This window comes from Caulobacter sp. S45 (genome assembly GCF_009765965.1).
Lineage (GTDB): Bacteria > Pseudomonadota > Alphaproteobacteria > Caulobacterales > Caulobacteraceae > CAHJWH01.
Genome location: NZ_LMUL01000014.1, coordinates 1,267,669 through 1,322,835, shown reverse-complemented (window position 1 = coordinate 1,322,835; position 55,167 = coordinate 1,267,669). Strand labels below are relative to the sequence as shown.

Genomic DNA, 55,167 nt, shown 5'->3' with positions numbered 1-55,167 from the left:
GAATCCGCTGGGCTTCGCCTTCGAATTTCCCTTCGGCGATGGCTGTCGCGAGGGCTCGCACCGGCATGCCGGCCGCACGATCCTCCTCGGTGTAGAAGCGTGAGAAGTGCTGCCCAACGATCTCCTCGGCGGTGTAGCCCTTGATCGCTTGCGCACCGGCGTTCCAGTTGGTGACGCGGCCTTCCGGATCGAGCATGTAGATGGCGTAGTCGCGCACGCCTTGGACCAGCAGGCGAAAGCGCTGCTCGCTGGCCACCAGCGCTTCGTCCACCACCCGCCGCTCGGTGATGTCCCGAGTGACCTTGGCGTAGCCGATGACCCGTCCGCCCTCGCCGATCACAGGATCGATGACCACATGGGTCCAGAAGCGCGTGCCGTCCTTGCGCAGGCGCCAGCCCTCCGCCTCGAACCGACCTTCGGAGGCGGCGGTCTGCAAAGCCCGGGCGGGAAGCCCGATGGTCCGATCTTCGTCCGTGTAGAAGACGGAGAAGTGCTGGCCGATGATCTCGTCGGCCGTGTAGCCCTTGAAGCGTTCGGCGCCGGTGTTCCAGGTCGCGACGTAACCGTCCGCATCCAACAGGTAGATGGCGTAGTCCTTGACCGCATCGATCAGGATTTGAAAGCGATCAGAGGGTGCGAGGTCGGAAAGCGTTCGGGGTGGAGAATTTTGCATACGCACCCGTTCTAACGATAGTGGTGCGCCTCTCGACGCTGCCCTCAGAAATACCGGACCCTCGTCCCCACGCGGCTTTCTGTATCGTTCGTGCGGCCTCGCGGGAAGGCTTTGGCGCTGAGATTATGGCCGGGGCGGCAAACTCAAGGCGGACGGCGACGAAGATCGAGCCCTCAGCTCGCCTTGCGGGTTTTCGGTTTGGCCGCCGCCGACTTGGTGGTCTTGGCTTTGGCCGCAGCGGCCTTGTCAGAGCCCTTGGCCTTGCTGGCCAAGCTGGCCCGCAGCGCCGACATTAGGTCCACGACGTTGGTGTCCTCGGGATCCGCGACCTTGGCCGGCTTGTGACCCTTCTTCTTATCTTCGATCAGCGCCTTCAACGCTTCCTCGTAACGGTCGACGAACGCGGAGGGGTCGAACGGTCCTTCGCGCTGCTCGATGATCTTTTCGGCGATGGCGATCATCCCGGCGTCCGCCTTGGCGCCGCTGATGGCCTCGAAGATCTCGTCCGGCTTGCGGACCTCGGCGTCCGAACGGATCGTATAGGCGAGGATGCCCTTGCCGCGCGGCTCCAGCGCCAGGATGCGCTCGCGCGTGGCCATAACGATGCGGGCCAGGGCGATCTGGCCGGACTTCTCCATGGCGGTGCGGATCACGCCAAACGCCTCTTGGGCCATCTTGCCGTCCGGCGCGAGGTAGTAGGGATTGTCCCAGTAAATCCGGTCGATCTCGTCGCCGGGCACGAAGCGCTCGATGTCGATGGTCTTGGTGCTCTCCAACTTGACCGACTTGATCTCCTCGTCGGTCAAAAGGATGTATTCGCCCTTGGAGACCTCGTAGCCCTTGACCAGAGCAGACCGCTCGACCGGCCCGGTGTCCGGATCGGTGGTGATCATCTTGATCCGGTTATTGGTCTTTGGATTGATCAGGTTGAAGTGGACGTCGCCGCCGGAATTGGTCGCGGTGTAGAGGGCCACCGGACAGGTGACGAGCGAAAGCTTCAGGTGACCTTGCCAGCTTGGACGATACGCCATCTCGATGTCCCCGGCGCCAGGGCGGCGCGCTCAGACTCGACTTAACGGTCGTTCAGGCGATTCGTTCGGCCTAGGCGCAGGGCGCGGTCTCGCCAGAGTCCAAGTCGATCCGAAAGCAATGCTCGTGGCCCGTATCCACATCGCGGACGACGACGCTGATCTCGTGATCCTCGGTGAGGGGCGGATGGAAGTCCTCGACGTAGGCGACCGTGGCCGCCTCGAACGAGGTCTCTTCCAGCACCCGCGCATGATGGCTCTCCACGTGACGGGCGTGGACGCTGAATTGGCGGGTGTCGCGGGCGACTTGGGTCATGTCCTGGGTCTCCTCCTCCCTCAACGCGCCCGACCAAGAAAGGATTCATTCGAGGCCACGGCCCCGCTCGGATCGTGTGGCCGAGGTGATCGTTGATGATCTTGACCTAAGTCGGAGCAAATCATGGCTGCTACAAAGCTCGCCAAGTATCAGGACATGCGCGACTTTTCCCGGACGGCCGAGCCGTCGGGGAAGGACGCCAAGGTCACGCCCTCTAAGGCCTTGCGCTTCGTCATCCAGAAGCACGCCGCCAGCCACCTGCATTTCGACCTCCGCCTCGAATACGGGGGGACCTTTCGCTCCTGGGCGGTGCCCAAGGCGCCGTCGCTGGATCCGAAGGATCGCCGGATGGCGATGGAGGTCGAGGACCATCCGCTCGATTACGGCGATTTCGAAGGCACCATCCCCAAGGGTCAGTATGGCGGCGGCACAGTCATGCTGTGGGATCGGGGCTACTGGGCGCCGGAGAAGGGCTTAGAGAACATCGGCCAGGCCCTAGCCAAGGGTGAGCTGAAGTTCGTCATGGAAGGCGAGCGGATGCACGGCTCGTGGGTGATCGTGCGCCTGAAGGGCGACGGCAAGGGCAAACCGAAGACCGCTTGGCTCCTGATCAAACACCGCGACGAAGGCGCGGTTGAGGGCAATGTCACTGGGCCGACGGATGGGGACAAATCAATCGCGTCAGGCCGGACCATGACCGAGATCACCAACGGGAAGGGGAGGGCGGCCAAGCCTTTCATGACCGCCAAGGGCGCCGACGCGGGCGCGGTCTGGCAGAGCAACCGTGACGACAGCGCACCGGCGGGTTTGATCGAGCCCTCTAAGCCGAAGCCCTCAACCGCCAAGGCCAAAACCGTCACGAGCTTGCCGGACTTCATCGAGCCGCAGTTGACCAAGTCGTTGGACAAGCCGCCGGTCGGTCCGGGCTGGGCCCATGAGATCAAATTCGACGGCTATCGGATGCAGCTTCGCACCGTCGGGGGGAAGGCGACCTTGTTGAGCCGCAAGGGCCTCGACTGGTCGTCGAAGTTTCCCGAAATCGTCGCCGCCGGCGCGGGCCTGGGCGATGGGATCATCGACGGCGAAGTGGTGGCCCTAGACCATACCGGAGCGCCCAACTTCGCGGCGCTGCAGGCGGCCATCTCCGACGCCAAGACCAAGGACCTCGTGTTCTTCGTCTTCGACCAGATGTTCGCCGGCAAGGCGGACCTGCGGCCGTTGCCGTTGTCGGAGCGGAAGGCTCGGCTGCAGGCCCACGTCGAGACCGCCCCGAGCAACATCCACTACGTCGATCATTTCATCACCGCGGGAGACGCGGTGCTGCAATCCGCTTGTCGCATGGACCTGGAAGGCATCGTCTCCAAGCGGCTCGATGCGCCCTACCAGTCTGGTCGCAGCGAAAGCTGGAGCAAGTCCAAGTGCCGCCAGGGTCATGAGGTGGTGATCGGCGGCTGGACCACGACCGGCGACGCCTTCCGCTCGCTGATCGCCGGCGTCAATCGGGACGGCGAGCTCGTCCACGTCGGTCGGATCGGCACCGGGTTCGGGCGCGATGTCGTCGCGCGGATCCTGCCGCGGTTGAAGGCGCTCGAGACGGATGTGAACCCGTTCAAAGGCAAAGGTGCGCCGAAGAAGGGCGCGGGCGTTCACTGGGTGCGGCCCGAGCTGGTCGCCGAGATCCAGTACGCCGGCTTCACCGGCGACGGGTCGATCCGGCAGGCGTCGTTCAAGGGCCTGCGCGAAGACAAGCCGGCTCAGGAGGTGGAGGCCGAAACGCCGGCGCCCGCGGCGACGACCGAATTAAGTGAGCCCGCGCCGGTGACGGTTCGGACCAAGACCGTGATCCCACGCGGCTCCGTCCCGGTGTTGGGCGTCACCATCAGTCATGCCGACAAGCCGCTCTGGCCCGACGCGGGCGACGGCAAGCCCGTCACCAAACTGGAGCTGGCGCAGTATTACGAGGTGGTCGGCGAATGGATGCTGCCCCACGTGAAGGGCCGGCCCTGCTCGATGATCCGCATGCCCGACGGCATCAACGGGGCGCAGAACTTCTTCCAGCGCCACAGCGCTAAGGGTCAGTCCTCGCTGATCACCGAGGTCGAGGTCTGGGGGAATCGCAAGCCCTACATTCAGTTCAATCGCGTGGAGGCGCTGGTGGCGGCCGCCCAGACAGGCGCGTTGGAGCTGCACCCTTGGAACAGCGAACCGTTTCTGCTCGAGCAGTCGGGCCGGTTGGTGTTCGACCTCGACCCCGCGCCGGATGTCGCGTTCGAGGTGGTGATCGAAAGCGCGCGCGAGATCCGCGATCGGCTTGAGGAACTCGGTCTGGTCAGCTTCTGCAAGACCACGGGCGGCAAGGGCCTGCACGTGGTGACGCCGCTGAAGGCGAAGGGGATCGACTGGTCCGTCGCCAAGGCGTTCGCGCGCGACGTCTGCAAGGTGATGGCCGCCGAGGCACCGGACCGCTACCTGATCAACATGGCCAAGAAGGAGCGCACGGGGCGCATCTTCCTGGACTACCTGCGTAACGATCGCATGGCGACGGCGGTCGCGCCGCTATCCCCGCGTGGGCGACCCGGAGCTCCGGTCTCCATGCCCGTGACCTGGAGTCAGGTGAAGAAGGGGCTCGATCCCAGCGCCTACACCGTGCGCACCGTGCCGGCGCTGGTGCAGAAGCTGAAGGCCTGGGAGGACTACTGCGAGGGCGAGCGGCCGCTGGCCGCCGCGATCAAGCGGCTCGGCAAGGTGTGAGGAGGAAAGCCAATGCCGACAATCAAAACCCGCTTGCTTGAGATCAGCTACCGCGATGACGGACCGCGGGACGCGCCGGTGATTCTGCTGCTCCACGGTTGGCCCGACGACGCTTCGACCTGGGACGCCATCAGTCCAGTGCTCAACACTGCCGGGTTTCGGACGATCGCGCCGATGGCGCGAGCGTTCGGCGGGACCCGGTTCCTGTCGCCCGACACAGTGCGCAGCGGCAACACCGCCATGCTGGCGCTCGACGCGATCGAGATGCTGGATGGCCTGGGCGTCCAGAGGTTTTCGATCGCCGGGCATGACTGGGGCGCGAACATCGCGGAAATGCTGGCGGTCGGCTGGCCTGAGCGGGCCCTGCGCATGGCGACGTTCTCGACGCCGCCGCGGCTGGGCGGCCTGAAGACCCCGCCGTTCTGGCACGCGCGGCTGCAGTGGTATCACTGGTTACAGGCCACGGATCGCGGCGCGCAGGCGGTGCGGGAGGATCGCAAGGGCTTCGCGCGCATCATGTGGGAGACCTGGTCGCCGGCGGGCTGGTTCGATGAGGCGACCTTCGAGCGCGTATCGGCTTCCTTCGACAGTCCCGACTGGGCTGAGGTGACCCTTCACAGCTATCGCTCGCGCTGGGACGAGGCCGAGCCCGATCCCGCCAGCAAATGGCTCGACGATAAGGTCAAGGCGACCAAGACGCTTAGCCTCCCGACGATCTATGTCCACGGCGAGGAGGACGGGGTCAATCCGCCGAAGACGGCCGAGACGATCCACGAGAAGTACACGGGCCCGTTCGAGCGGATCGCGCTACCGGGCGTTGGCCATTTTCCGACCCGTGAGGCACCGGAGGCGGTCGCCGCGCGGCTGGTCGAGCACTTCGCATCGGCGAGTTGACTGATGCTGGATAGGGCTTCTTGCATAGCGGCAGGTCTTACCTTCATCGGAGGGTGTGCGTGTGGCCGGGTTCGTTTTCAGGCCAAAGGGGCGCCCAAGCGGGTGGGCCTTTGTCACTGCATGACCTGCCGAAAGGCGCACGCCGCCGCCTTCAACCCATACGTGGTGTTTGATCGCGACCAGGTGGAGATCACTGGCCCGCGGCAGAGTTGGCGGAGTTCGCCGGGTTATGATCATCGGTTCTGCGGCAGCTGCGGCAGCCGCGTGGTGGCGGATAATGGCGAAGAGGTCGAGCTGTCGCTTGGCAGCTTCGACGAACCCGGTGTGCTGGACCCCAAGTACGAATGCTGGACGATCCGGCGTGAACCCTGGTTGCCCATGCTCGACCTTCCTCAGTTCGATCACAACCCGACGCCGGCCCTCGACCAAGACGATCCGTCGCCACCGCCCCCGTGAAGATCGCGACCTTCAACATCGACAACGTCAACAAGCGACTGGCCAACCTACTGGACTGGCTGGCGGACGCGCAGTCGTGGCGCGACGCCGGTGGTCACCCGGCGCTCGCTGCCCGGCGGCCCAACGACAAAGGCATGCGGCTCAACCCCCTGCTGCTGAGCCCCGCCCTGGCCAATCGCTTGGCGGCCGCCGGCGTGAGCCGATCCGGGAGGGGAGAGGAGGGGGCAAGCGACCACACGCCGACGTGGATCATGCTGGAACCGTCGACGACGCGGAAGCGAGAGGCGGTCGGGACGAGCCGCCCGGCCGCCCGACCGCCCGACCGCCCGACCGCCCGACCGCCCGGCCGGCGGCTCGACGCTCGATTCGGCGGTCGTTCGGCACGATCGGATCGGCGCGTTAAGACCCGCCCAGGGCTGCCTTGATCTGCTGCGCCATCTCGAGATGATGTTGGATCACCGGCTCCGTCGAACGGGCCGCCGCCTGCAGGTTTGCGTCCGCGCCCGCCTCGGCAAAACTGCGCTCCACGGTGAGCGCCTGCTGGTGGGCGAGCACCTGTTGTTTGACGTAGGCCTTGTCGAAGTCCGGGCCTCGCAGGCTTTGCAGGGCCGCTAGCATTGACACCTGATCGCTGCTCATCGCCGGCGGCGGCGCCGGAAGGCCCGAGGCGGTCGCTGCTCTCGCGAGGTCCGCGCTGGTGCGGTTATGATCATCGATCATGGCCTGGGCGTAGGCGCGAATGCGGGAATCCTGGCTTTGGGTGATCGCGACGTAGCCAGCTTGAATCTCATATTGATCCGACTGCGCCGCCGCCATGGCGAAGTCTTGGGGCGTGGGGGGAATGGCGGTCTGGGCCGCCGCCGATCCCGCTGCGACGGTGGCGGCGAGCAAGGCGATGCGCGTCAGGACGGTCGCTCGCGATCCGGCTCGGGCGGTGGTCATCAGGGTTGTCCCTGTCCGCCGCCGGCGCCGTAGACGTTGCCGGTGGTATAGCTGCCGTCGTCTTCGGCCAAGCGCACGTAGATGCCGGCGAGCTCCGCGGGCTGACCCGGCCGGCCGAGCGGAGCGGTGGCCCCGAACGTCACCACCTTGCCCTCCGAGGCGCCGCCGGAGATCTGTAGCGGCGTCCAAATCGGGCCGGGCGCCACGCCGTTGATGCGGATGCCCTTGGGCCCAAGTTGCTTAGCCAGCGACTTAACGAAATTCATCGTCGCAGCCTTGGTCTGGGCGTAGTCATAAAGGTCGGGCGAGGGGTCGTAAGCCTGCTCCGACGTGGTCGCGATGATCGTCGAGCCCGGCTGAAGGTGCGGTAGCGCCGCCTTGATGATCCAGAACGGCGCGTAAATGTTGGTCTTCATGGTCCAGTCGAAATCCTCGTCCGAGATGTCAAGGATGGAGGATGTCGACTTCTGGTGGCCGGCGTTGCTGACCACGATGTCCAGAGCGCCGAGCTGGGCGACCGCATCGGCGACCAGGCGGCGGCAGAAGGCGGCGCCGCGCAGATCGCCGGGGAGGGGAACGGCCTTCTGGCCGGCGGAGCGGATCAGACCCACCACCTCGCGCGCATCCGGTTCTTCGACCGGCAGGTAGTTGATGGCGACGTCTGCGCCCTCGCGCGCGAAGGCGATCGCCGCGGCGCGGCCCATGCCGCTATCGCCGCCGGTGATAAGCGCCTTGCGGCCCCGGAGCCGCCCCGAACCGACATAGCTGGTCTCACCATGATCCGGTCTCGGGTCCATCCGACCGGCCAGCCCCGGCCAAGGTTGGGACTGCGCCGGAAACGGCGGCTTAGGGTGTTTGGTCCGCGGATCCTGCTTGCCGCCCTTGGAGGTTGCGACGGTTTGGGCCGCCGCGGGGCCAGCAACTGCGGCGGCCGCGCCGAGCGTCGAAGCCGCCATCATCTGACGGCGAGAGAAGGGGGGATCGGACGGCACGCTTGTCTCCTGGGAGGCGTCGAATCAGGGGCGAGGCGAAGGTTCAGCGCCTGCGCCTCAACAGCACAAACCCCCGCGCTATTCTCCAGTTCCTGGAGTGAGCGAAGCCGCGAACTGCAAAGCTGGCATTGTCGAGCCGTATTGCGCGCCAACAGGCGATATTTCGACGAGCGCAATACTAAAACAAACCTGAGCTGCAGGAACAGCGGCACAGGAAATCGTTGAAGGCCAACCCCCTTCTGAGCGATGGATCACCATGCTCAAACCCGCCGCCTGAGGGCGTCGGCTGGCCGGGCAGGAGTCTCTGTCCGGTCAGCGATCGTGGATTTGAGTCAGCCAGCGCCTCCGCTGGCCCGCCTCAGCGGTCAGAGGCTTGTCTTCTGGCCCTTTCCTCTGCTTCTGGCCGGCAAGCCCTCGGCCGCACGCGCGCAGGATCTTTAAGACAGGCGAGCGCGCTTTGAATTTTCGCCGAAACGAGCGCTCCACCGTAAGCGTGAGCCATTATCGCGTTAGAGCGTTGGACCAGACGGGCACATTCATGTTCACCCACCCAAACCATGAGTAATTTGGGCGAGTTCGTCCCAAGGGCGTTCGAACCGCATGCATGACGTACGAACCAAGTCCGATACAGGCTTAGCCTTTCTCAATGGCGGCGGGGCTATGGGGAATGAGATCCGGTCGTATCCTTGGGCGACGTCCGAGATCGGCCATCCATCTTCGTGGCCCAACGCGCTAAAGACCCTGGTCGGCGTCATGATCAAGGCGGGCCAACCGATGTTCCTCGTGTGGGGACCCGAGCGCGTTTTGGTGTTCAACGACGGCTACGCGGAGATGCTCGGCGGCAAACGGCCCAACGCGCTCGCAAAGTCTTTCTTTGATGTCTGGCCAGAGGCGCAGGCCGACGTGGGCCCGCTCTTCGAGGGGGTCTTCGCCGGTGAAGCGATCCAGATGGACGACATCACCCTCTTTGTCGATCGAGGGCGCGGACTTCAGGAGGCCCACTTCGCCTTCTCCTACACGCCGGTGCTGGACGACCGTGGCGAGGTGATGGGCTTGTTCTGTCCCTGCACTGAGACGACCGACCAGGTGCTGTCGCAGAGCCGGCTGGCTGCGGCGCAAGAACGACAGCGGCTGCTTCTCCAGCAAATGCCGGGGTTTGTCGCTGTGCTCGCTGGGCCCGACCACGTCTACGAGTACGTCAACGAGGCCTACTTGGCGATGACCGGCCCACGGCCGTTCATTGGCCGCGCCGTGCGAGATATTTTTCCAGACCTTGAGGGCCAGGGCTTCTTCGAGCTCCTGGACAACGTCTATTCGACGGGCGAACGGTTCGCGGCTCGGGCGATGCCGATCCAGTTCGCCGGCGAGGCCGAGAGCCGCTTCGTCGACTTCGTCTACGAGCCGATCCGAAATGAACTCGGGGCGGTCGGCGGAATCTTCGCGGGCGGATATGACATTACGGAGCGGGTCCGGGCGGAACACGCTCTTCTCGCTGCAGAAGCATCCTCCGCACGGGTGCTCGACGCGACATCCGAGGCCTTCTACGCCATCGACCGAACCGGGGTTACGACGCTTTGCAATCGGGCGTTCGTCGCCATGCTTGGCTTCGAAAACCGGGATGCGGTGCTCGGTCGCAAGCTTCACGACGTCATCCACCACTCGCATCCCAACGGGTCGCTCTACGCCGTGGAGGATTGCCCGATCTATCGCGCCGCCTCCGAAGGTGTGCGCGCCCACGTCGAAGACGAGGTGTTTTTTCGGCTAAGTGGCGAGCCCTTCCCGGTCGAGTACCGGGCCGAGCCGATCTTCGCCGACGAAGAGCTGCAGGGCGCCATCTGCACCTTCTCCGATATCAGCGCGCGGCGGGAGGCCGAACTGGCGCTGGCCGCCAGCGAAGCGGAGTTCGCACCTTCGCCCAGGCCATGCCGAACCACGTCTGGGCGTCGCCGCCTAACGGCCGGCTCGATTGGTTCAACGAACGCGTCTACGAGTACAGCGGCTTCGGACCGGGGGAGCTCGACGGCGAGGGATGGGCGCAGATCGTGCATCCTGACGACTTGCCACCCGCCCTCGAAAGCTGGGGCGCAGCGCTCGCCTCGGGCGCGACCTATCAGACGGAGTTCCGGCTTCGCCGCGCGGACGGCGCCTACCACTGGCACATCGCCCGGGCGCTCCCGATCCGTGGCCCAGACGGCAAGATCGATCGGTGGATCGGCACGAACACGGACATCGAGGACCAGAAGGCGACGGCGCAAGCGTTAGCCGAGCTCAACGCGACCTTGGAACAGCAGGTCGCTCAACGGACAGCCGAACTCAATCGAGTCTGGGAAAACGCGCAGGACCTGTTGATCGTGATCGATCCGGAGGGACGTTTCCACGCGGTCAGTCCCTCCGTCAAAGCGATCCTCGGCTACGATCCGGAGGACCTGATTGGTCGGCCGCTGTTTGAGATCGTCGTTCCCGAGGATCAGTCGGCGACCCAAGGCGCGGTGGACCAGGCCCTGCACCTGACCCCGTTCGAAAATCGCTATCTGCATAAAGAGGGCGGCTATCGCTGGCTGTCGTGGATTGCGGCCCCGGAAGGCGGCCTCATCTACGCGACGGGGCGCCACATCACCGCCGAAAAAGAGGCGGCGCTGGAGTTGGCGGCGACCCAGGAAGCGCTGCGTCAAAGTCAGAAGATGGAGGCGGTCGGTCAGCTCACGGGCGGCATCGCGCACGACTTCAACAACATGTTAGCGGTCGTGATTGGTTCGCTCGACCTGCTTCGCCGTCGCATTGGGGAGGGCGACGCCCGGGCCAGGCGGTACGCAGACGCCGCCACGGACGGCGCGCGCCGGGCCGCGCTGCTCACGCAGCGGCTCTTGGCGTTCTCACGACAACAACCCTTGCAGCCGAAGCCCATCGATCTCAATCACCTCGTCGCGGGGATGTCGGACCTGCTGCGCCACTCATTGGGTGCGGAAGTCCGGCTGGAGACGGTCCTCGCCGGCGGCCTTTGGCGCACCCACGCCGATCCCAATCAGCTCGAGAATGTTATCCTGAACCTCGCCGTGAATGGACGCGACGCCATGCCGGAAGGCGGCCGCTTAACCATTGAGACCCAGACCGCCCATCTGGACGCCCGCTATGCGGCGGCTCACCTGGGCGTCCCGGCCGGCCAGTATGTCATGGTCGCAGTCTCCGACAGCGGTTCGGGCATGCCGCCGGATGTGATCGCCAAGGCCTTCGATCCGTTCTTCACCACCAAGGCGGTCGGCAAGGGCACCGGCCTTGGCCTCAGCCAGGTCTACGGCTTCGTCAAACAGTCCGGCGGTCACGTGAAGATCTACTCCGAGCCCGGCGAGGGGACGACGGTCAAAATTTACCTGCCGCGGCTCGTCGGTCAGCAACAAGAAACCGACAACGAAAGCACAAACCACGAGCTGCCCTTGGGCGATGACCTTGAGGTCGTCCTAGTGGTCGAAGACGAAGCGGCCGTCCGCCAGTTCAGCGTCGATGCGCTCACCGAACTCGGCTACCGCGTGCTCGAGGCGGACAGCGCCGCCGCGGCTCTCCGCCTCTTGGATGGGCACCCGGAGATCGTCGTGATGTTCACAGACGTGATCATGCCCGACGTCAACGGTCGTAAACTGGCGGACGAGGCCCTCCGACGTCGTCCTGATCTGAAGGTGCTGTTCACGACCGGGTACACGCGCAACGCCGTCGTCCACAATGGCGTGCTCGACCCCGGCGTAGAGCTCCTCGGCAAGCCGTTTACGATCGAGGAGCTCGCCGCCAAAATGCGCGACGTCCTAGACACCCATGCGTGAACGATGGCCCTCGGGAGCTGGGGAAACTTCGCCAACGCGGCGCCGAGGAGGCCGATGCACTAGTGGTCAAAATCTGACATTTGAGTCCCGGCAGTTCTTTGCCGAGGCGGGCGATTGAAGGAGCCGAGCCGGAAGCCAAAGGTGAAAGTCGACCCTAGTCGGACATAAGGCCTCTAGGACTAGGGATAGGGCGAGATAGCTTGAATAAGGTCGCCCTACCCGGAACCGCACCGCAGGCTACCCCACAACTATTCACGCTACCCTGGACGGTGCGCGACGCAGGCGCAGAATTCTATAAACTCAGCCCAGTCGAACCTTGAAAACACCGGGCGGTTTAACCGTGAGAAAGCTCTTCATCATGTTGAAAAGACTTCCTGTGATCGCCCTCGCGACGTCGATCATGTTCGCGCCACTGGTCGCGACGGCCCAAACCTTAGACTATTACCGGCACCTTGCGAAGGCGCAACTGGAGAAGGCTCATTTGAAAGTGGTGGGCCCGCAGACGAGTTCAGCCAACGAAATGCGGGCGGTTCAAATTGAGACAGAGGTGGTGGGCGCCAGCAGCTTACACGCAATATCAAAACTAGAAGAAATATCGTTTGCCGAGGGACAGGAGACGGCGGCGAAGCACAGGCTGGAGAAAAAATAGGGGGTCGGCGACCTGCATCTCGGCTTTGAAGGCCCAGAGGTCCAGACTTGGGGGTAACGGTAGGCATCCACCCCCTGCCGTCATTCGGAATGTCCGATTCATGGCAATGCGGCATCGGCGATCCACGATTCTGCCAATCCGTGGCCGCGTGGGTACCAGGTGTAAGATTCTATCTACTAGTCGCAGCCCACAAAGACGAAAACCGAGTGACGCCGCGCGCAGCTCCACACAGGCCTCGCAGTTTGGCCGAGGCTCGCTGATAAGCGGTGGGTCCGTCAGCGGGCTTTGGGTCGATAGAGAAGGTGGGGTTCTTCCTCGGGGCGATCGACGAACTCGGCGATAACGCGCCCTTCGTCCAACAGATGGATCAGCGCCTCCGCCAAGCTGCCCGGACCGGCCATCGTGAATAGGTAGATTTTGTGCTCACCAGAGAGGCCCTGTAAACGCGCTGCAGCGCGCATTTCGGTCAGAGCCGGTGCTTTGCGCGGAGCGGACTCAGGGACAAGCGAGATGAACGGGTCTCCCGCCCCGTCCTCACTGGCCTCTTCGCCGTCCTCACCGGCAGCCTCATCTTCGTCCTCCTCCTCCTCCAAGCCGTCGCGGAGAACCTCATGCTTTTGGAGCGGAAGGTCCGTCTTGCGCCTGGGCGCCGTCGCGATGAACGGGTAAGCCTCTTGGGCAAGGGGCGACGCGTCGCTTTGGAGATCGCGGGCTGAAACACCAGCGCGCCGACGACGACGGATAAGCCGCGACGCAACGTCTCTGAGCAAACGCAACATGGGCAATCTCTAGCGCGCCATAACGACGTTTGAATAGCTCAGAAAGTGAACGTTGGCGGACGGCGAAAGCCGTCCGCCAAGTTCGCGCATCACCAGCGACGATAGGGGTGAGCCCAGGGACCCCAGTACGGGCCGCGGGCCCAGTAGCCGTAGTAGGGATAGGGCGGGTAAGCCCAGCCGGCCGCGGGCCACACCCACGGTCCGCGCCAACCCGGGCCGTAGACCACAGGTGGCGGATAGACCGGGCCAGCGGCGTAGTAGAAGGCTGGAGCGCCGGGCGCGACCGCATACCCGGAGGGGCAGGCCGGCCCCTGGGCTGAGTTTGACCCGACGACAGCGCCCGCCGTCGCCCCGAGGGCGCCGCCGGCGAGCGCGCCCCCAAAGTGGGCGCCGCGACCCGCAAGCCCGGAGCCGAGCACCGCGCCCAGGACGCCGCCGATCGCCGCGCCGGTTGCGGTGCTGCCGCGCTTGTCGACACAGTAATGCGCCGCCCATTGGGCGTATTGGTCGGCATAGCTGCGGTTGTAGCTTTGGCCCTGAACGCTGTTGCGCGCTTCGGCCGGTTGAGGCGTCGCCGCGGACTGGCTGGCGGGCGCCGCGCTGCTGTTCGACGCGCCGGTCGCCGTGTCAGCGTTGGCCAAGCCCGCCTGGGCGCCGACGCCCAAGGCGACGATCGACGCCAGCACCTTGGCCCCTAGAGATGACTTGCGGCCGCGCGGGCGGTTGCGATCGGAGCTGTCGTTCGTGGATGGGAGAATAGGCACGTTCATGGCTGGTCCTCCTCTCAAAACGTGCTGGAAGGGCCGGAGCCGGACGGCTCCGGCAGGTTGGCGGCGACGCCGGTTAGGCGGCCTGACGATCGGACGGGTGGTCTAGGCGTTCGACCTTGGGCGACCGCGTCCCGCCGTTGGCGATCTCGATCCGACGCGGCTTCAGCGCCTCGGGGACCTCGCGCACCAGATCGATGGCGAGCACGCCATCAGCGTAGTCGGCTGACTTCACCGCGACGTAGTCGGCCAGTTCGAACCGCCGCTCGAAGCTGCGGCTGGCGATGCCATGGTGGAGGTAAAGGCGGTTCTCTTCGCCCTGAGCCTTTTGGCCGCTGACGACCAAGAGGTTGGGCTGGGCGGTGATCTCGATGTCCGCCGGCTTGAAACCGGCCACGGCCAAGGAGATCCGGTAGGCGTCGTCACCGAGCTTTTCGATGTCGCAAGGCGGGTAATTCCCGTCGCCGTCGCTCCGCATCGCCGCTTCGATGAGGGTCGCCATCCGGTCGACGCCAATCATCGACCGATAGAGCGGGGAAAAATCAAAGGTCGTTCTCATGTCCATCTCCTCAATAAGAGCAAGTTGGGTCCAAGAGACGCCGGGAAGCGCCGACGCCTCCTGAATGCGCCGGACCCTTTCGGCATCCGACGGGCGAGAAATTAGGAAGCCGAAAAACCGCATCAAGTGGGGCGAAATGGTTTTTTTGCCGTTTTCGAGACCTGTTCAAAAAAAGCGGGAACGGCGCCTTTCAACGGGCTCGCGTCCAAGCGCCGACGCCGGTCCCGTATGGCGAAAGCCAGGACGCCCGCCCGACCGGGCGTAGCGCTTTATCGGTCCGGAGCGGGCCCGAAAGTCTCTTCTCTGTCTTGCCTTTTGAGGGCATTGGCGACACCGCCGATGGCCCCTTTGACCTTGTTGGCCGAACCTTCGACCCGGTCCTTATCGACGAGGCCTCCATCGCCCCGTGTCAGAGGGCGCACCGCACAGGGTCCAGTTCAGGTGGTGGCGATCCTCAAGCCCGAATACTCAAGCTACTGACAATAAAGCAAGATTAGCTGTGGCCGTTGAAACTTGCTGCATTGCGCGGCGTTGGCATCTAACATTTTCATTCTGCGAGCTGCGCAACGTGTCAGATGTTCTGGAGCCCTCGGTCGCCCTGCATAGCGGACGTCCCGCAGCGGCCTCGGCGCGCGGCCTGGCCGATCACCTGGAGCTGGCCGGGATCGCCGTGAACCGCACGCGGATGCCTATGGCGGTGACAGACCCCAATCAAGCCGACAACCCGATCGTCCTGGCCAATCAAGCGTTCCTCGACCTGACCGGGTACACGGCCGACGAGATCCTCGGCCGCAACTGCCGCTTTCTCCAGGGCGCGAGAACGTCTGCGGCGACCGTCGCCGAGATCAGAACGGGCATCGCGGAAGAGCGGGAGTTCACCCTTGAGATTCTGAACTATCGCAAGGATGGGTCGGCGTTTTGGAACCAGCTCCATGTCAGCCCCGTCCACGACGATGACGGAAAGCTGCTCTACTTCTTCTCCTCCCAAGACGACGTGACCGAGTTTCGCAAGGTGCAGACCCTTGAGGCGACGGAACACCGGCTCCTCAAGGAGGTCGACCATCGGGCTCGAAACGTGTTGGCGGTTGTGAGCGGCATCGTTCGCCTGAGCCGATCCGATGACCCGGCGCTTTACGCGGCGGCGATCCAACAGCGGGTCCAGGCGCTTGCCGCCGCGCACACGCTCCTGGCCGACAGAGGCTGGCACGAAATCCCGCTAGATCAGATCATTCGTCAACAGGTCGATGTCCTCGACCCAAATCGCATCAGGGTCAAAGGACCCGACGTCTTGGTGTCCGCCCTTGTCGTCCAACCGATGGCGCTCGTTATCCACGAGTTACTGTTCAACGCGACCATCCATGGCGCGCTCTCCGGTCCGACGGGGACAATCACGGTCCATTGGGACGGGGCTCCGCAGTCGGGGGGGTTCGAGTTGCATTGGGAGGAAGCCGATGGGCCTGCTCCAGACGACGTCCGTAGGTCCGGCTTCGGGACGGCCATGTTGCGCGCCATGATCGAGAAGCAACTGCGTGGGAAGGTGCGCCAAGTGTGGACCGAAACAGGGCTGATGGTCACGATCACAGTTCCAGGCAGCCTCGAAGGCCCTAAGGGCTCCAATTCGGTGTGACCGGCAAACACCCGACGACGCCGGACGGGCGATACCTCGTCGTGAGGGGCCGCCTCTGGCGTATGGCGAATTCCGCGTTGCCTGCGGCTGAGCGGCCGGGTCTGGTGCATCGCCTGATGGCGGCGCGCCGGGCCGTCAGGTCTGCACGCGCCGCTGGCGACCCTGCAACTGAAGCTTAGGCTCACGAGCTGCGCGGCGGCGGCAACCGCGCTCGGCGAACGAGGTCCGGTCTGGTGGACCGACGGCGCGCCCGACCTCAACCGACACGGGGTTCGCAACACGGCCTATGCGGCGTGGTTTAAAGCCCTAGCCGCGGACGAACGTAACATGGAGCGCCCAATAGAGCAGGCCGGCGATGGTGATCGCCGCCGGTAGGGTGAGGATCCAAGCGCTAACGATCGCCGTCACCGTATGCCGGTCCAATCCCGAGCCGTTCGCGACCATGCCGCCGGCGACGCCACTGGAGAGGATGTGCGTTGTCGAGACCGGGGCGCCCTTGATGCCAAGAAACAGGATGGTGGCCGCGGCGACTAATTCCGCCGACGCGCCTATGGCGTAGGTGAGGTGCTGCTTGCCAATGCGCTCGCCGACCGTTTTGACGATGCGCTTCCAGCCGACCATCGTTCCCAGTCCCAGCGCGAGGGCGGTGATGACCTTCACCCAGATGGGGATGTAGCGCACAGCATAATCTAGCGACTTATGGTAGTCGGTGAGGGCCTTTGCGCCAGCGTCGCCATAGACTTGCTTGGCCTTTTTGGAATCGTCCGTCAGTTTCTCGATGGCCTCGTCGACCATGTACATGTCGCTGCGCATGTTCGGCGTCTCGGCCGCCGGGGTCTTGCGAATGGAGCCGTAGGCCTGAACGCGTTTGGAGATATCCCCGGCGACGACGGCGATGGCCTGCTGCACCGGCGCCCCGTCAACCTTGTGGGCCTTCAGCGCCTCGGAGAGGGTCTTCCTCGCAGCGTCGATGGCCATGGGCGGCGGCGGGGACTGCGGGGTTGCGCCGATGGGGCGGTTGAGCGCCTGCTGCGCGGCCGATGTGGATTGCGTGAACTGCGGCGTGGCGCTGTCGGGCATGGTCCGGTTCAAGGCGAAGGCGGTGGGCGCGGCGCCGATCAGGATCAGCATCAAAAGCCCCATGCCCTTCTGGCCGTCGTTGTTGCCGTGGGCATAACTGACCGCGGTGCACGTGAAGATGAGCAATGACCGAATGCCTTTCGGCGGCGGCTGATCTCCCGGCTCCTCATAGAGCTTCTTGTCATGGATCATCGCCTTCATGCCCAAAAGCACCAGGGCGGAGAGCACAAAGCCGATCAGGGGGCTGAAGAGGAGGGCTTTCAGCACGTCGATCGCCTGCTTCCATTCAACACCGGACGCGGCGTTGCCGCCGGGCGCGAGCAGCTGATGCACGATCGCCACCCCGAGGACCGAGCCTATGAGAGCGTGGGTGGAGCTGTTGGGGAGGCCGAGCCACCAGGTGCCGAAGTTCCACACCACCGCGGCCAGCAGAAGCGAAATGATCATCACGTGGCCGTCGGGCGAGCTGACGTTCAGGATCGCATCCAGGGGCAGGATGGTGATGATCGAATAGGCCACCGCGCCGCTTGAGACGACGACGCCGAGGAAATTGAAGAAACCGGACCAGACGACGGCCACGGCGGGTGAGAGACTGCGGGTGTAGATCACGGTGGCGACGGCGTTCGCCGTGTCGTGAAAGCCATTCACGAACTCAAAGCCAAGCGCGATCACGAGCGCTAATCCCAATAGCGCGAACACCCCGAGCGCCACCGGTTCGTTCACCGACGAGATCGAGGCCATGATGCTGAAGATCAGGTAGGCGACCCCGGCGGCCATCAAAACAGGGATGGCGATCGTGAAGGCGGGATGCGGCTTCTGATCGAGTTCGATCTTGGAGGACGGCTTCGGCGTGCTTTCAGCGGCGGTGACTGACATGGAACGCTCCCGTACTTCGATCTAAAGCCCTCACGCCAAACCTGTTGCGTGAAGCTTCCGTGACGGCTGGAAGCAACGGCCTGACCTGCAAGCCCCTTTGCCGCCTAAGGTCGCGCGCCTAAGATCGGCCAAGCCTGAAGTCGCTCAGTCGAAATGGGGGCGGAGAGCCATATGCCAGCGACAGCCCTGAAGATCGAGGTTCCCGGCGTAGGCGAGGTGTCGGGCCTCTGGCAGTCGCCGGCGCAATCTCTGGCCTGCCTGGCGCTAGCCCACGGCGCGGGCGCCGGGATGACGCATCGATCCATGACCGCGATCGCCGACGGGCTGGGGGGGGGCTCGGGGTCGCGACGCTCCGCTACCAATTTCCTTACATGGAAAAGGGCGCCAAGCGTCCAGACCGTCCTCCGGTCGCCCATGCCGCGGTTCGGGCAGCCGTCGCCGCGGCGCGGGAACGGGCGAACGGCCTGCCGCTGTTTGCGGGCGGACGCTCGTTTGGCGGCCGGATGACCTCGCAGGCTCAAGCGCTCGAACCGCTGCCCGGCGTCAGAGGCCTGGTCTTTTTTGCCTTCCCTCTACACCCGGCCGGCAAGCCCTCGGTGGTCCGGGCGGAGCATCTCTTTAGCGTCGCCATTCCCATGCTTTTTCTGCAGGGATCGAAGGATGCTCCCGCTGAGCTCGATCTACTGCAACAGACGGTCGCCGGCTTGAAGGGCCACGCGACGCTGGAGTTGATCGCCGAGGCGGATCACGCCTTTCATGTCCCGGCGCGAACCGGCCGCAAGGATCCCGAGGTGCTGGCCGCAGCCCTGGCGGCGACTGTCCGGTGGATGAGCGTACAGTCGGCCAAGCCGCCGAGCTGATGGCGGGCAGGCCGCGCTCGGTGCGGGCCATATTTCAGTTTGACGTTTTGTGAGCCGCAGGCAGGACACCTAGGCGTCAGGGTTCTTTCGCACTCTGATCAGCAGCGCGAGGCCGACGGAAAAGCCGATGGCCGCGCCTATAGCGGCGCCGAGCGCGATCCGCCCGAAATACGAGCCGACAACCAAGCCGATGCCGACGCCTAGGAGCACCACGACACCCGGAATCGCTTTGGACATCACGCGCCTCCCTAAGTCCCCTCGACTGACAACGCGCCGCCTATGGCGCTCCGTCCCTCATCCAGCAAAACCGTGATGGGATCCTCGCGGCCTAAAGGAGGTGTCGGAGGTGGCTCCAGCCGAGACTGAAGCCGTGAACCCCGAGGATGATCACGCCGACGGCGACCGCGATGAGGCCATAGCCCGCCAGCACGAACAAACCGTCTTTCCGGGTCAAGCCGATCGAGAACGCGCCCAGCGCGAGCGCCGGCACGAGGTTGGCGAAAGGAATGGGAAGCACCAGCACGACAGCCAGCAGTGTACACGCGACGCCGACCACCGCGCCGCCCGCGCGGCCGGTGAGAAACTGTAGCCGCGGGCGCACGACTTTCTCCAAACGTTCGAGGGGCGGCAGGACCCGCTTGATCAGCTTGGTCAAAGGCTCGCGTTTGATCGTGCGACGCGACAGGTTTTCTGGCAGCCAAATTTCTCGCCGTCCGATGATGATCTGGGGGTGACCAAGAGCAGGGGCAGGGCCAGAACCATAGAAACCCCTGGCGGGAGGGGTAGCAGGACCGGCAAGGTCAGCATGAAAAGGACCGGGCCGGGCCCATCCCCGCTTTCAATGCGCCCCAACATGTCGCCAAGGGTCAGCTCCGCCTGCCTCAATCCCAGAAACGGCTCCAGGCTTGTGGCGAGCGAATGGGACGAAGACGCTGTCGGCTTGGGCATCTCCTGGTAACGCTCAAGACGGGCGAAGGCCCCGTCGGTCCAGCGGGACTGTCGCCTAGCTCAGAGCCATTCCCGACCGAGCGGTCGGGGATTCAGAGCGGCAAGAATGGTCGGCGGAGAAGCTAGGCCGCGAGAGATCGGTGGGCGGCGACCAGAGCGGCCTCGTCGACCGCACCGAAGGCCGTTCGTCGATGCGGGCCTTCCACGCGAACAGGGCCTTCGAATGTTCGATCTGCGCGCCGCTCCGTTCGTGCCACATCATGGCCCAGACGTAAGCGTCCGCTCTCGGTGGAGTTGGCAAGCTGCGTGCGGGCTTGGCCGCCGCTGGACTCCAGCGGCGGCCCCCGTCGTCAGTTCGCGCGGATCAAGCCGAGCTGGGTCAAGGCGGTCACGCCATCATCGAGGCCGATCTCCTCGACGATCTTGCCAGCCTTCAGGCGCAGGACGGTGGTCCCGGTGAAGTGCATCTTCCGGCCCGTAGCGGCGGGCAGGCCGCCGACCAGGAAGTCGCTGAACGCCGGCCCGCTGTGCGTGCCGCCGCCTTCCCACTGGCCGACCACATAGTCGCCCTCGGCGATGAGGTCGGCCGTGCCGTCGAACTGCAGGTCGGGGAACGCTGCGCGGAAGTCGGTCATGAAGGCCTTGATGTCGTCGTGGCCGCGGCGGGGTTCGTGCAACGAGTACTTCAGCAGCATATCCGGCGCGGCGATCTCGTCGACCACGGATAGGTCGCAGGTCTCACCCCAGAAGTCAGTGAACCAACGGCCGACGATGGCCTTGTTGTCGTCTTGCAAGCTCATGGAGGGCCTCTTGATCCTGTTGGACGGTCGCCGACGGTCTCGACGACCTACGCCGAGGGATAGGGACCGCCGGACGGGCGTAAACTCCGGTTCTTGCCGCCAAATCGGAAAGCCATTTGGGAACGCCATCCGCCCCGACAGAGGCCCGAGTCAGCGCGCGATCCGATTTTCGCCAGCGGCGACGCGGGGACGGCGCCAGGTTGGATTTGAAAGCAAGGCCCGGAGTGTTTCCAAGCCCGGGGGTCGTCAGGGTCATGCCGACATTCAAGAGGGCGGCTCTGAGCCTCTCGGGGCGAATTTCGGAAAAGTCGACGATGCCTCGACCGAGATAGACGCTTGCGACGCCACCGATTTGGGCTCTCATATGCGTGCGGAGGGCCTATGAATGCGAGCCGATTCAAGCGGAGCGCCTCTAACAAGGCGGGCCCTGACGGCCCTAGTGGCCGAGAATTATCCTGTGATCGCGCATGAGCTTTTACGGCCTATTCTGGATGTACACAGCATCTCTCGCGAAGCTTGTGGCGGAGACGCCGATAAATTTATAATCATGCTAGTGGTGGCCGTGCGAACAACGGAAGACAAGCGCTTCTCAGGCTATACTCAAGAGCAATTACTAGGGTCAGGACCCATTGATATGAGAGGCGCGATCTGATTCAGGCTCCGCGAGGAGACTGGATGTGAGCGACCTGTACTGGCTGACGGACGAGCAGATGGCGCGGCTCGAGCCATATTTTCCGAAGAGCCACGGTAAGCCGCGGGTGGATGATCGGCGGGTGTTGAGCGGGATCATCTTCGTCAATCGCAACGGGCTGCGCTGGCGGGACGCGCCGAAGGATTATGGGCCGCACAAGACGCTGTACAATCGCTGGAGGCGGTGGGGCGCGATGGGCGTCTTTGCCCGGATGATGGAAGGGCTGGCCGCGGCCGGCGCCGAACGCAAGACCGTCATGATCGACGCGACCTACCTGAAGGCCCATCGCACGGCATCAAGCCTGCGGGTAAAAAACGGGGTCTCGGGCGCCTGATCGGCCGCACCAAGGGAGGTATGAACACCAAGCTCCACGCCGTCACCGATGCCAACGGTCGACCGCTCAGCTTCTTCATGACCGCCGGCCAGATCAGCGACTATATTGGCGCGGCGGCCCTGCTCGACGAACTGCCCAAGGCGCAATGGCTGCTCGCCGACCGCGGATATGACGCCGACTGGTTCAGGGAAGCCCTGGAGGAAAAGGGCATCAAGCCCTGCATCCCAGGCCGGAAGTCGCGCACAGAGCCCATCAAATACGACAAACGCCGCTACAGGCGCCGCAACCGCATCGAGATCATGTTCGGCCGCCTGAAGGACTGGCGCCGCGTCGCCACGCGCTACGATCGATGCCCAACCGCCTTCTTCTCCGCCATCGCTCTCGCTGCCACCGTCATCTTCTGGCTGTGATCAACGAGTCCTGACCCTAGGGGGTGCGCGCATCGCTATCGAGCATCTCGCCATCCGGCATTTCGAGGTCGTGACCGAACTGATCCATAAATACCCGCTGAACGAAGGCGCGACCTCACAGGAGCCTTGATGCAAGCGCCTCCACCTCTGAAAGCAGACGATCCGAGACTGTAGACTTAGCCAACGTGGCGTCGGCGCCGACGACCCGCGCAAGGTTTAGCAGCCCGAGCGACCCGAGGCTCTCTTTGGCGGAAAGCGCTAAAATTCGGACATCAGGATAGCTCTTCTTCAGATGAGAAATCAGCTCAATCCCATCGCATTTGGGCATGAGAACGTCGGTGACCACGATGTTGGGTGGTGCTGGCTCCAATGCCTGAAGGGCTTGGATGCCGTCACAGGCCTCTTTGACCGTATGCCCCGCGCTCCTCAACATACGGGCAGTCACGCAGCGGAAGACTTCGTCATCATCAACCAAAAGGATCGAGGCCAACGCTATGCACTCAGTTGCAAAGCTGCTCCCTAGGCATTGGCTCCGCGCCACGCCACGGTTGGGGGGCCCAGATTGGGTCTGAAAGACGCCGAGGCTTGATAAGCTCGGCGATGCCTCGGTGGGCGGCGTCCAAGTCTGGAGCTTCATCAACCGCCGGGTCGGTCCGTGGCGTAGGCTGAAAATCGGGTTCAGGACGTCGGCGGTCAGACTCAGTCAAGGGCGCTCTCGGCGCGGCGGTCGCTGCGAATCAGTTCGTTTTCAACCCATAGCAACGCTCAGATCGCAAAAAGGTCCTCTCGAGTCTCCTCCGGCGGAGACGGCCCCTTCAGATCGTCACCCGATTAAGCCCCGGGATTTCCGGTAGGTTCTCGGTGCGCGCTCGGCATAGTCGCGCGTCCTGATGCGGGCCGTTCAGGTCAGATGGTGGACCAGGCCGGCTGCATCCGCGGCCGTGGCGATGACAGCCGCACCGAGGATGACCCAGGCGACCTCGACCTTGGTGGTGAGCAGCAGCACCAAGGCCGCGATAGCGATGATGATCGTAGCCGGGTCAGTGAGCGCCTCGCGGCCGAGCGGTATGGCGGCAGCCAGCAACAGACCCGCGCTGGCGATCACGACCGTCTGCAACACCGATCGCACGCGCGGATGCTCGATCCGCTCGCCAGCGAAGTGGACGGTTGGGATAATCAGCAATGCCGGCGTGATCATCGCCAGCCATCCAGCGATCGCCCCAGGCACGCCCGCCGCGAAATAGCCGGCGCTCACCACCCAAAGCCCGACCGGTCCAGGAGTGCTACGGGTGATCACCACGGCTTCGTTAAGCTGCTCAGCCGTGAGGATGTGCCGATGGGTGACTAGAGCGTCCTGAATCACCGGCAAGGAGGCGAGGCCCGCGAAGGCGGTGGCGGTGCCCTTGAGCAGGATCAGGTAGAGCTCGATGAAGCTCATGCGCGCGCCGTGGGGAGAAAGATGCCGACGGCGACGGCCAGGAGCAGGACCTCGATTGGCGAGAGCCCGACGAGCACATTAAGCAAGAAGGCTGCGCCGGCGATGACCGCCACCCGCAGCCGGGCTCCCGGTCGGACGTAGGGGTGGGCGATCGTCCAACAGGTTTTCACGGTGACGGCGACCGCGCCCGCCACGGCGCCGTGGATCGCGGCTTGGGCCCAGCCCACATGCTGCCACAGGCTGAAGAGCGCGGTCGCCAGCACCACCATGGTTGCGCAGGGGATCGAGCCTGCCAGAAGCGCCACAATGGCGCCGGGAAGGCCTCGGGTGATCCAGCCGATGCCTGTGCAGAAGGCGAGCAGGTTGGTGCCTGGCGTCAGCCGAGCCAAGGCGAAGCAAACGGTGAAGTCGTCTTCGCCAATCCACCTACGGCGCTCGAGAATCTCACGGCGCAAGACCGTGATGGTGGCGCTGCCCCCACCCAAGGTGATGTTGCCGTACCGTACGAAGACGTCGGCCAAGCGGACCAAGCTTGGACGCGACGCCGGCAGAGCGCTCATGGTTTATGGCCCCTAGCTGTCGGTTGTCGAGGACGCGCTCTCTAGGGAAGCACGATCTCGCCATCCTTCTTGGTGAACGATGCAGGCTGTTTGTCGAGCAGTTCCAACACCGTTTCGGATGGCCGGCAGAGTTTCACGCCCTTGGGAGTCGCCACGATCGGTCGGTTCACGAGGATTGGATGCGCCATCATCTCGCGCAGGATCACGTCCGCGGTTGCGTCGGCGTCCAACAAGCCCAGCGCCTTCGCTGACGTGCCTTTCTCGCGGAGCAGGTCGCGGGGTGTGGCGTTCATCACCGCCATCAGGTCTTCGATCTACGGGATCGTCCACCCGGTTTGCAGGTACTCGATGATCGTGGGCTTGTAGCCCGCCGCCTCCACCATGGCGACGACGTTGCGCGAGGTGCCGCAGTCCGGGGTTGTGGTGGATCACCACGGGAAAGCGTCGTTGGACATGGTGGCTCCGAAGTCAGTGAGGAAGGCTGAGGCGGACCGCAAGCGCGCCGAGGGTGATGAGGTGGATGGGCGTGGTGAGAAGCACGCCCACCCGGAAGTAGTAGCCCCACCCGACCCGGACGCCTTCTGGGCCAGGACGTGGAGCCACAGCAATGTCGCCAACGAGCCGATCGGCGTAAACTTCGGCCCGAGGTCGCAGCCGATGACGTTGGCGTAGACCATGGCCTCCCGCGCGGCGGGGGCGACGTGCGCGCCTTGGATGGCGAGCGCGCCGATCAGCACGGTCGGCATGTTGTTCATGATCGACGAGAGCACGGCCGTCGAGACGCCGACGCCGTAGGTCCCGCCCCACACCCCGCCGCGGCCAAAGCCCTTGAACAGGCCTGAGAGGTAGGCTGTAAGCCCAGGCCAATCCAATCACCCGCGCATCGCGTGGATCATCAAGAGCCTCCGTTTGTTTGTAGGTGACGCGAGCGCCGATCGATTTCGCCATCGCGTACTGGCCCAGGTCAGCACGGCGCCCGTCAGCGCAACGATCCGGGCATTTTGGAACCCGTGAACGGCCCTTGACCGCCGTCTTTGCTTTATTGCGCGCTAACGCCGCTAAGACCTCGCTGCGCCTTTGGATAGACTTGTCGACCTGTTGAAGGACACGCGATTTTACGGCTCTAAACTGGAGCCGACACGATGTCCGCAACGAAGATCCTCTGGGGTTCGGTCTGTCTTGTCTGCGCCATCGTCCTGTTGACGACCTGGGCGGCGACCCAGTGGACCGCTTGGCGGCTCGGATTTCAGGCGCAGCTCGGACCGGCTTGGTTCAGCCTGGACGGCTTTCCGGTCTATTTTCCTTTGGCCTTCTTCTGGTGGTGGTTTGCGTTCGACGCCTATGCGCCGTCTGTCTTTGTCCAGGGCGCCTACATCGCGGGCTCCGGCGGATTTCTGGCTCTCGCCGCCGCGATCGCCTTGTCGGTGCGGCGCGCTCACGAAGCCAAGACCGCACGCACCTACGGCTCCGCGCGATGGGCGAGCCGAGACGACGTGCGCAAGACCGGACTGCTTGGCCCCGACGGGGTGTTTCTCGGGCGACTGGGCGGCGCCTATCTGCGCCACGACGGACCCGAGCACGTGCTCTGTTTTGCACCGACCCGCAGCGGTAAGGGCGTCGGTCTGGTGGTCCCCTCGCTCCTGACTTGGCCGGCGAGCTGCATCGTCCACGACATCAAGGGTGAGAACTGGGGCCTGACCGCCGGCTTCCGAGCGCGCTTCGGCCGGGTTTTGCTGTTCGATCCCACCAACGCCGCGTCCGCCGCCTACAATCCCTTGCTGGAGGTGCGCCGGGGCGCGTGGGAGGTCCGCGACGTTCAAAACATCGCCGACGTGCTGGTCGATCCGGAGGGGAGCCTCGAGAAGCGCAATCACTGGGAGAAGACCAGTCACAGTCTCTTGGTCGGCGCGATCCTTCACGTTCTCTACGCCGAGCCGGACAAGACCCTGGCCGGCGTCGCCAACTTCCTGTCCGATCCGAAGCGGACGATCGAAGCCACGCTCCGGGCGATGATGCTGACGCCCCACCTTGGGGACGATGGCGTGCACCCGGTGGTCGCCAGCGCGGCCCGCGAGCTTTTGAACAAGTCCGATAACGAGCGCTCGGGGGTGCTCAGCACCGCCATGTCGTTCCTCGGCCTTTACCGCGACCCGGTGATCGCCGAGGTCACCCGACGCTGCGATTGGCGCATCGCCGATCTGATCGAGCAGGACCGGCCGACCACCCTCTACCTGGTCGTGCCGCCGTCCGACATCTCCCGAACCAAGCCGCTCGTGCGCCTGTTGCTGAACCAGATTGGCCGCCGGTTGACTGAGGACCTACACGCCAAGGCCCGTCGTCACGACGTGCTTTTGATGCTCGACGAATTCCCCGCCTTGGGACGTCTGGATTTCTTCGAGGTGTCGCTAGCCTTCATGGCCGGCTACCGGTTGAAGGCGATCCTGATCGCTCAGAGCCTGAACCAGATCGAAAAGGCTTACGGCCCGAACAACGCGATCCTGGACAACTGCCACGTCCGCGTATCGTTCGCGACCAACGACGAGCGCACGGCCAAGCGGGTGTCGGAGGCCTTGGGCACGGCCACCGAGATTCGCGCCATGCGCAACTATGCCGGTCACCGATTGTCGCCTTGGCTCGGCCATCTCATGGTCTCGCGCCAGGAAACGGCGCGGCCGCTTTTAACCCCGGGCGAAGTCATGCAGCTTCCGCCCGCTGATGAGATCGTCATGCTGTCTGGCGCGCCGCCGATCCGGGCGAAGAAGGTCCGCTACTTCGAAGACCCGCGCCTGATGGAGCGCGTGCTGCCTCCGCCGGGGCTCGACCGAGGGCCAGACGACGCCGGGGCGGAGGCCAGAGCTGACGACTGGAGCGCCTTGCCCGCACCCGCTCGGCCAAGCGGAGCGAGCGTCTCCAAAGCGGCCTCGCCGGCGCCGGTTCAAAAGGCCTCTCGCCGCAGCGCCGCCGGGGATCCCGCCAACGCCGGCATCCGCCGCGAACCGGACCTCCCCGAACACGAGGAGGTGCTGCCCCCGCGTTCCGCTGACCCGCTTGAATTTCAGTTCGAGCCGGAGGGGGATGAAGATCAGCTCGCCCGCGCGGCGGCGCTGCGTCGGCAGATGGGCGGCGTCGCGCGTCAGGCCGCGCTCGATCCGGCCGATGATCTGGGTCTGTGAGCGGATCCATGCGCAACAAGCACACCTTCCGCCTGCCGCCGGCCCTCTCGTCTCAGCTGGCCGATTACGCGGCCCGCAAGCGCGTCTCCCAAGCGCTCGTCGTTGAAGCGGCGTTGTCCTCATTTCTCTCACCGGATGGCTCCGAGCGCTTGGAGGCGGCGCTGAGCCGGCGGCTTGATCGGCAGACCCGCCAGCTCGACCGGTTGGAGCACCACACCCTGATCGCCAATGAGGCGATGGGCTTGTTCGTGCGGTTCTGGCTGACCACCACACCGCCCCTGCCGGACACCGCGCTCGCGGCAGCCCAAGCCAGCGGCCGCGACCGCTATAAGGGGTTCGTCGAGGCGCTTGGGCGGCGGCTCGCGAAAGGACAAAGCTTGGCGAAAGAGTTGGCGGAGGATCGTTTGGTGTCGGACGGAGCCCGTCCGTTCACAGAAGAGCCTTAGCCGGTGTAGGGGGCCCCCCCGCGGCCTCGCCGAGCCGCCCCCCTTGGCGACGAGCTCAAGCGGATGGACGCCGGCAAAAGCCACCGATCGCAGCCGAACGAGGGAGCGCCGTTCAACTCCAGGAAGACGCGTCTTTCGGCAGTCGATTCTCGTCGTCGATGACGGTGACTCGGCAAGGCGGGTCAGGGGACCAACGCCAAAAGACCACGTTGTGATCGGCCATCGTCGCCCCCGGCGCGAAACTTGGGACGATAATGGCCGACACGTCCTGCGCCATCAGCGCTTGTGCGACACGCCAAGACGGCGGCGTCTGTCCGCGATCGGCCATGTCCTCCCAAGGACAGGCTAGGTCGGCGGGCGTTACAGCATACCGATCACACACGCTGGTGTCGGTCAGATCGAGGACGAAATCGCAGTCTACATCGTAGGCGCAAACGGTCTGCGGCTGCGCCTTGAAGGGCAGGCCTTGCTGAGCCTCAAGCCAAGCCGTCTCCAACCGAACCGAGGTGTACAAGGCCGGCGTTCCGACGGGGTTGAACCGGCCGCCGAAGAGCGCCGCGCCGTCGCCGGACGTCGGGGCGAAAGACCAGCGCGGATGGTGCGCCCGAAACAGCCGCGTCTGCAGCCTCACGCGTATCCGCCGACCGCAATGCGATCGAGATAACGCCGCACCGCAGCCGCACGCCCCTCGCGCACGAGGGCTTCAGCCGTGCGATCGCCAAACGAGGGCAGGGGTTGCGAGCGATACCAAGCGAAGGCTTGTTGGGGAGAGCCAGCCCATGGTCGCACGCGGTTCAAGATTTCGACCATGTCGCGCAGCCGCGCCTGGGTGGCTGGCCGACCCAGACGGGCGGTCTTGGACACGGCGTCTCGAGACAGGCCCAGCGTAAGAGCCAGTTCGCCGCGCGTGATGTGGAGGAGCATGCTGAGTCGATCCGCAGCAATGTCGCCGCTGGTCCCGAAAGTCTCGCTTAGAAAACTTGCTTCCGGCATAATGCCTAGTCCTTGGCCCCAGTTCGCGGCCAATATATGCGGCAGCACGCGCTGAATCAACTGGACGGGAACGACGACGATCGCGAGCCCTTGGCTGCTATGGGACGCATCAAGGCTGCGAGAGTTGCTCGACCCTGACCGCCAATGAAGCCTCAACGGTTCTCAATTAACCCGCGTCACCCGAGGGATCCGCTCCGAGCGGCTCCGGACGGCCGCAAGGTCAGCTATCGAGCGATATGCGCGCGCCATATACCAATCATTTGCGGTCAGGTATTTGGTCACTTCATCGGTGATAAGAACTTTACAAGCCGAAGGCTTCGCCGAGCCGTTTTGGAACGTGCTCGCTCGAAAGCTTAAGGTGGCTGCGGATGAGGAACGTGTCGGAAGACAAGTTGGAAAGGCTGAAGCAGATCGGTCGAAATCAAACCGCGGCGAACACCCAATCACGCGAGGCGGCCCGAACGTTTCTGCTGAAGACCGGCATCTACAAGAAGAACGGTGAGCTCAAAAAGAGCTATGGCGGCTAGAAAGATCGGCTTCGAGGTCGGGCTCTTGTTGGCTATCAGGCGGCGTGCGCCAGCACCCTGATCCGGCTTCACGCTGGAGCTGAATGCAAGAATTTGACCGCTAGGGTTTATTGCGGCGAGGCCAGCCAAGACGCCGCAGAGGTCAGGCCCTCAATCAGAGCTGCAGCCCTAGTCGCGGCGTAGCGGCGGCGTGCGGGGCGTAGCGCCTGGGTTCATCGGCGCGGGCGCGGGCGGACGAATCTGAACCTGAGACGTTGGCGGGTTTAGGCCGCCCTTGCGGTTATAGCCTTCGCTGAGCGTTTGGGGCCGGCGCGCATTGGAATACCCGTCCTGGGCCATTCTCCGATCAGATGACGTAGGCTTGGCCGCCTGCACCCAGGCTCGGAAATTCGACATGCGCATCCTCGGGCTTTCGCGCAAGGTACATCAGCGGCACGTCGTACAGGAATTGACCACGCCCCGCCGCCGGTCGCCGTTCTATCCGAAGGGGGCCGATGTTCCGCGTTAGCCCTCGAATGGGGTCGGCGGCCTGTCTTCTTTCGCCAGGACCCGAGCGCGTATAACCGCTTGTTGCACCGAAGGAATTTCTGCCTCTTCTACTCGTCCCGTTGCTGCTCTCCTGTCGAGAGCGGTCCAGCACGGGGCGCGACGTGGCGGTTCATCCTTTCCAGTCTGAGGCGGCCTCCCGCGGCGCGCGCATGCTGCGCACGGCCTTGGGCCCTGGAATCGGCGCCTTCCTCGAAGACCCCGCCATCGTCGAGGTCATGCTCAATCCCGACGGGCGGCTCTGGATCGACCGGCTCTCCGGCGGCCTGGAGGATACCGGCCAAAGGTTGAGCCCCGCCGACGGCGAGCGGATCGTGCGCCTGGTCGCCCACCATGTCGGCGCCGAGGTCCACGCCGGCGCGCCGCGCGTTTCCGCCGAACTGCCGCAGACTGGCGAACGGTTCGAGGGCCTGCTGCCGCCGGTGGTCGCCGCGCCGACCTTCGCCATCCGCAAGCCTGCGGTCGCGGTCTTCACCCTGGACGATTACGCCCGCAGCCGGATTATGACCGCGGGGCAGGCCGAGAGCCTGCGCACAGCGGTCGCCCAGCGCCGCAACATCCTGGTCGCCGGCGGCACCTCCACCGGCAAAACCACGCTGACTAACGCGCTCCTGGCCGAGGTCGCCAAAACCGCCGACCGGGTGGTGCTGATCGAAGATACCCGCGAACTTCAGTGCACCGCGCCCAACCTCGTCGCGCTCCGCACCAAAGACGGGGTCGCCACCCTGTCGGATCTGGTCCGCTCGGCGCTGCGTCTGCGCCCGGACCGCATCCCCATCGGCGAGGTGCGCGGGGCCGAAGCGCTGGATCTGCTCAAAGCCTGGGGCACCGGCCACCCCGGCGGCGTCGGCACGATTCACGCCGGCTCAGCCTTGGGCGCCCTGCGCCGGCTCGAACAGCTGATCCAGGAAGCCGTGCTCACCGTCCCGCGCGCCCTGATCGCGGAGACCATCGATGTGGTCGCGGTCCTCGTCGGCCGCGGATCGGATCGACGCCTGGCCGAACTCGCCCGCGTCGAGGGGCTGACGCCCCAAGGCGATTACGCCCTCAGCCCTGAAGGAGAGCCTCAATGACGTCCCGATTTAAACCCCTTAGCCCCGGTCGGCCCGGCGGCGCCGCCGTGCTCGCGATGACGGCGCTCACCGCGCTTCTGCTCACCGCGCCGGCCTACGCCGCCGGATCGAACATGCCTTGGGAGACCCCGCTCAACCAGGTGATGGAGTCCGTCCAAGGCCCCGTGGCCAAGATCATCTCGGTGATCATCATCACCGTGACCGGCCTCACCCTGGCCTTCGGCGACACCTCGGGCGGCTTCCGGCGGCTGATCCAGATCGTGTTCGGCCTCTCGATCGCCTTCGCCGCGTCGAGCTTCTTTCTCACCTTCTTTTCGTTCGGCGGCGGGGCGCTGGTCTGATGGACGTCGGCGGCCCCATCCCCGGGTTCGAGGCGCCGGTTCATCGGGCCCTGACCGAACAGATCCTGATGGGCGGCGCCCCGCGCTCCGTCGCCATCTTGAACGGCACCCTGGCCGCCGCGCTCGGCCTTGGCCTGCGCCTTTGGATCGCCGGCGTCGCCTTCTGGCTGATCGGCCACGCCGCCGCCGTCTGGGCGGCCAAGCGGGACGCCCAGTTCGTCGAGGTGGCGCGCCAGCACCTTCACTACCCCAGCCATTTCGACGTCTGAGGCCGGCCATGCTGAACCTTGCCGAATATCGTCAAAGGCCTGCCGGGCTCGCCGATTTTCTGCCGTGGGCCGCCTTGGTCGCGCCCGGCGTCGTCCTGAACAAGGATGGGGCGTTCCAGCGGACGGCCCGTTTCCGGGGGCCGGACCTCGACAGTTCGACGCCGGCCGAGCTCGTGGGGACGACTGCGCGGTTGAACAACGCCCTGCGTCGCCTCGGGTCGGGCTGGGGCGTGTTCGTCGAGGCCCAGCGCACCGCGGCCAATCGCTATCCCCAGAGCGTGTTTCCCGACGCGGTCTCGACCCTGGTGGACGCCGAGCGCAAGGCGCAGTTCGAAGAGGAGGGGGCCCACTTCCAGAGCCATTACTTCCTGACCTTCGTCCACCTGGCGCCGGCCGAGGACACGGCGCGCGCCGAGGGCTGGCTGTTCGAAGGCGGCGACAAGCGTGGGGTCGATCCCCACGAGGTCCTGCGCACCTTCATCGACCGCACCCAGCGCGTGCTGCAACTGATGGAGGGCTTCGTCCCCGAAGCCGCGTGGCTCGGGGACGCGGAGACCCTGACCTATCTGCATTCAACGATCTCGACCCACCGGCACGACGTCCGCGTCCCCGAACTCCCGATGCATCTGGACGCCATCCTGCCGGACCAGCCCCTGACCGGCGGCCTGGAGCCGCGCCTGGGGACCGCCCATCTTCGCACCCTGACGGTGATGGGGTTTCCCTCCAGCACCTATCCCGGCATCCTCGACGAGCTCAATCGCCTGGCCTTTCCCTATCGCTGGGTCACGCGCGCGATCTGTCTCGACAAGACCGACGCCATCAAGCTCCTGACCCGCATCCGGCGTCTATGGTTCGCCAAGCGCAAGTCGATCATGTCCATCCTCAAGGAGGTCATGACCAACGAGGCGTCCGCGCTCGTGGATACGGACGCGGCGAACAAGGCGATCGACGTCGACCAGGCGCTGCAGGACCTCGGCGCCGACGCCATCGGCCAAGCCTACGTCACCGCCACCGTCACCGTCTGGGACGACGATCCGCGCCTGGCCGACGAGAAGCTGCGCCTGGTGGAGAAGACCATTCAGGGGCGCGATTTCACCTGCATCGCCGAGTCTCTGAATGCGCTGGAAGCCTGGTTCGGATCCTTGCCCGGACAGGTCTACGCCAACGTCCGCCAGCCGCCGCTCTCCACACTGAACCTGGCCCACATGATCCCGCTCTCCGCCCTTTGGGCCGGTCCGGAGCGGGACGAGCATTTCGATGCGCCGCCGCTGTTTTACAGCAAGACCGAGGGCTCCACGCCGTTCCGCTTCGGCCTGCACGTGGGCGATGTCGGCCACACCCTGGTGGTCGGCCCGACCGGCGCCGGCAAGAGCGTGCTTCTGGCGCTGATGGCGATGCAGTTTCGCCGCTACCCCCGCGCCCAGCTGTTCGCCTTCGACTTCGGCGGCTCGATCCGGGCCGCGGCGCTCGCCATGGGCGGCGATTGGCACGATCTCGGCGGGGCGCTCTCCGATGACGCCCAAACGCCCGTGGCCTTGCAGCCCTTCGCGCGCCTGGACGAGGCGGCCGAGCGCGCCTGGGCGGCCGACTGGGTCGCCAACATCCTCGAGCGGGAGAAGGTCGCGGTCACGCCCGAGGCGAAGGAGCACCTCTGGACTGCGCTCTCGTCCTTAGCCTCGGCGCCGGTGGGCGAGCGGACCATCACCGGGCTTTGCGTCCTCCTACAGTCCCACGCGCTGAAGCAGGCGCTGCGGCCCTACGGCCTGGGCGGCCCCTACGGCCGTTTGCTCGATGCCGACGCCGAGCAGCTCGGCGAGGCCGACGTCCAGGCGTTCGAGACCGAGGGCTTGATCGGCACGGGCGCGGCGCCGGCCGTGCTCGCCTACCTCTTCCACCGCATCGAGGGGCGCCTCGACGGCCGGCCGACCTTGCTGATCGTCGATGAAGGCTGGCTCGCCCTGGATGATCCGGGGTTCGCCAACCAGCTTCGCGAATGGCTGAAGACGCTGCGCAAGAAGAATGCGTCGGTGGTCTTCGCCACCCAATCCTTGGCCGACATCGAGAGCAGTCCGATCGCTCCGGCGATCGTGGAGAGCTGCCCGACCCGCATCCTCCTCGCCAACGAGCGCGCCGTCGAGCCGCAGATCGCCAGCATCTATCGCCGCTTCGGCTTGAACGACCGGCAGATCGAGATCCTCGCCCGCGCCACGCCGAGACGCGACTACTACTGCCAGTCGCGGCGCGGCAATCGCCTGTTCGAGCTGGGCCTCGGCGACGTCGCCCTGGCCTTCGCCGCCGCCTCTTCCAAAACCGACCAAGCCGCCATCGCCGCTCTTTTGGCCGAGCACGGGCGCGGGGGCTTCGCCGCCGCGTGGCTGCGCCGTCGGGGCGCGACCTGGGCGGCCGACCTCCTTCCCGCCTTGGAGACCGCCCCATGACCCGATTACGTCCCCTGGCCCTGGCGAGCGCCCTTGCCCTCGCGCTCGCGGCCCCCGCGCACGCCCAGCTCACCGTGTTCGACCCCACAACCTATGTGCAGTCGGTCGCCACGGCGACACACACGCTTCAGCAGGTCAACAACCAGATCCAGTCCCTGGAAAACCAGGCGACCATGCTGATCAATCAGACCAAAAACCTGATCAGTCTGCCCTACACCTCGGTGGTGCAACTGGAGCAGGCGGTCCAGCGCACCGAACAACTCCTGACCCAGGCGCAGCGGATCGCCTACAGCGTCACCTCGATCGACCAGGCGTTCACCACCGTCTATCCGCAAGCTTATTCGGCTTCGACCTCTAGCCAACAGATGGTCGCCGACGCCCAGACCCGCTGGCTGAATTCGCTCGCCGCCTTCCAGGACGCCATGCACGTCCAGGCTTCGGCGGTGACCAACCTCGACAACACCCGCATTCAGATCAACGCCCTGGTCTCGGCCAGCCAATCGGCGTCCGGCGCGCTGCAGGCCGCCCAGTCGGGCAATCAACTGGTCGGCCTGCAGACCCAGCAGCTCTCCGACCTGACCGCGGTGATGGCCGCGCTCGCCCGCGCGCAGAGCCTCGAGGGCGCCCGCGGCGTCGCCAGCCAGGTCCAGGGCCAGCAGCAGCTCTCCAACTTCCTCACCGGCGGTCAGGGCTACCAAGCCCAGGCCGTAACGATGTTCCACTGATGCGCCGCCGCCCGATCCTTCGCACCCGGCTCACCCGTGCAGGCGGGTTCGCCCTCGTCGGCGCCGCAATGTTCGGCTTGGCGGTCCTGATCGCCGCCGTGCGCCTGCGTGACCATCGATCCACGCCGATGCCCCCGCCGTCCTCGATCGGCTTCCCGCTTCAGGCGCAGCTCGACCGCTGTCGCCGGATCGACCGCCTGGAGGATGTGGACGACGCCTGCCGCGCGGCCTGGACTGAGCTCCGCCGGCGCTTCTTCGACGGGCCTGAAGGCGCGCGGCCATGACCGGCGGCACAGGGGTGGTGGACGGCTTCACCAACACCTTCTCAACCTACATCGATAGCGGGTTTGGCCTGGTGCATGGCGACGTCAGCTTCGTCGCCTCCACCCTCATCGCCATCGACATCACCTTGGCCGGCCTGTTCTGGGCCTGGGGCGCGGACGAAGACATCCTGGCGCGCCTGGTGAAGAAGACCCTCTACGTCGGGTTCTTCGCCTTCCTGATCTCCAACTTCAACAGCCTGGCCGGCATCGTCTTCAACAGCTTCGCCGGCCTGGGGTTGGAGGCGGCCGGCTCGACCGTGTCCGCCAGTGATTTCGTTCATCCGGGCCGCATCGCCCAGGTCGGGCTCGACGCCGGAAAGCCGATCCTGACCGTCGCGGGCCAGCTCACCACCTTCACCGCCTTCTTCGACAACTTCATCCTGATCTTCGTGCTCATGATCGCTTGGCTGATCGTGTTGCTCAGCTTCTTTGTCATGGCGATCCAACTGTTCGTCACCTTAATCGAGTTCAAACTGACTACCCTGGCCGGGTTTGTCCTCGTCCCCTTCGGTCTCTTCAACAAAACCGCTTTCCTCGCGGAAAAGGTGCTCGGCAATGTCGTCGCTTCCGGGGTCAAGGTCCTGGTCTTGGCGGTGATCGTCGGCATCGGCACCACGCTGTTTTCCCAGTTCACCACCGGCTTTCCCGCCAATCCCAACATCGAAGACGCCCTCTCGATTGCGCTGGCGTCGCTGACGCTCTTGGGCCTGTCGATCTTCGGCCCCGGCATCGCCACCGGCCTGGTCTCAGGGGCCCCGCAGCTGGGCGCGGGCGCGGCGATCGGAACGGGCTTGGCGGCGGGCGGCTTGGCGCTGGCTGGCGGCATGGCCGCGGCCGGCGCCGTTGGAGCAGGCGCCGGCGTGCTCGCCGCCGCCAAAGGTGGTTCGGCGGGGGCAGGGGGCGCTGGCGCAGCCGGCGCGGCGGGCGGCGCGCGGTCCATGCCGCCGGGCGGTCCCAGCGGCGGCGCGCCCGCGGGCGGCGGCGCGGCGGCCAAGCCTGCGTCCGCGGGGTCGGCCTCAGGTCCTGCAGGCGGCGCTGCTGGCGGCGGCTCCGGCCCGACGGGCGGGAGCCCCGCGTCCGCCGACGCCGAGCAACCGGATTGGGCCAAACGCATGCGGCGCGGCCAAGCCGTCAAGGAAGGCGCCGCCACCGCCGCCCACGTCGCTCAGAGCGGCGATCGGGGCGGCGGCGCCGCCGCTGTCGATCTGGAGGAAGACTGATGTTTCGACGGTCCGAGGCCCGTTACGGCCGCACCCCCGTGGCTGAGACGCCCTACCAAAAGGCCGGCCAGGTCTGGGATGAACGCATCGGCGCCGCGCGTATCCAGGCCAAGAACTGGCGGCTGATCGCCTTTGGCGAACTCGTCATCATCGCCGGTCTCGGCGCCGGCGTGATCTGGCTGGCCGCCCGCGGGGGCGTCGTGCCCTGGGTGGTGCAGGTGGATCAGATCGGTCGACCCGAAGCGGTCGCGCCCGCCGTTGCCGACTATCGGCCGAGCGACCCGCAGATCGCTTGGCAGCTGGCGCGCTTCATCGAGTGGACCCGCGCCATTCCCGCCGATCCGATCATCGTGCGGCAAAACTGGCTGCGCAGCTACGATTTCACCACCCAGAGCGGCGCCCTGGCGCTCAACGAATACGCCCGCGCCAACGACCCCTTCGGCAAGATCGGCAAGGTCCAGGTCGCGGTCGACGTCTCCAGCGTGATCCGCGCCTCGCCAAGCAGCTTCCAGGTGGGGTGGACCGAGCGCCGCTACGAGGATGGCGCCCTGACCGCCACCGAGCGCTGGAGCGCCTTTCTGACGATCGTCGTCGCGCCGCCGACCGACGCCGAGCACCTCCGCCGCAATCCCCTCGGCATCTACGTCACCGCCATCAACTGGTCCAAGGAGCTCGGGTCATGAACCGTCCGTCGTGTCTTAAAACCGGGCTGGCCTGGCCAGCCGCCTCGATCCTTCTGGCGTCGGCCGCCGGCTGCGCCGGCGCCGCCAAGCCCCCGGCCATCGCTTACGATGACGTGCCCAAACCGGCGGTGCTGCAGCCGCCGCCGCCAAAGTCGGTCGAGGCGGTGGAGACGCCCAAGCCCTTGCCGCTGCCGGGCCAATTGATGTCCGCGCCCTTGGTCGCCGCTCCCCCGGTCGACCCGAAGACGCCCACCGTTAGGGTGGCGCGCGCCAACGCCGCGGCGCGGGTGCAGCCGAGCCGCGCCGGCTATGTCAACGCCGTCCAGGTCTACCCCTATGCCGACGGCGCGCTCTACCAAGTCTATACCGCGCCGGCGGAGGTCACCGACGTCGCCCTGGAAGCCGGCGAGCAACTGGTCGGGTCCGGACCGGTCGCCGCCGGCGACACCGTGCGCTGGGTCATCGGCGACACCGAAAGCGGCGTTGGCGCCGCCAAGCGGGTCCACATCCTGGTCAAGCCGACCCGCACCGACCTCGCCACAAATCTCGTGATCAACACCGATCGGCGCACCTATCATCTGGAGCTGCGCTCCACCGACAAGACCTACATGGCCTCGGTCTCCTGGCAGTATCCCCAGGACCAGCTGATCGCGCTCCGCCGCCAGGACGCTGCGGCTGATGCCGCTGCGCCCATTGTCGCCGACCTCGACATCACCGCCCTGAATTTCCGCTATCGCGTCGAAGGCGATCATCCGCCCTGGCGGCCGCTTCGCGCCTTCGACGATGGCCGTCGGGTGATCATCGCCTTTCCCGCCGGGATCGGGCAGGGCGAGATGCCGCCGCTGTTCGTCGTCGGGCCGAGCGGCAAGACCTCCGACCTGGTGAACTACCGGGTGCGCGGCGCCGATATGATCGTCGACCGCCTGTTCGCCGCCGCCGAGCTGCGGATGGGCGACAAGGGCTCCCAGCAGCGCGTACGGATCGTCCGCACAGACGGGAGCCCGCGATGAGCGATCCCCAGGCCCCACCGACCCCGGCCGCGAGCCTGCGGCTTCGCCCCGGCCGCCCCTCGGTCACCCGGCTCTCGCGCAAGGTGCTGATCGGTCTGGGCGGAGCCGGCGCCTTAGGCGTGACGGGTCTCTGCGTCTGGGCCTTGCAGTCCAGCCACAAGGCCGCGCCGCCTCAGCCGGTCAGCACCGACAGCCACACCGTCGCCGAGGGCCTGGGCGCCTTGCCGCACGACTACGGCGCCGTGCCCAAGACCCCGCCGCCGCTGGGACCGCCGCTCCCCGGTGACCTCGGCCGCCCGATCCTGAAAGCGGAAGGCGGCGCCCCCGCCGTGGCGGCCTCCGCCGCGCCGTCGCCGCCGGACCCGGTGCAACAGCAGAGGATCCAGGAGCGGGAAGCGGCGGCGACCAGCCGGCTCTTCTTCGGCGACGCTTCCGCCGCAGGCCGTCTTGCCAACGGCGCCGGGACTGCGGCCGGCGCCGGAGGTGCGGCGAGCGAGGCCGACGGGGTCCCGGCGTCCGGTCTCGCGAGCGCCGCGAAACCCTCCACCGACGCGACCGCGGTGCAGAGTCAACAGGATCAAAAGCTAGCGTTCCTGAAAGCCGGCGACGCGTCGCCGGCGGTGAGCGCGGAGCGGTTGATCCGGCCGGCCTCGCCCTATGTGCTGCAGGCGGGGGCGGTGATCGCCGCCGCCCTGATCACCGGCGTCCGCTCGGACCTGCCCGGCGAGGTCACCGCCCAAGTGACCGAGAACGTCTATGACAGCCCGACGGGCCGCGTACTCTTGATCCCCCAGGGCGCACGGCTGGTGGGCCAATACGACAGCCAGATCGCGTTCGCCCAAAGCCGGGTGCAACTGGTCTGGACCCGGCTGATCTTGCCAGATGGCGCCGCGGTGACGCTCGATCGGCAGATCGGCGCGGACGCCCGAGGCTATTCAGGCCTGGAGGACGGCGTGAACAATCACTGGGGCACGCTGGTCAAGGCGGCGCTGCTCTCCACCGTTTTGAGTGTCGGCGCGGAGGCGGGCACGAGCGATAGCGAGAACAACCTCGCCCAGGCCATCCGCCAAGGCGCCTCGCAGAGCTTCAACCAGGCGGGCCAGCAGATCGTCGAGCGCAACCTCAATGTCCCGCCGACGCTGACCATCCGTCCCGGCTTTCCGGTGCGCGTTCTGGTCAGTCGCGACCTGATCCTCGCCCCCTATAGAGGTTGATCATGCCGCGGTTGAAGCTCTCGGAGATTCTCGACGACAAGCCGGTGCGGTTGACTGTCGAGCTGCCGGCGTCGGTGCATCGGGATTTGCTGGCCTACGCCAAGGCGCTGAGCGCCGCCTCGGCCGGAGGGACGGTGGAGGCCTCAAGGCTTGTGGCGCCGATGCTCGCCCGGTTTATGGCCACCGACCGAGTCTTCCTGAAACTGAAGGCGGCGCCGCCCGCGCCCGCCGGTCCGTCCGGGGCGGGCGCATAGCACCGCAAGCCGGTTGCGCGTCGACGGGGGCTGGGTCAGGCGGCCGCGGAAAACCGCGCCTTCAGAAGGGTCAGAAACGCCTGGAGCGCTGGGTTGTCGTTGGACGCCGCCCAGCGCGCGGTATAGCCGACGCGGCACGGCCCATTGCCGTCCCGCGCCTCTCGATAGACGACCCCAGCATAGGTCGCCCCGGCGCACGCATCGCAGATGAGGCTGACGCCAAAGCCAGCCCCAACCAGGCTCTTGATCACGTCCCCACTGGCGTCGTGGCGCACGACCTTAGGCCGGTCGCCCGGCGCGCCGAGCTTGGCCACCAGGATGTCATGAAAATCCTGCCCCGGATCGGAGCGGCCGAGCAGGAAGGTCTCGCCCTTCAAGTCGGGCCAGTCGACGATCGGGCGCGTCGCCATCGGGTGAGCTTCGGGGAGCGCCACGAGGATGCGCTCGCTCCAGAGGGGCAGGTAGGGGCCGTCGTCCTGCAGACCAGGATCGCCCGTGACGATGGCGACGTCCAGGGCGCCCTCGCCAAGGGCGCCCAGAAGGCTTTCGCGGGTGTCCTGCCCCATCTGAAGTTCGATCAGCGGATCTCGGGTGCGTAGTCGAGCAATGTCGCTCTGAGGTTCCCCGCCGAGAGCGAGGTGTAGACGCCGATCGCCAACCGGCCGGTTTCGCCGCGCGCCACGGTCTTGGCCGCCGCCGTCATCCCTTCGGCTTGCGCGAGCAGACGCTCGGCCCGTCTCAGGAATTCCTGGCCGAGGCGCGTCGGCCGCACCCCCGACCGGGTGCGCTCGAACAGCGTCACCCCCACCCGTTTCTCAAGCTGCTCGATGCGGCGGCCGAGGGTCGACTGCTGAATGTGCAAGGCTTCGGCCGTCTGGCGGAAGCTTCCGATATCGGCGGCCATCAGCGCATAGCGAGGGTCGATGAGATCGAAGGGCAGGGCCCGGCCGCGGGCGCCAGGCCGTCGGCGGCCCAAGCCGACAGAACGACTGGACCCGACGCTCTTGGCAATCTTCACGCTCACTCTCCGTCCGCTTCACGCGCCGACGGAGGGTCAGAAACACAGATTGCCCGCCCGACGCTGGGTGGGACCCTCGGTGGAGGATGACACTAAACTTGCTTTTGAACGCGCGACGTCCAAGCAACCCGTCAACAGTGGGTAGCCCCGGTCAAACTCGTCGGGAAACCTGGGCGGCCGCTTAAGGCTATGCTAGCCAGCGGCTCCACAAAGAGTCAACCGTGGGTGGCGATTTAGCGGATACTGACGTCAGCGGGACCTGGTGATTGACAAACGCGAGGAACAACCCCGCCCCGCGCGGGGTTTTAGGGCCTCGGGGAACGGTAAGGACGTTGCATCGGTGATGAGATGAAGCAGGGCGGCTTAGACGCGACCGATGTCCCGCTAAACGTCAGCGCCGCCGACGGCGAGGTTGTCGTCACGGCGCAGGATAATGCGCTCGCCATTGCGCTGACGCCCCCCGCGGCCGCCGAGTCCGGCCGCCGAATGATCGCGGTGGCCAAATCGGTGCAAGGCGAAGACCCCGAGACGACCGACTAGGCTTCGCACACCTCGGTCGTGCTGTTGCGGATCTCGCGCTGGGCCGCGAGTAAGGTCGCCCGGCAGGGGCAGCTGAAACGCTCAAGCCGCGCATAGTCTGCGATTTCGATCGATGCTCGGCCAGTCCGAAGCGCGCCTTCACGTTGAAGATCGGACATCGCCACCGCGATGGTCGTCCGCTGAACCCCGAGCATATGGGCCAGGGCTTCCTGGGTCAGAGGGATCGAAGCCAGGTCGCCGCTGCGGTCGAAGGCGTCGAGCAGGGCGCGGCTGAGGCGCGCCTCGACGGTGTGGAGCGCATTGCAAGCGACATACTGGCGGGCCTGGACCAGCAGCATCTCCATCTGCTTGTGGATCTGAATCCGAAGCGCGCTGGAGGCTTGGAAAAGCTCGCGATAGTCCGCCGCCCGAATTCGGAAGGTCTCGCCTGGAATCTGGACGTGAGCCTGGGCGTAGGCGCGCCGGCTTCCGCAGGCTTCAAAGGCGCCCAAGACGCCTTCAACGCCGATCAGCGCACTTTCGACCGTCTCGCCGAACGGCGTTTCGGTGGCGAGCGATATGAGGCCGCTTTCCGGAAAGTAGACCCAGGCGACCTCTTCCCCGGTCTCTTGCAGCACCTCGCCCTTGGTCATGGGTTTGATGTGAAAGTTCCCGGCGGCGGCCGACAACACATCGGGCTCGATCTGCTTCAGCACAGCGTTGCTGACCGCGCCGGGGCCCCGCGTTCTCAAGACTGCAATCTTTCGATTGAGAAGTGCATTTCCATCGACAATCCTTCAGCAAGCCAGCGCCGCTCAACCCGTCCACCCAGCTGCCTGGACACGGTTCGATCCGTCAGGCGGGATCCAAACCCCTTGTGTTTTGGCGCATCGTCCAGTCGCGGCCCCCCACATTCAGCCCACGTCACGACGTAGTGGTCGTCGCGTCGGCGCCCCTTCACCACGAGGGTTCCGGACGCCGTCGACAAGGAACCATACTTCACCGCGTTGGTCGCCTGCTCGTGGACGATCAGGGCGAGCGCGTTCGCGCCGCTGAGGCCGAGGGGCAGATCGTCGAGGTCGAGGCGGATCCGATCCCGATCCAAGGTCCGGTAGGGCGCGAGCAATTGCTCGATCAGGGCCAGAGCCGTCGTGGAGATCCCCGCATTGGCGCCCGGCACGGCGAGTTCGTTCGCCGCCGCCAGGGCGCCCACACGGCCGTCCAGTTCGGCGGCGAAATCTGCAGCCGAGGGATGCTTGGGGACGGATAACCTGACGAGGCCGGAGAAGATCGCGAAGATGTTCTTCACGCGGTGGCCAAGCTCGTGGGCCAAGACCATGTAGACCTGTTCCGAGCGTTTCACGATCTCAATGTTTGTGAAGGTGAGCAGCCAGCGAATAGTCAGGCCTTCTGGTTCGCGCAGGGCGCCGGCTTGAGCCAGAAACCAGCTGAAATCGCCGTCGCGGCCGCGTAAGCGGCATTCTGCTCGGAAGGTCTCGTCGTGGGGTGCGGCGCGATCCGCGAAAGGGTCGAAGAGATGGCGATCGTCCCCGTGGATAAGATCGATCCAATCGCGCTCATGGCTGACGGCGACGCCGGTGTGATCGCGCCAACGCCGGTTGGCGAAGTCCTGACCCTGGTCGGCGTCGAGGACGATGACCGGATGAGGAACCGCGTCGCAGAAAGTCGCCAGGTCCGCCGTCGCCAGGCTCATCTGGACCAAGCGCTCTGCCGGAAATCCGCGACGATGGCGGCGACGGTCCGCTCTCGTCTTCCGAACGCCTCCGACGCCTCGATCATGTTCGCCGCAATTTCCCGCCGGTGCAGCCTCAGCCATACCGGAGGCGCAGCAGTGGGATTGTAGGATTCCCGACACGGCCTCCAACTTGGCTTGCCGCCTTGTGCCGCAATCGACTCGGCGCGGAGCGAGCGCGCTGGCGCGTCGCCTTTCGCGACCGATCCTGGCACGTCGTTCGACGCCGGCTTTCGGGACGACGGGCCCCAGTCGGCCCGCCGCGAAAAAGGCCGGGACCTCAGGCGCTGGTGAGGCGTTACCGAAAATGGCCCACGTTCGCGCTCACACGCTGACGACCGTTTTGATCGTGGAAAACGAGGCGATCATACGGTTGGAGTTAGCCGATCAGTTGCGAGACATGGGCTTCATCGCCCTAGAGGCCGCCGACGCCGATGAAGCGATCGCCTTGTTGGAGAGCTGTCCGGGGATTTCGGTGATGTTCACCGACGTCACCATGCCAGGGTCGATGGACGGCTTAAGGCTCGCCCATCACGTCCGGCTCCGATGGCCGCCTATGAAGATCATCGTGGCCTCTGGAAAAGTCGACGCGCAGCTCGCCGCTCTCCCCGAAGGCTCCATTTTCCTGCCAAAGCCCTATCGGCCCGAGGCGCTTGCCGAGGCCCTTAAGTCAGCGCCTCGGCAGCGCAAGCGAACGCCCGCCCCGCGCCTCTAAACCGCTAATTCGGCGGCTTTGGGGTCCGCGACATCGATCGCGGCGATCTGAACATGGGCTAGCGATACGCTGGCGAATCCCTGGGAGCGCCGAGGGTTACGAATTCGCGGTCGCTGGCGGTCCGCTCCCGACGCTCAAGCCTCCGCGCCAGGAGGGGTCAGCCAGCGGGTCGCCCGAGATCCTACTTCTTGCCCTTGAGCGTGTCCGCCGCGCCGCCGACAGCGCTTTTCACCGCGCCCGACGCCTTGTCCGCCTTGCCTTCAGCCTTAAGCTTAGGATCGCCGGTGACTTTCCCGGCCGTTTCTTTGATCGAGCCCTTCGCCTTGTCCGCGGCGCCCGCAACTCTATTCTTGTCGACCATCTCAGCCTCCTCTGTTTCCAGTGGAATGGCATGGAGCCGAAGACGTTCCGCAAATAGCTTGGCGCTGACCATCGCCGGCGGAGCGCCGGCGATGAGGCCGAAAAAGACCCCGTAGTCGAACCAGGGCGGCGCTGAGCATCCGGCGCCCGAGATTCGCGTTCATGACGGATGACGAGCGAAACGCAGCGCGTTGCGAACAGCGGGGATCTAGGGCGCGCCGGCCAGGCCTTTGACCTGGCCTTAGGCGTCGCCGCCACGATTCCGATCTTGGTCTGCGCCGTCCTCGCCCGTCTCGTCCCCGCGGACCTCGAGATGCTGGTCCGGACGTCGGCGGTGATCTGGGCCTCCTCTTTACTGGCCTTTTTCGCGGGCGTCCGGCGAGGTCTGATCTTCTCGGAAGCGGGGGGAGGCGGTTGGCGTGAGCGGATCACCATGCTGGCGATCTTCGCTCTGGGGATCGCGGCGATGCTGTTCTGCAGCCTCATCCTCGCCGCGGTCGGCTTGGCGTGCGTGGGCGGGCTCGACGCCTTGAGCGCGCGTCGCGGCGAGGCGCCGCGTTACTTTTCGATGTTCCGGCCCCTCCAGATGGCCGTCTGCGCGGCGGCCCTGGTCTTGGTGGCCGTTTCCCGGCGCTAGACCGCGCCGCCCACGCCAAACTGCGCGTCAACTTCGTCGCGGACTCGAGAAAGCGAGCACCGCGCCCCACGCGGCCCCACATAAGTGCAGCGTGCTGACGTGACGTCGCTCGCCCGAACCTGAGGAGCCCATGGTCCATCGCAATGAACTCGACGCCGCCGCGGAAGCCGAGTTCCAACGTGCGCTGGTGGCGATGATCCCCCATATGCGGGCCTTCGCCCGCAGCCTGACCGGGGACGCGACCCAGGCCGACGACTTGGCTCAGGAGACCGTCCTGAAGGCTTGGACGAACCGGACCGCTTTCGAGATCGGGAGCAACCTGAAAGCCTGGCTGTTCATGATTTTGCGCAACCAGTTCTATTCCGACAAGCGCCGCTCGTGGCGGTCGGTCCCGCTCGATCCGGAGGTGGCGGAACGCTCCCTCGTCGCCAATGACGATCCCTCAGCGGCCTTGGACTTGGACGACCTGCGCCAAGCCTTGAACCGATTGCCGATCCCGCAACGCGAGGCCCTGATCCTGGTCGGCGCGAGCGGCCTTTCCTATGAGGAGGCGGCCGTCATTTGCGGCTGCGCCGTCGGCACGGTGAAGAGCCGCGTGAGCCGCGCGCGGGTGGCGCTGGACGCCCTTCTGACGTCCGGCGATTTTACGCGAGATGGCGCACCGGCCGGGGACGCCGGCCGCAAGATTCTGGCGCAGGCGGACCAGATTCGCCGCGTCGCTCGCACCGGCGGCTGAGGGCGGCCGAGGCCACGCAGATTTGGATCGTCCGCCGCGGCGTCAGCGTGCAGAGACCATTGAGACACGGTCGCTTTGATTCATTGACGTCAGGCGACGCCCGGCTCGCCGAAGGTCGAACTTCCGTGCGCGCAAGGTGTTCAGTAAAATCGCGTCGCATCGTCCCTGGGAGCTTCACCTGGCCAACATCTCACCGTCGCTCCATGACCCCGCCGGGTTTTTGACCGGCCTTGGCGAGATGGGCGATCGGATCGCCGCATTCGACTGGTCGACAACGTCGTTGGGTCCGCTCGCGACCTGGCCGTCGAGCCTCAAAGCCATCGTCAGTCTTCTCGTCCGCTCGCCGGTCGCCATGGTCCTGCTGTGGGGCGAGGAGGGGGTGATGCTCTACAACGACGCCTATTCTGTCTTCGCCGGCGGCCGCCATCCCGACCTCCTCGGCAAGAGGGTGGTGAGCGAGGGCTGGACCGAGGTCGCCGATTTCAACGCCAACGTCCTGCGGGTGGGACTGGCAGGCGGAACCCTGGCTTACAAGGACCAGGAACTCACCCTGCACCGCTCCGGCCGCCCCGAGCAGGTTTGGATGGATCTGGACTACTCGCCCGTTCCCGACGAGTCGGGCCGCCCCGCGGGCGTCATCGCGATTGTGATCGAGACCACGGAACGGGTGGCGTCTGAGCGTCGCCGTGCGCTCGCCGAAGCGGCGACCCGCCGTGAGGCCGAGCGCGTTCAACTGGCGCTCGACGCCGGCGCGATCATTGGCACTTGGGTGTGGGACGTCCTTGAAGACCGCTTCACCGCCGATGACCGCTTCGCAGCGTCGTTTGATTTGGAAGCGGAGCTCTGCCGCACGGGCATACCAATCGAGCAGGTCACAGCCTCCATCCATCCGGACGACCGAACCCAAGTAGAGGCGGCGATCGCTGAGGCGCTTGAGCGCGGCGGGCGATACTGCTGTGAGTATCGGGTCCGTCAGCGAGACGACAGCTACGGCTGGATCGAGGCGAACGGCCATGTCGAGCTCTCCCCCGACGGCCGGGCGTCGCGCTTTCCCGGCGTTCTGCTCGACATCTCAGCGCGCAAACGCGCTGAGTCCGAGCTCCGAGAGCTAAACGACACTTTGGAGCAGCGCATCGCGGCGGCGGTTGAAGAGCTTGCCCGAACCGAAGAGGCGCTGCGCCAGAGCCAGAAGATGGAGGCGGTCGGGCAACTGACGGGCGGGATCGCCCACGACTTCAACAATCTCCTCATCGGCATCACCGGCAGCCTGGAGCTGATTCAAAAGCGAGTGCGGGACCAAGGGCTGGCCGGGTTTGACCGTCACCTCGGCATCGCCCAGGCTTCGGCTCAGCGCGCCGCGGCGTTGACCCAACGCCTCCTCGCCTTCTCCCGGCGCCAAACGCTCGATCCCAAGCCCTTGGACGTCAATCGCTTGGTGCAGGGGGTCGAAGACCTCATCCGGCGAACGGTCGGACCGAGCATCGTGGTGGAGGTCGTCGGTGCGATCGGTCTATGGGTGACCAAGGTGGACGCGCCGCAGCTTGAGAACGCGCTGCTCAACTTGGCCATCAACGCGCGCGACGCCATGCCCGATGGTGGACGCCTCACCATCGAGACCGCCAACAAGTGGATCGACGGTCATGCCGCAAAGGATCGCGATTTGACTCCAGGTCAATACATCTCGCTGTGCGTCACAGACACCGGCACGGGGATGACCCCGGAGGTGACCACCCGCGCCTTCGACCCGTTCTTCACCACACAACCCCTTGGGCGGGGCACTGGACTTGGCCTGTCGATGATCCACGGCTTCGCGCGTCAATCGGGCGGCCAAGTGCGGATCTACACTGAGCTCGGCCAGGGCACGACCATGTGTCTCTACTTCCCGCGTTTCGCCGGAGGCCTCGACGCGGATTCGATTTCGAAAGTCGAGGACGAGATCGAAAGAAGTTCAGGCGAGACGGTTTTAGTGATCGACGATGAAGAGCCGATCCGCATGCTGATCACCGACGTTCTGGAAGAGGCCGGCTACCGCGTCCTGGAAGCCGCCGACGGCCCGTCGGGATTGAAAGTGCTGCAATCGGACGCCCGCATCGACCTGCTGATCACCGACGTGGGCCTCCCCGGCGGGTTCAACGGCCGCCAGGTCGCCGACGCGGCCCGTCAGACCCGTCCTGGGCTCAAGGTGCTGTTTGTGACAGGCTATGCTGAGAACGCGGTCGTCGGAAACGGTCACCTCGACGTGGGCATGCAGGTGATCACCAAGCCGTTCCCAATGACCACGTTGTCGGTGCGGGTCAGGGAAATCATTGAAAGTTGAGCGCGCGCAGAGGGGGGCGAACGCCCCACGCCCAACTTTCGATGCACGGCCGTTTCCGCCGCTCGCTAAGGGCGCGCCAGGGAACGGGCGCCGTCTGCGACGACGAAACGCCCTGTCCGAATGAGCAAAATTTAACTAGGCGTCGGTGAGATCAGAGTTGATGTTCGCGCAACCTTCGTAAGCGACTGAGGCTGTTTCGCCCCAGACTAAGCAAATCGGACTTTAAGAGTGAGCGAGCGACAGACGGCGATCCCGGCCCAGGTCATCTCCTGGCCGAAGCTTTTGGTCGGCGTCTTAGTAACGACGGTGCTGTCTCTCAGTGTGCACGTCGTCATGTTGCAGAATTTCCACGTTCCATATCCGGATAAACTGCAGCGGAGCGGCTGGCCCGCATACCCCGATTGGTTCTGCATCACGCTCGCCATTATTTATCTCTACAATTTCATGCGAGAACGCTTCGCAGGTATTTCAATCGTTGTGCGGTGCCTAGCCGTTTTCGTCCTGATATCGATGGTGCGAGAAACCCTATTTAGAGCGCCGATTATGGATCTCGCGGATACGGTCAGTATGACGATCTATCCCATAGTAAAGGTTCTGCCTAAACTGCTTTTGCTCGCCATTCTCGCTTGTTGCGCCGTTGCGTCCGCACCGTATTCAAAAAGCGCATGGCGGAAATGGACAATGGCGTTGATTCTGTCGGCCGTTGTTTTCTGGTTCTGCAAGCCGGTTATCGACACCATCTTTGGCCAAATATTGAAGTCTATCTCGTACCTGGACAGCCCAGTCAGCTATCAGCCGCCCTATGACTACCATATCGAGATACCAGCCTACCTGACCTTCCTGGAGCCGGTGATCGCGAGTTTTGTGGTTGGAATTCTCGCTTGGAGCCAGCTCTCCTCCCGCCCCGCGATGCGGGCGCTTCAGCTGACTCTATTGATCCTTTTATTGAAAGGGCCGGCCCTAGCGCCGATCACTTATGCCTTTTACTCGGGACTGGATCCTGTCACCTCCCTGCTCAGTGTCGGTCAATTCTCGCTCGAATCCTTAGCGCTAGGCGTCTTGACGACCGCGACCCTGACGCTTTGCATACGTCGACGCTATCCGGATGGATCCGGACCCCTGGCCGCGGATTCGGTGAGCTGACATCAGCGTCGAGCCCAACACCAGCCGCCGCAGCTAGGTGGCGCGAACCCATCGCCGCGCTGCTTCAAGGCAGTCGGTCGGCTTCGTGTTGAAAGCGATAGCCGCCTGTGGGGCATGGCGGTGGACAGCGTTCGTGACCTGCTCGAACAGGTCCAGCAGCTCAGAGGGTTTGCGAATGCCGCCGCCGATCACAACCACGTCCCAGCTTTTGGCCTGAATTTGCGGGACGAGCACGGCCTCCAGGTCGGCGTCGAGGGCGATCAGGCACATGTTGATATCGTATCCAGCTTCCAGGAATCCCCGCTCGGACTCGGCTATGGCGGCCTGAACTGTCGCGTTCTGTTCCGGCGTCACGCCCCTTTCGACGGGGTCCAGAGTAGAGGGGTCCACGCCTATAACGAGGATCTTCGGCTGGGAGACTGCGATCATCGTTGATGTTACTCCGCCCAGCGCTTCGCGTCAGCTTTCGAAGCGTCAACGCCAGGTGATCACAATGCCCGCCCCGGGGTCGACTCTCGCCAACCGCGGGCTTGCGTCAACCGGACGCCGCCCCGGCTCTGCGCGATTTGAAGAGTCCGCGCCGGGCAGCCGACCGATCCAAGCGTGTTGCACTTTCGGCTGGAACCGCAGATCTTCGCCGCGCGAGGCGGCGGTCGGTCCCGCGTCGAAGCGCCCTCAGCGGCTCAGCGTCCCCGGTATGAGCGCGTTGAACGCTCTTGGCGCAAAGACGACATTCACGGACCGTCCGAAGACTTGGGACTCGCCGTCCAAGACCGCCCGGATGGGTTCGTCCGCTTCCAGCACGATCGCGCGAGTCTTCGCTGTGGTGACGGCCGGGTCGCTGCGCCATCCTGAGACTAGACTATGGAAGGCCAGCCGGATGGCGCCGAGCGCGCCATCCGGCGTAATCGCCGCCACTTCGAGCGCCATTTCGTCGGCGGCGAGGGCCTGGGAGGTGAGGGGACAAAGGATTGAGACAGCTTGGGCTTCGCCGGAGGTCTCGCCGAACCGGTAGCGGAGGGAGCTTTGAAAGGTTTTGGCGAGCGCGTCGCTTCCCTTCGACAGGGCGTGCGCCAGATCGCCCTCCCGGACCGCTTCGCGCACGTCGGCCCACAGGGCCGGGTCTCCGACGATCGCGGCCACGAAGAACGGCTTGTCGCCCATGTGGCCGCCGCTGACCGATTGAGCGACCGGATCGGCCAAGGTCGCCTCCAAGGCGGCTTGCCAAGTGACGTCGCCATAGAGGGCCTTGGGCAACATGTTCATCGTTCCACCCGGCAGGGCGATCAGCAGCGGGCCTGAGGCCGCGCAGGCCTCCGCCGCGGAGCGGATGGTGCCGTCCCCGCCAAGCACGATCAGCAGATCGAGTTTATGCGCGCTGGCTTCATCCAGGGCGGCGGAGATCTGGTCGCCGCCGCCGCACCAAGCCTTTGACAGCTCTAACCCGTGGCGGAGCAGGATGGCCTCCATCTCGCGCTCAGCGCCGACCGGGCACCGCCCGCTCGACGTGTTCAGCAGGGCGCCGATCCGAAGGGCGGCTAGGTCCAGCGGCCTGCCTTGCTCAACCTCGCCGACCAGGCCGCTCACGCCGCCGTCTCCAGCGCGTAGCGCCGACAATGTTCGAGATAGCCTTGCTCGTGGCGTCCGGCGAGCGCCACCACGCTCGACCACAGCCAGTTTGGCGCGTCCATGTCGGCGGGCCGGCGCCGCTCCAACTCCTTCGCCCAGGCGCTGCGCGTGGCGTCGTCCATTTGCCGGGCGTGGGCGCGCCCCACCACATAGGCGAGGTAGCGCGCCGCGATCACCGCTTCCTTGCGGCTGAACTGGTCGATCTCAAGCTTGAGGTCTTGGGGCGCAAGTTCCCGCAGCACGACCGGACGCCCCAAGATATCGGCCGCCATCATGCGGTCGCCCAGGTTCGGCGACAGGGCCCGTGCGCCCGTGACGACGCGCGCGCCGTGGTGCGTGGGCATGCCCACGCGTGTTGCGGCCGGCGCCGCTGCGGCCACCGCCTCTTTCAGATCCACCATGGCGTACTGGTCTTTGCGGCCGCCGCCCTTCAGCGCGATCAAAGCCGCGAAGCGAAGCTTGCCGAGCGAACTGCACCCCTTCATCCAATAGGCCAGATCGACCAGCTCCAGCGCGCTTTCGTCAGCCCGAGCGTTCAGCGACAGCACCAGTCGGCGCACATCGTCTTGCTCGAACAGGACTGAGATCGCCTCCTGCTCTTTGACGGTGACGCTCCAGAACTTCTTTCCGCGCGGGATGCTTGGCGACACATCCTTGATCCGCTCTCGCGCCAGGTGCTTCCACTTTCGCCCAAACGCCTGGCGCTTGACGCTCTTCACCACGCCAGGTTCCGGCACCGCGTCCTCTTCGTTGGGGTCGCGCAGGGCCACGCTGTAACCGCGCACCATTTCCTCGACCATCCGGGCGGTGGTGACCCCCGGTAGGTCCGATCCGCGGGCCGCGGTCGCCAGCGACAACCCCAGGCGCACCAGATCGTGGGCGGGATTGCCGATCACCGTTTGATCGAGATCGCGGATCTGGACGTCTATACGCCCGTCAGCGTCCGCGAGAGGACCGAGATTGCCCACATGGCAATCGCCGCAGATCCAAATCGGCGGACCCGCCGGAAGCAGATCGGCGTCCGCCGTCGCCAGCCATTCGTAGAACTTGACGGTGTTGCCCCGAACATAGGCGTGCGCGGAGCGCGCCATCTTCAACGTGCGGCGCTGTTCAAGCACCTTGGCCCGCTTCGTGCGTTCAACATCCTTGGCTTCGTCCGACATCATCACCCCTCCGCCTAAGACGCACAGCGAGGCGAGCGTCCTCGCCGCGCGTACGGCGCTGTTCACAACGTTCACCGCATCGATCGGTCGCATGGGCCGCCATCAAGGCCGAAGATGTAGCCTGTCCGCCACATCCGGCCCGCAATTCAGTGAGGCGGGAATACCGAAACCGCGCCGGCGCCTATTGCGCAAAATATTGCGCCCTTGAGTCGGCGTTTACGTCTCTGCGCTTTAATGTCGTGAAATAGCGGTGATTATACAGCGTCCAGCAATGGTCTTATTCCAGCACAACCTTTCGCTCGTGGCGCTGGCCTTCGGCGTCTGTTTGGTCTCGGCCAGCACGGCGCTTCGGCTGATGATCTACGGCGCACGATCCAAGCGTCGATCCGGGCCGGCCCTTCTGATGCTGGGCGGCGCTTGTGGCGGCGCCGGCGCCTGGGCGGCCAACTTCATCGCGCTCCTGGCGTTTCAGCCGCAATATCCTGTCGGCTACGAAACCTGGGGCGTTTTGGTGTCGCTTTTGGCGCCGGTGATTAGCGGGGCGCTCGGCGTTTACGTCACCGCCCGCACGCCTAGGCCGTGGAACCTGCCGGTTTGGGGCGTCATTTTCATCTGCGGCCTCGGCGCCATGCAGCACTTAGGACTCAAGAGCTTGATCGTCCCTGGGAGCCTCGCCCCCAACCCCTTGGCGCTGGTCGCGTCTTGGCTGTGTGGCGGCGCGTTCGCGATGCTCAGTCTCCGGATCGCTTTCAAGGCGCGCACGCCAGCGACGTTCTTGCTGTCCTCCGGTACGATGACGATCGCCATCTGCAGCCTGCACTTCGTCGGCATGCAGGGCGTGGTGCTGATCCCCGACGCCCACGCCCACACGCCGGTCAATCTCGTCTCTCGTGGCGGCCTCGCCTTGGGCATCGCCGGGTTGACGGCCCTGCTTGTGGCCGCGGGCCTCGGGTTGGTGTGGCTACAGGCCTCCAGTCGCAAGCGATCTTTGAACCTGCTGCAAGCCGTCATCGAGGCCATGCCCCAGGGGCTGGCCTATTTCGATGGCGATGACCGGTTTGTCCTCGGCAACGAAATCTACCGTCGTGAACTGGCCAACATCGGGCTGACGCCGGAGATCGGTCGCCCTTATCGGCAAAACCTTGAGGCCCTTGCAGCAGGTCCGTGGGGACCTGACACGGCCGAGGGCCGACGGGTATGGGTGGAGGCGCGGCTGAAGGCCCGTCGAGCGGGCGATGCGGAGTTCGACCAAGAGATGGCGGACGGTCGGTTTTTTCGAGTGCAGAGCAGCCATACCGGCGGCGGTATTGTAACGGTCGTGTCCGACATCACTGACCTCAAGCGCCAGACGGAGAGCCTGCTTCTGGCGCGTGACCAATCCGACGAGGCCACCCGCGCCAAGAGCCGCTTTCTGGCGACGATGAGCCATGAGATCCGCACGCCTCTGAACGGCGTGCTCGGGATGGCCCAGGCCATGGCGCGCGACACCCTGTCCAAACGTCAGCGCGGCCGGCTCGATATCATCCACACATCGGGAGAGGCGCTTTTGGCGGTGCTCAACGATGTGCTCGATATCTCCAAGATCGAAGCCGGTAAGTTGGAGGTCGAAGCGATCGCCTTCGACCTCGACGAGGTCGTCGGCGCGGCCCGCGACGCCTTCGCTAGCGTCGCCGCCGAGAAGGGGTTGGATTTTACGCTGACGGTGGAGGCCGCCGCGCACGGGGCGTACGTGGGTGATCCGACGCGGATTCGACAGATTCTGCTGAACCTCCTCTCCAACGCCCTCAAGTTCGCTGAAACCGGGTCTGTGCGCGTCGAGGTCGCAGCGACCGCAGAAGACCAGCTCAGCTTCATCGTTCGCGACACGGGCATCGGCATGACGCCTGAGCACGCCGCGCACCTATTTGAGAAGTTCACTCAAGCGGACGCCTCCACCACCCGCAAATACGGCGGCTCCGGGTTGGGGCTTGCGATCTGCCACGAGCTGGCGACGCTCATGGGCGGTACGCTCGACGCCGAAAGCGCTCTGGACCAAGGCTCGACCTTCACCCTCCGCCTGCCGCTGCGCCGGGCGGAGGGGCCGGTCGAAGATCAAGCGACCGAAGCCGAGAACGAGCCGCATTACGAGCTCCGCGTGCTGGCGGCGGAGGATAACGCCGTCAATCAGATCGTTTTGAAGACGCTTTTGGCGCAGGTCGGGATCGAGCCGGTGATGGTCGATAACGGCGTTCAAGCGGTCGAGGCCTGGGCGCGGGCGGACTGGGACGTGATCCTAATGGACGTCCAGATGCCGCAGATGGACGGACCGACCGCCACGCGCGAGATTCGTGCCCGCGAGCTCATCCAAGGACGCGCGCGCACCCCCATCATCGCGCTTACCGCCAACGCCATGGCGCACCAAATCAGCGGATACCTTGATCTCGGGATGGACGGTTTTGTCGCCAAGCCCATTGAGACGGCGAAGCTGTTTCGAGCCATCGAAGAGGCTCTGATCGACCCCCGTCAACATGAACACACCTCGCTGGTCGCCGAGACGCCTGACCCGTCCGGCGTCTCGGCGCAGTCTCGACAACACGTCTCCCCGCTCACGGACCTGACCATGATCGCTGTCAGGTCGCCGTCCACCTCCACTTGCTGAAGAGCCAACCCCGGCCGCAGCAACGCTATTGGGCGTATCGAGCGCGCCATCTGCTGATTCCCTTGCTGACCAAGGGAGCGGCGCCTCGACTTCATCAAATGAGTCAGAGCCCCTCTTGGACGCTATAGGGGCCCCGGTTGGACGCCACTTTACACCAATGGGTCCAACAGACTTTGCATGCGAGAGCTGTCATCAAGCTAATGCGGCATCGGACTGGCCGGCGGAGTCGCTGTGGCCGCATGGTGGTTTTTCTTGTGTGCTGGCGCTTTGTGTCCGGTGTCACCGGTGGTGGGGCCGGGTTTCTCGGTCACGCCCACGGTTCCGCTGGTGCCTTTCGGGCCGCCGGTATTTTGAGTGGTGTCGCGATCGTCCGGATTGTTCTGGGCTGTGGCTGACCCTTGGACGAGCAGGGTCGTTAGGGCAACTGTCGCAGCGATCAGGATCAGTTTCATGGGGGCCTTCGGCGTTCCGTTTGCCTTCCACCAACTTCAGGCGGGGACCAACCGTTCCGGAGCCATCGAGCATTAGGTCGAAATGATGATCGCAAACCGCGTCGAGGTATGGCGTCTCCCCTTCCTCTTGGGTGCGTTGTGGCGCTCCCGAAAATCGCCTTCCGTGTGACTTGGACCGGCCGGAAAGTCTGACAGCCGGATCGCCGATCCTAAGTCGGCTTCACGCCGTCAGCGACGAGTTCGCTCGTCGCCCAAAGGATTGCCGCGGCGGCGTCATCCTGGCCGGCGGGGCTGGGGCTGACGGGTTTGCGCTTATAGAAATAGAGGCCGGAGTTGGCGTGCTACCAGCAGGGCCGGCTGGTCCTGCGACGGCTCTCCGACTCGGAGAGCCAAGGCGTGTTCCGGTCGAGCGAAGGCGACTGAACCATGCGGGAGGGATCAACGCGCCGATCCAGGGGCGCTCTATGGTCTCAGAAGGCGTTGATGCCGTCGCGTGGCGGGGTCGCGCCCCCGTTCCAGCGAACGCCGCTTGAACGCTGAAGCGGGGACCGGCCTATGCGCTGGGCCTAAAGGAGATGTGGACTAGGACTCTGGTTCTGGGCGCCCGATC

At 65.4% G+C, this 55,167-nt stretch carries 58 protein-coding genes and 3 pseudogenes (2 of these 61 cut by a window edge); 31 read left to right on the top strand and 30 right to left on the bottom strand.

The annotated features are described in order from the left end of the window. The 3 genes from GSQ87_RS13070 to GSQ87_RS13060 all read right to left on the bottom strand — a co-directional run. Positions 1-673 carry the 5' end (the start) of a PAS domain-containing sensor histidine kinase gene (locus GSQ87_RS13070; RefSeq protein ID WP_158915852.1) on the bottom strand. Its footprint begins 1,274 nt before the window's first position, so only the first 673 of its 1,947 coding nucleotides appear in the window; its start codon is at positions 671-673; the stop codon falls past the left edge of the window. Between the two features lie 173 nt (positions 674-846). Beyond that, positions 847-1,704, bottom strand: coding sequence for a Ku protein (locus GSQ87_RS13065; protein ID WP_158915851.1), 858 nt, complete (start codon positions 1,702-1,704; stop codon positions 847-849). 70 nt (positions 1,705-1,774) lie between these two features. After that, positions 1,775-2,017 carry a DUF5961 family protein gene (locus tag GSQ87_RS13060; protein WP_174241433.1) on the bottom strand — a complete coding sequence of 81 codons (243 nt, stop codon included), beginning with the start codon at positions 2,015-2,017 and terminating at the stop codon, positions 1,775-1,777. 123 nt (positions 2,018-2,140) lie between these two features. Here GSQ87_RS13060 and ligD point away from each other — a divergent pair, with 123 nt between their 5' ends. From ligD to GSQ87_RS13040, 4 genes are all read left to right on the top strand, one after another. Beyond that, complete coding sequence (gene ligD, locus GSQ87_RS13055; RefSeq protein WP_158915850.1) at positions 2,141-4,768, top strand: DNA ligase D; 2,628 nt, start codon at positions 2,141-2,143, stop codon at positions 4,766-4,768. Positions 4,769-4,801: 33 nt separating this feature from the next. Continuing rightward, positions 4,802-5,662, top strand: coding sequence for an alpha/beta fold hydrolase (locus tag GSQ87_RS13050; RefSeq protein ID WP_216839288.1), 861 nt, complete (start codon positions 4,802-4,804; stop codon positions 5,660-5,662). Between the two features lie 120 nt (positions 5,663-5,782). Continuing rightward, the gene (locus tag GSQ87_RS13045) at positions 5,783-6,118 is read left to right on the top strand and encodes a GFA family protein (protein WP_254062928.1); all 336 of its coding nucleotides are present in this window, start codon (positions 5,783-5,785) and stop codon (positions 6,116-6,118) included. Then, on the top strand, positions 6,115-6,543 hold the full coding sequence (locus GSQ87_RS13040) for a hypothetical protein (protein WP_158915847.1): 429 nt from the start codon (positions 6,115-6,117) through the stop codon (positions 6,541-6,543). Before GSQ87_RS13045 ends, GSQ87_RS13040 begins: the two co-directional genes overlap by 4 nt. Here the strand turns inward: GSQ87_RS13040 and GSQ87_RS13035 are convergent. Both GSQ87_RS13035 and GSQ87_RS13030 read right to left on the bottom strand, forming a co-directional pair. Beyond that, on the bottom strand, positions 6,518-7,060 hold the full coding sequence (locus GSQ87_RS13035) for a DUF4142 domain-containing protein (RefSeq protein WP_158915846.1): 543 nt from the start codon (positions 7,058-7,060) through the stop codon (positions 6,518-6,520). The genes GSQ87_RS13040 and GSQ87_RS13035 overlap by 26 nt on opposite strands. Beyond that, positions 7,060-8,052: an SDR family oxidoreductase gene (locus GSQ87_RS13030; protein WP_254062921.1), complete on the bottom strand. Its 993-nt coding sequence runs from the start codon at positions 8,050-8,052 to the stop codon at positions 7,060-7,062. The genes GSQ87_RS13035 and GSQ87_RS13030 overlap by 1 nt, the downstream gene beginning before the upstream one ends. 600 nt (positions 8,053-8,652) lie before the next feature. On the opposite strand from GSQ87_RS13030, the pseudogene GSQ87_RS23125 reads away from it, so the two are divergent. From GSQ87_RS23125 to GSQ87_RS13020, 3 genes and pseudogenes are all read left to right on the top strand, one after another. Further along, positions 8,653-9,876 (top strand): annotated as a pseudogene (locus GSQ87_RS23125) (PAS domain-containing protein); the annotation flags it as partial. Positions 9,877-9,887: 11 nt separating this feature from the next. Next, positions 9,888-11,864 carry a PAS domain-containing protein gene (locus GSQ87_RS22750; protein ID WP_371416698.1) on the top strand — a complete coding sequence of 659 codons (1,977 nt, stop codon included), beginning with the start codon at positions 9,888-9,890 and terminating at the stop codon, positions 11,862-11,864. Between the two features lie 340 nt (positions 11,865-12,204). Beyond that, positions 12,205-12,513 (top strand): hypothetical protein, encoded by a 309-nt coding sequence (locus GSQ87_RS13020; protein WP_158915845.1) that lies wholly within the window; start codon positions 12,205-12,207, stop codon positions 12,511-12,513. Positions 12,514-12,788: 275 nt separating this feature from the next. Here GSQ87_RS13020 and GSQ87_RS13015 read toward each other — a convergent pair whose 3' ends face one another. From GSQ87_RS13015 to GSQ87_RS13005, 3 genes are all read right to left on the bottom strand, one after another. Beyond that, positions 12,789-13,292: a hypothetical protein gene (locus GSQ87_RS13015; RefSeq protein ID WP_158915844.1), complete on the bottom strand. Its 504-nt coding sequence runs from the start codon at positions 13,290-13,292 to the stop codon at positions 12,789-12,791. Positions 13,293-13,381: 89 nt separating this feature from the next. Beyond that, the gene (locus GSQ87_RS13010; protein ID WP_158915843.1) at positions 13,382-14,062 is read right to left on the bottom strand and encodes a hypothetical protein; all 681 of its coding nucleotides are present in this window, start codon (positions 14,060-14,062) and stop codon (positions 13,382-13,384) included. A gap of 73 nt (positions 14,063-14,135) precedes the next feature. After that, a complete protein-coding gene (locus tag GSQ87_RS13005) occupies positions 14,136-14,618 on the bottom strand; it encodes an Hsp20 family protein (protein WP_158915842.1) in 483 nt (160 codons plus the stop codon). 499 nt (positions 14,619-15,117) lie between these two features. Between GSQ87_RS13005 and GSQ87_RS13000 the strand changes: the two genes are divergently transcribed. After that, positions 15,118-16,245, top strand: coding sequence for a PAS domain-containing protein (locus tag GSQ87_RS13000; protein ID WP_254062918.1), 1,128 nt, complete (start codon positions 15,118-15,120; stop codon positions 16,243-16,245). 306 nt (positions 16,246-16,551) lie between these two features. Here the strand turns inward: GSQ87_RS13000 and GSQ87_RS12995 are convergent, their stop codons facing one another. Further along, positions 16,552-18,201 (bottom strand): inorganic phosphate transporter, encoded by a 1,650-nt coding sequence (locus tag GSQ87_RS12995; protein WP_158915841.1) that lies wholly within the window; start codon positions 18,199-18,201, stop codon positions 16,552-16,554. A 134-nt stretch (positions 18,202-18,335) separates the two neighbouring features. On the opposite strand from GSQ87_RS12995, the gene GSQ87_RS12990 reads away from it, so the two are divergent. Next, positions 18,336-19,061, top strand: coding sequence for an alpha/beta family hydrolase (locus tag GSQ87_RS12990; RefSeq protein ID WP_371416697.1), 726 nt, complete (start codon positions 18,336-18,338; stop codon positions 19,059-19,061). 69 nt (positions 19,062-19,130) lie between these two features. On the opposite strand, the gene GSQ87_RS12985 is transcribed toward GSQ87_RS12990, so the two are convergent. From GSQ87_RS12985 to GSQ87_RS12970, 4 genes are all read right to left on the bottom strand, one after another. Next, positions 19,131-19,298 (bottom strand): hypothetical protein, encoded by a 168-nt coding sequence (locus GSQ87_RS12985; RefSeq protein WP_158915840.1) that lies wholly within the window; start codon positions 19,296-19,298, stop codon positions 19,131-19,133. A gap of 91 nt (positions 19,299-19,389) precedes the next feature. Further along, on the bottom strand, positions 19,390-19,779 hold the full coding sequence (locus tag GSQ87_RS12980) for an exopolysaccharide biosynthesis protein (protein ID WP_256375902.1): 390 nt from the start codon (positions 19,777-19,779) through the stop codon (positions 19,390-19,392). Next, entirely contained in the window at positions 19,713-20,009 is a 297-nt protein-coding gene (locus tag GSQ87_RS23120; RefSeq protein ID WP_158915839.1) for an exopolysaccharide biosynthesis protein, read from the bottom strand. Before GSQ87_RS23120 ends, GSQ87_RS12980 begins: the two co-directional genes overlap by 67 nt. A 350-nt stretch (positions 20,010-20,359) precedes the next feature. Further along, the gene (locus GSQ87_RS12970; RefSeq protein WP_158915838.1) at positions 20,360-20,809 is read right to left on the bottom strand and encodes an ester cyclase; all 450 of its coding nucleotides are present in this window, start codon (positions 20,807-20,809) and stop codon (positions 20,360-20,362) included. A gap of 677 nt (positions 20,810-21,486) precedes the next feature. Between GSQ87_RS12970 and GSQ87_RS12965 the strand changes: the two genes are divergently transcribed. After that, positions 21,487-22,244 (top strand): IS5 family transposase gene (locus GSQ87_RS12965; protein ID WP_158915837.1). Its coding sequence is split into 2 segments (ribosomal slippage): positions 21,487-21,817 and positions 21,817-22,244, totalling 759 coding nucleotides; the frame shifts between segments, so codons are not numbered across the junction. Positions 22,245-22,359: 115 nt separating this feature from the next. Here GSQ87_RS12965 and GSQ87_RS12960 read toward each other — a convergent pair. The 5 genes and pseudogenes from GSQ87_RS12960 to GSQ87_RS12940 form a co-directional block, all read right to left on the bottom strand. Next, entirely contained in the window at positions 22,360-22,734 is a 375-nt protein-coding gene (locus GSQ87_RS12960; protein WP_158915836.1) for a response regulator, read from the bottom strand. A gap of 411 nt (positions 22,735-23,145) precedes the next feature. Continuing rightward, positions 23,146-23,682 carry a chromate transporter gene (locus GSQ87_RS12955; RefSeq protein ID WP_158915835.1) on the bottom strand — a complete coding sequence of 179 codons (537 nt, stop codon included), beginning with the start codon at positions 23,680-23,682 and terminating at the stop codon, positions 23,146-23,148. Further along, positions 23,679-24,203 carry a chromate transporter gene (locus GSQ87_RS12950; RefSeq protein ID WP_216839282.1) on the bottom strand — a complete coding sequence of 175 codons (525 nt, stop codon included), beginning with the start codon at positions 24,201-24,203 and terminating at the stop codon, positions 23,679-23,681. Before GSQ87_RS12950 ends, GSQ87_RS12955 begins: the two co-directional genes overlap by 4 nt. Positions 24,204-24,283: 80 nt before the next feature. Further along, a pseudogene (locus GSQ87_RS12945) lies at positions 24,284-24,677 on the bottom strand (arsenate reductase family protein). 33 nt (positions 24,678-24,710) lie between these two features. After that, positions 24,711-25,102 (bottom strand): annotated as a pseudogene (locus GSQ87_RS12940) (ArsB/NhaD family transporter); the annotation flags it as partial. A gap of 282 nt (positions 25,103-25,384) precedes the next feature. Here GSQ87_RS12940 and GSQ87_RS12935 point away from each other — a divergent pair. Both GSQ87_RS12935 and GSQ87_RS12930 read left to right on the top strand, forming a co-directional pair. Then, positions 25,385-27,415, top strand: coding sequence for a conjugal transfer protein TraG (locus GSQ87_RS12935; RefSeq protein ID WP_158915833.1), 2,031 nt, complete (start codon positions 25,385-25,387; stop codon positions 27,413-27,415). 8 nt (positions 27,416-27,423) lie between these two features. Then, on the top strand, positions 27,424-27,861 hold the full coding sequence (locus tag GSQ87_RS12930) for a CopG family transcriptional regulator (protein WP_158915832.1): 438 nt from the start codon (positions 27,424-27,426) through the stop codon (positions 27,859-27,861). A 112-nt stretch (positions 27,862-27,973) separates the two neighbouring features. On the opposite strand, the gene GSQ87_RS12925 is transcribed toward GSQ87_RS12930, so the two are convergent. Then, the gene (locus tag GSQ87_RS12925) at positions 27,974-28,492 is read right to left on the bottom strand and encodes an RES family NAD+ phosphorylase (protein ID WP_158915831.1); all 519 of its coding nucleotides are present in this window, start codon (positions 28,490-28,492) and stop codon (positions 27,974-27,976) included. Then, on the bottom strand, positions 28,489-28,854 hold the full coding sequence (locus GSQ87_RS12920; protein ID WP_158915830.1) for an antitoxin Xre/MbcA/ParS toxin-binding domain-containing protein: 366 nt from the start codon (positions 28,852-28,854) through the stop codon (positions 28,489-28,491). Before GSQ87_RS12920 ends, GSQ87_RS12925 begins: the two co-directional genes overlap by 4 nt. A gap of 377 nt (positions 28,855-29,231) precedes the next feature. On the opposite strand from GSQ87_RS12920, the gene GSQ87_RS12915 reads away from it, so the two are divergent. From GSQ87_RS12915 to GSQ87_RS12860, 12 genes are all read left to right on the top strand, one after another. After that, the gene (locus GSQ87_RS12915; protein WP_158915829.1) at positions 29,232-29,381 is read left to right on the top strand and encodes a hypothetical protein; all 150 of its coding nucleotides are present in this window, start codon (positions 29,232-29,234) and stop codon (positions 29,379-29,381) included. 698 nt (positions 29,382-30,079) lie between these two features. Then, entirely contained in the window at positions 30,080-31,000 is a 921-nt protein-coding gene (gene trbB, locus GSQ87_RS12910; RefSeq protein ID WP_158917629.1) for a P-type conjugative transfer ATPase TrbB, read from the top strand. A gap of 56 nt (positions 31,001-31,056) precedes the next feature. Further along, positions 31,057-31,341, top strand: a complete 285-nt coding sequence (locus GSQ87_RS12905; protein ID WP_158917627.1) for a TrbC/VirB2 family protein — start codon at positions 31,057-31,059, stop codon at positions 31,339-31,341. Beyond that, on the top strand, positions 31,341-31,610 hold the full coding sequence (locus GSQ87_RS12900; protein ID WP_158915828.1) for a VirB3 family type IV secretion system protein: 270 nt from the start codon (positions 31,341-31,343) through the stop codon (positions 31,608-31,610). Before GSQ87_RS12905 ends, GSQ87_RS12900 begins: the two co-directional genes overlap by 1 nt. A gap of 8 nt (positions 31,611-31,618) precedes the next feature. Further along, positions 31,619-34,048 carry a conjugal transfer protein TrbE gene (gene trbE / locus GSQ87_RS12895; RefSeq protein ID WP_158915827.1) on the top strand — a complete coding sequence of 810 codons (2,430 nt, stop codon included), beginning with the start codon at positions 31,619-31,621 and terminating at the stop codon, positions 34,046-34,048. Beyond that, entirely contained in the window at positions 34,045-34,773 is a 729-nt protein-coding gene (trbJ, locus tag GSQ87_RS12890; RefSeq protein WP_158915826.1) for a P-type conjugative transfer protein TrbJ, read from the top strand. Before trbE ends, trbJ begins: the two co-directional genes overlap by 4 nt. Then, positions 34,773-35,057, top strand: a complete 285-nt coding sequence (trbK-alt, locus tag GSQ87_RS12885; RefSeq protein WP_158915825.1) for a putative entry exclusion protein TrbK-alt — start codon at positions 34,773-34,775, stop codon at positions 35,055-35,057. The genes trbJ and trbK-alt overlap by 1 nt, the downstream gene beginning before the upstream one ends. Then, entirely contained in the window at positions 35,054-36,316 is a 1,263-nt protein-coding gene (gene trbL / locus GSQ87_RS12880; protein ID WP_158915824.1) for a P-type conjugative transfer protein TrbL, read from the top strand. Before trbK-alt ends, trbL begins: the two co-directional genes overlap by 4 nt. Then, entirely contained in the window at positions 36,316-36,999 is a 684-nt protein-coding gene (trbF, locus tag GSQ87_RS12875) for a conjugal transfer protein TrbF (protein ID WP_158915823.1), read from the top strand. The genes trbL and trbF overlap by 1 nt, the downstream gene beginning before the upstream one ends. Further along, complete coding sequence (gene trbG, locus GSQ87_RS12870) at positions 36,996-38,009, top strand: P-type conjugative transfer protein TrbG (RefSeq protein ID WP_158915822.1); 1,014 nt, start codon at positions 36,996-36,998, stop codon at positions 38,007-38,009. The genes trbF and trbG overlap by 4 nt, the downstream gene beginning before the upstream one ends. Further along, positions 38,006-39,223: a TrbI/VirB10 family protein gene (locus GSQ87_RS12865; RefSeq protein WP_158915821.1), complete on the top strand. Its 1,218-nt coding sequence runs from the start codon at positions 38,006-38,008 to the stop codon at positions 39,221-39,223. The genes trbG and GSQ87_RS12865 overlap by 4 nt, the downstream gene beginning before the upstream one ends. 2 nt (positions 39,224-39,225) lie before the next feature. Further along, entirely contained in the window at positions 39,226-39,477 is a 252-nt protein-coding gene (locus GSQ87_RS12860; RefSeq protein WP_158915820.1) for a DUF2274 domain-containing protein, read from the top strand. 35 nt (positions 39,478-39,512) lie between these two features. On the opposite strand, the gene GSQ87_RS22495 is transcribed toward GSQ87_RS12860, so the two are convergent. Together GSQ87_RS22495 and GSQ87_RS22490 are read right to left on the bottom strand one after the other, a co-directional pair. Continuing rightward, positions 39,513-40,043, bottom strand: a complete 531-nt coding sequence (locus GSQ87_RS22495) for a LysR family substrate-binding domain-containing protein (protein ID WP_216839432.1) — start codon at positions 40,041-40,043, stop codon at positions 39,513-39,515. 11 nt (positions 40,044-40,054) lie between these two features. After that, the gene (locus tag GSQ87_RS22490; RefSeq protein WP_216839281.1) at positions 40,055-40,495 is read right to left on the bottom strand and encodes a LysR family transcriptional regulator; all 441 of its coding nucleotides are present in this window, start codon (positions 40,493-40,495) and stop codon (positions 40,055-40,057) included. Between the two features lie 348 nt (positions 40,496-40,843). Here GSQ87_RS22490 and GSQ87_RS12850 point away from each other — a divergent pair, with 348 nt between their 5' ends. After that, positions 40,844-41,035 carry a hypothetical protein gene (locus GSQ87_RS12850; RefSeq protein WP_158915819.1) on the top strand — a complete coding sequence of 64 codons (192 nt, stop codon included), beginning with the start codon at positions 40,844-40,846 and terminating at the stop codon, positions 41,033-41,035. On the opposite strand, the gene GSQ87_RS12845 is transcribed toward GSQ87_RS12850, so the two are convergent. Next, the gene (locus tag GSQ87_RS12845) at positions 41,032-41,766 is read right to left on the bottom strand and encodes a Crp/Fnr family transcriptional regulator (RefSeq protein ID WP_158915818.1); all 735 of its coding nucleotides are present in this window, start codon (positions 41,764-41,766) and stop codon (positions 41,032-41,034) included. The two genes, GSQ87_RS12850 and GSQ87_RS12845, sit on opposite strands and share 4 nt — an antisense overlap. Further along, on the bottom strand, positions 41,763-42,728 hold the full coding sequence (locus GSQ87_RS12840; protein WP_158915817.1) for a sensor histidine kinase: 966 nt from the start codon (positions 42,726-42,728) through the stop codon (positions 41,763-41,765). The genes GSQ87_RS12845 and GSQ87_RS12840 overlap by 4 nt, the downstream gene beginning before the upstream one ends. Before the next feature lie 187 nt (positions 42,729-42,915). On the opposite strand from GSQ87_RS12840, the gene GSQ87_RS12835 reads away from it, so the two are divergent. Continuing rightward, complete coding sequence (locus GSQ87_RS12835; protein ID WP_216839279.1) at positions 42,916-43,482, top strand: response regulator; 567 nt, start codon at positions 42,916-42,918, stop codon at positions 43,480-43,482. A 181-nt stretch (positions 43,483-43,663) separates the two neighbouring features. Here GSQ87_RS12835 and GSQ87_RS12830 read toward each other — a convergent pair whose 3' ends face one another. Then, positions 43,664-43,843, bottom strand: a complete 180-nt coding sequence (locus GSQ87_RS12830; protein ID WP_158915815.1) for a CsbD family protein — start codon at positions 43,841-43,843, stop codon at positions 43,664-43,666. A 168-nt stretch (positions 43,844-44,011) separates the two neighbouring features. On the opposite strand from GSQ87_RS12830, the gene GSQ87_RS12825 reads away from it, so the two are divergent. The 4 genes from GSQ87_RS12825 to GSQ87_RS12810 all read left to right on the top strand — a co-directional run bounded on the left by GSQ87_RS12825 (position 44,012) and on the right by GSQ87_RS12810 (position 48,675). Beyond that, on the top strand, positions 44,012-44,479 hold the full coding sequence (locus tag GSQ87_RS12825; RefSeq protein WP_158915814.1) for a DUF3429 domain-containing protein: 468 nt from the start codon (positions 44,012-44,014) through the stop codon (positions 44,477-44,479). A 130-nt stretch (positions 44,480-44,609) separates the two neighbouring features. Beyond that, on the top strand, positions 44,610-45,215 hold the full coding sequence (locus GSQ87_RS12820) for a sigma-70 family RNA polymerase sigma factor (protein ID WP_158915813.1): 606 nt from the start codon (positions 44,610-44,612) through the stop codon (positions 45,213-45,215). Positions 45,216-45,351: 136 nt separating this feature from the next. Then, the gene (locus tag GSQ87_RS12815; RefSeq protein ID WP_216839277.1) at positions 45,352-47,532 is read left to right on the top strand and encodes a PAS domain-containing hybrid sensor histidine kinase/response regulator; all 2,181 of its coding nucleotides are present in this window, start codon (positions 45,352-45,354) and stop codon (positions 47,530-47,532) included. A 228-nt stretch (positions 47,533-47,760) separates the two neighbouring features. Next, positions 47,761-48,675, top strand: coding sequence for a hypothetical protein (locus GSQ87_RS12810; RefSeq protein WP_158915812.1), 915 nt, complete (start codon positions 47,761-47,763; stop codon positions 48,673-48,675). A gap of 33 nt (positions 48,676-48,708) precedes the next feature. Here the strand turns inward: GSQ87_RS12810 and GSQ87_RS12805 are convergent, their stop codons facing one another. The 3 genes from GSQ87_RS12805 to GSQ87_RS12795 all read right to left on the bottom strand — a co-directional run bounded on the left by GSQ87_RS12805 (position 48,709) and on the right by GSQ87_RS12795 (position 51,560). Beyond that, positions 48,709-49,104, bottom strand: a complete 396-nt coding sequence (locus GSQ87_RS12805) for a hypothetical protein (RefSeq protein WP_158915811.1) — start codon at positions 49,102-49,104, stop codon at positions 48,709-48,711. Between the two features lie 246 nt (positions 49,105-49,350). Next, complete coding sequence (locus tag GSQ87_RS12800) at positions 49,351-50,262, bottom strand: diacylglycerol kinase family protein (RefSeq protein WP_158915810.1); 912 nt, start codon at positions 50,260-50,262, stop codon at positions 49,351-49,353. Further along, positions 50,259-51,560: a DUF2252 family protein gene (locus GSQ87_RS12795; protein ID WP_216839275.1), complete on the bottom strand. Its 1,302-nt coding sequence runs from the start codon at positions 51,558-51,560 to the stop codon at positions 50,259-50,261. Before GSQ87_RS12795 ends, GSQ87_RS12800 begins: the two co-directional genes overlap by 4 nt. Before the next feature lie 310 nt (positions 51,561-51,870). On the opposite strand from GSQ87_RS12795, the gene GSQ87_RS12790 reads away from it, so the two are divergent. After that, positions 51,871-54,105, top strand: coding sequence for an ATP-binding protein (locus GSQ87_RS12790; RefSeq protein ID WP_158915809.1), 2,235 nt, complete (start codon positions 51,871-51,873; stop codon positions 54,103-54,105). 197 nt (positions 54,106-54,302) lie between these two features. Here GSQ87_RS12790 and GSQ87_RS12785 read toward each other — a convergent pair whose 3' ends face one another. Continuing rightward, complete coding sequence (locus GSQ87_RS12785) at positions 54,303-54,557, bottom strand: hypothetical protein (protein WP_158915808.1); 255 nt, start codon at positions 54,555-54,557, stop codon at positions 54,303-54,305. Between the two features lie 566 nt (positions 54,558-55,123). After that, on the bottom strand, positions 55,124-55,167 hold the 3' end of the coding sequence (locus GSQ87_RS12780; protein WP_158915807.1) for a hypothetical protein. Its footprint extends 184 nt past the window's final position; the window shows 44 of its 228 coding nt (coding positions 185-228); the start codon falls outside the window, past its right edge; it ends in the stop codon at positions 55,124-55,126.

Excerpts from the sequence above, each read along its gene's own strand:
- GSQ87_RS13065 (WP_158915851.1), bottom strand. The coding sequence starts at position 1,704 with ATGGCGTATCGTCCAAGCTGGCAAGGTCACCTGAAGCTTTCGCTCGTC.
- GSQ87_RS13060 (WP_174241433.1), bottom strand. The coding sequence starts at position 2,017 with ATGACCCAAGTCGCCCGCGACACCCGCCAATTCAGCGTCCACGCCCGT.
- ligD (WP_158915850.1), top strand. The coding sequence starts at position 2,141 with ATGGCTGCTACAAAGCTCGCCAAGTATCAGGACATGCGCGACTTTTCC.
- GSQ87_RS13045 (WP_254062928.1), top strand. The coding sequence starts at position 5,783 with ATGACCTGCCGAAAGGCGCACGCCGCCGCCTTCAACCCATACGTGGTG.
- GSQ87_RS13035 (WP_158915846.1), bottom strand. The coding sequence starts at position 7,060 with ATGACCACCGCCCGAGCCGGATCGCGAGCGACCGTCCTGACGCGCATC.
- GSQ87_RS13015 (WP_158915844.1), bottom strand. The coding sequence starts at position 13,292 with ATGTTGCGTTTGCTCAGAGACGTTGCGTCGCGGCTTATCCGTCGTCGT.
- GSQ87_RS13010 (WP_158915843.1), bottom strand. The coding sequence starts at position 14,062 with ATGAACGTGCCTATTCTCCCATCCACGAACGACAGCTCCGATCGCAAC.
- GSQ87_RS13005 (WP_158915842.1), bottom strand. The coding sequence starts at position 14,618 with ATGAGAACGACCTTTGATTTTTCCCCGCTCTATCGGTCGATGATTGGC.
- GSQ87_RS12995 (WP_158915841.1), bottom strand. The coding sequence starts at position 18,201 with ATGTCAGTCACCGCCGCTGAAAGCACGCCGAAGCCGTCCTCCAAGATC.
- GSQ87_RS12985 (WP_158915840.1), bottom strand. The coding sequence starts at position 19,298 with ATGTCCAAAGCGATTCCGGGTGTCGTGGTGCTCCTAGGCGTCGGCATC.
- GSQ87_RS23120 (WP_158915839.1), bottom strand. The coding sequence starts at position 20,009 with ATGCCCAAGCCGACAGCGTCTTCGTCCCATTCGCTCGCCACAAGCCTG.
- GSQ87_RS12970 (WP_158915838.1), bottom strand. The coding sequence starts at position 20,809 with ATGAGCTTGCAAGACGACAACAAGGCCATCGTCGGCCGTTGGTTCACT.
- GSQ87_RS12955 (WP_158915835.1), bottom strand. The coding sequence starts at position 23,682 with ATGAGCTTCATCGAGCTCTACCTGATCCTGCTCAAGGGCACCGCCACC.
- GSQ87_RS12935 (WP_158915833.1), top strand. The coding sequence starts at position 25,385 with ATGTCCGCAACGAAGATCCTCTGGGGTTCGGTCTGTCTTGTCTGCGCC.
- GSQ87_RS12930 (WP_158915832.1), top strand. The coding sequence starts at position 27,424 with ATGCGCAACAAGCACACCTTCCGCCTGCCGCCGGCCCTCTCGTCTCAG.
- GSQ87_RS12920 (WP_158915830.1), bottom strand. The coding sequence starts at position 28,854 with ATGCCGGAAGCAAGTTTTCTAAGCGAGACTTTCGGGACCAGCGGCGAC.
- trbB (WP_158917629.1), top strand. The coding sequence starts at position 30,080 with ATGCTGCGCACGGCCTTGGGCCCTGGAATCGGCGCCTTCCTCGAAGAC.
- GSQ87_RS12905 (WP_158917627.1), top strand. The coding sequence starts at position 31,057 with ATGACGGCGCTCACCGCGCTTCTGCTCACCGCGCCGGCCTACGCCGCC.
- GSQ87_RS12900 (WP_158915828.1), top strand. The coding sequence starts at position 31,341 with ATGGACGTCGGCGGCCCCATCCCCGGGTTCGAGGCGCCGGTTCATCGG.
- trbE (WP_158915827.1), top strand. The coding sequence starts at position 31,619 with ATGCTGAACCTTGCCGAATATCGTCAAAGGCCTGCCGGGCTCGCCGAT.
- trbJ (WP_158915826.1), top strand. The coding sequence starts at position 34,045 with ATGACCCGATTACGTCCCCTGGCCCTGGCGAGCGCCCTTGCCCTCGCG.
- trbK-alt (WP_158915825.1), top strand. The coding sequence starts at position 34,773 with ATGCGCCGCCGCCCGATCCTTCGCACCCGGCTCACCCGTGCAGGCGGG.
- trbL (WP_158915824.1), top strand. The coding sequence starts at position 35,054 with ATGACCGGCGGCACAGGGGTGGTGGACGGCTTCACCAACACCTTCTCA.
- trbF (WP_158915823.1), top strand. The coding sequence starts at position 36,316 with ATGTTTCGACGGTCCGAGGCCCGTTACGGCCGCACCCCCGTGGCTGAG.
- trbG (WP_158915822.1), top strand. The coding sequence starts at position 36,996 with ATGAACCGTCCGTCGTGTCTTAAAACCGGGCTGGCCTGGCCAGCCGCC.
- GSQ87_RS12865 (WP_158915821.1), top strand. The coding sequence starts at position 38,006 with ATGAGCGATCCCCAGGCCCCACCGACCCCGGCCGCGAGCCTGCGGCTT.
- GSQ87_RS12860 (WP_158915820.1), top strand. The coding sequence starts at position 39,226 with ATGCCGCGGTTGAAGCTCTCGGAGATTCTCGACGACAAGCCGGTGCGG.
- GSQ87_RS22495 (WP_216839432.1), bottom strand. The coding sequence starts at position 40,043 with ATGGGGCAGGACACCCGCGAAAGCCTTCTGGGCGCCCTTGGCGAGGGC.
- GSQ87_RS12850 (WP_158915819.1), top strand. The coding sequence starts at position 40,844 with ATGAAGCAGGGCGGCTTAGACGCGACCGATGTCCCGCTAAACGTCAGC.
- GSQ87_RS12840 (WP_158915817.1), bottom strand. The coding sequence starts at position 42,728 with ATGAGCCTGGCGACGGCGGACCTGGCGACTTTCTGCGACGCGGTTCCT.
- GSQ87_RS12830 (WP_158915815.1), bottom strand. The coding sequence starts at position 43,843 with ATGGTCGACAAGAATAGAGTTGCGGGCGCCGCGGACAAGGCGAAGGGC.
- GSQ87_RS12825 (WP_158915814.1), top strand. The coding sequence starts at position 44,012 with ATGACGAGCGAAACGCAGCGCGTTGCGAACAGCGGGGATCTAGGGCGC.
- GSQ87_RS12820 (WP_158915813.1), top strand. The coding sequence starts at position 44,610 with ATGGTCCATCGCAATGAACTCGACGCCGCCGCGGAAGCCGAGTTCCAA.
- GSQ87_RS12805 (WP_158915811.1), bottom strand. The coding sequence starts at position 49,104 with ATGATCGCAGTCTCCCAGCCGAAGATCCTCGTTATAGGCGTGGACCCC.
- GSQ87_RS12795 (WP_216839275.1), bottom strand. The coding sequence starts at position 51,560 with ATGCGACCGATCGATGCGGTGAACGTTGTGAACAGCGCCGTACGCGCG.
- GSQ87_RS12790 (WP_158915809.1), top strand. The coding sequence starts at position 51,871 with ATGCTGGGCGGCGCTTGTGGCGGCGCCGGCGCCTGGGCGGCCAACTTC.
- GSQ87_RS12785 (WP_158915808.1), bottom strand. The coding sequence starts at position 54,557 with ATGAAACTGATCCTGATCGCTGCGACAGTTGCCCTAACGACCCTGCTC.